Genomic DNA, 57671 nt, shown 5'->3' with positions numbered 1-57671 from the left:
CATTCCTATAATACCTACAGTACAATTTCTAATTTCTTTGCTGTACATTTGAGGTGTTACAATAAAGTTTTTTTCTGAAGTTCTTGCTACTGTATAAGCTAAGTTTCTAACTAGCATCATAGCTAAACCTACAGATAATTCCGCAACTGAATTTGGTGAGTATGCTGGTACTCTTGCTACTTTGATACCTAATTCTTTTGCCGCATTTAAATCTATATGATTAAAACCAACTGTTCTTGTAAATACATATTTAATTCCATTATTTTTCATTATTTCTAAATTTTGTCTATCTGCAACACAATTACTTCTTAGTAATACTGCATCTTGATTTTCAACTGTATTGATATTATCGTGCGTTAATAACTCTTCTAATAATGTTAAATCATAATTGTATTTATTATATTTTTTAAATGTATCTACTTCATTACTTCTTACTCCATAACATACTATTTTAAACATTTGTATTTCCTCCTATTTTTAGAATAAACTTTTACCTACTACTTCAAGAATAACAATCCATACTGGTGTCATAATAACTGCTAATATAGTAGAGATTAACGATGCATTTGAAGCAAGCAATGCTTCTTTATCAAAACTAATTGCATATGCTGCAGCAACTGTTGCTGTTGGAGCTGCCATCATGATAACTACTGTACCTAATGCTGTTGCATCTATTTTTAAGATTCCTGTTGCATTAAGTACTGCAAGACAAATGATATTTATTGCTGGGACTACTATTACTTTAATTACACTGTAATACCAAGATGTTTTATCTTTTGCTGCATCGCTAAATTTAATTGCTCCAAGAGTTGCTCCTATTGATAACCAAGCTAATGGTGATGCTAAACTTGAAAGATATTTCATTGGCTGAAATAACCAAACTGCTGTTTGATCAATTCTTAAAAAGGCAACATTTGAAACGACACCATCTTCACCTGTGATTGCTACTTGAGGTAATGAACCTTGAATAAGCCAAATAATTAATCCTGCAAATGTCGCAATTACTATTGGATTTAAGAACATTGTTTTAATGTTTTTAGCTTCCATTTTTAAACCGCTCATTTTTATGTATCCATATGAATATAAAAATATTCTATAACCTATATTAAAAATTGAACTGTACATTACTCCTAGTGGTCCATAAATTGCTGAAACAATTGGAGTTCCAAAAAATGTTGTTGATCCAAAGATAGTTAAGACTCTTAAAGTATCTTGTTTATCTCCCTTGTATTTAAGAAAGAAAAACTTAGAGATAAATATAAGTAATACATAGACTACTAATCCCCAAATCAATAAGTTCATTCCTTTTGTTAGTTTTTCCCCATCTATATCTTGCATAAATGCAGTAAAAGCTAAACATGGTAATGCAACTGATAGTACTACCTTTGTAAGCGTTTTCGCGAAGGTATCAGTAAATATACCTTTTTTCCTACATAGAAAACCTAGCAGTATAATAAATACTGTTGATGTTATTGCACTAAGTATATCCATGTCAGTTAATGTTGTTTTTATGATTTCTAAAAAATTCATTTTATCTATTCCTCTCAATATTTTTTATAGATACATTATATACCTTTAATTTATAGTTACAATGTTATGTACATGTTATATTTTTCACATAACTTAATACACTATATGTACACTTATTGTTGGTATATTATTATAAGGTTAGAAGCATCACAACTGAACATATATATAGTTAAGAACCATTAATTAGTGCAATTATTAATAAATAATTCTTATATCTTTGTAGACAACATAGGTTTTGTAGTGTATGATATGGGCAAGTGTAAATAGAGGTTGCTTTTAATCAATAGTATCTAAATTTAGTAAGCCAATTACTTTGATGTTTAGAAAAAGGGATTATTAGCCGAAGTTTGAAACATGGCAAGTTTCTTTCTGGTGAATAGTAATAATATATTATTCACTCCCACAATGGTGGAGGCGCTATTCTAAATATTTTACAATATTTTAAGGCGTCTTCACTCAAAGGTGGAGGCGCTATTTCTTTGTATTAAGAAATCAATTGCGCCTTACTAATCATAGTAGGCGCTTTTTATTTATGTCATTTGCACTTAAACTAATAACTCAAAGGAGAGAAAGAAAATGAAAAAACAACATCTTAGTATTATCTTTGCATTAATTATTACTTTCGTATTGGTTGGGTGCTCTAGCAAAAAGGACGATAATAACAGTAACACCACAACAAAAGTATTAACAGTTGGATTAGAATGTGATTATGCACCATACAATTGGACTACTACCAAAGCTAAAAAAACTGATAATGCTATCGCAATTGAAGGTTCAAAAGGATATTGTGAAGGCTATGATATGTGGATGGCTAGACAAATTTCTAAAATTACAGGTTATGAAATAAAAGTTAAAAAAATGAGTTTTGATGGTTTAATTCCAGCATTACAAAGCCATGATATTGATGCGATAATTGCTGGAATGTCACCTACTGATGAAAGAAAAAATACTATTGCTTTTAGTAAAGTTTATTTTAGAGAAAATATTACTATGGGACTTGTAGTTAAAAAAGATAGTAAATATGCTAAAGGAAGTGAACTTTCAGACTTTAAAGGCGCTAATCTATCTGCTCAACAAGGTACTACTCAAGTAAACTTACTAAGTCAAATTAATCCTGATTCTAAAGCAGTTGCACTACCAGATTATAATGCCTTAGTTCAAGCTACTAAATCTGGTAGCATTGATGGTTATTTAGGTGAATTACAAGTTGCACAGCAACATGTTGCTGCAAACAGTGATTTAACTTTAGTAGATCTAACAAATAAATTTAAACTTACAGAAGCTGAAAGCACTGTTGCTATTGGTTTGAGAAAAGATGATACAAAACTTTTAGATACTATTAATAATGCTTTAGCTCAAATTCCAGATGATCAAAGAATAGCTGAAATGGAAAAAATCCAAGCTAATATTGATAACTAAAAACAATTACATCCTACTTATTTATATTAATATTATTAATAATTATAGTAGTACTATTATATTATCTATGTAAAAATATTGAGTTATTTATATATTGTAATTGTATTTTAATTGATAAATAATAGTTAAATAGACTCTTACATTATTGACTTAAATTACACGCGAGTGTATCATGTCACTCAAGTGCAAAAGCTCACAATTGTAAATCCTCTAAAAATTGAGGTCTATTTTAACTTTTGAAACAGCTTATGCTGGTAATATTTTATTATTAATTATAATTGTATTATTAACGCTTAAATATAATATGTAAGGAGTGAAGAGAAATGAAAAAGAATATTTCTATTATCATGACATTAGTAATTTGTTTTATATTAGCGGGGTGTTCAAACAACCATCGTACTACTGAGAGTGATAAAAATCATCTAGACAAGAAAACTTTAACAATCGGTTTAGAATGTGACTTCACTCCTTATAACTGGACTACAACAAGTGCAAAAAAAGGTGAATATAGTCTTCCAATTGATGGCTCTAAGGGTTATTGCGAAGGTTATGATATATATATAGCTCAACAAATAAGTAAACAACTTAATTTAGATATAGTAGTTAAAAAGATGTCTTGGGATGGTGTCATCCCAGCTTTAAAAAGTGGACAAATTGATGCTATTATTGGTGGTATGGCACCAACTACTGAAAGACAAAAAGAAATTGCCTTTTCAAAACCATACTTTACAGATAAAGCAGCAATGGCAATTATAATACCTAAAGATAGTAGTTTAGCTAAAGCTAAGACACTAGCTGATTTTGCTGGTAAAAACATTACTGCTCAACAAGGTACAACACAAGCAAATCACATAAGTGATATAAAAGATAATAAATCAACAGCACTACTACCAGATGTTTCATCATTAGTAGAAGCTGTAAAAGCTAAAACTGTAGATGGATATTTGGCTGATTCTAAAGTTGCTCAAGAACAAGTTGCAGCTAATCCACAACTTATGGCAATAGATGTAAGTAAAGAAATTAATTTAGATCCATCTGAATCTACAGTAGCAATTGGTATATCTAAAGATAATACTGATTTAAAAAATAAAATAAATGGTGTACTTGACTCAATAAGTGAAAAAACAAGAATATCAGTTATGGAGCAGCTACAGCAAGAAATAGGTGAATAACATGGATACGTTAATTCAACAGTTATGGTATTTGCTAAGCAATTACCAAGAACTTTTTATAGAAGGTATTATTAATACACTTCTTATAGCATTATTCGGTACTATTATTGGTATGGTACTAGGGATGATATTACTATTTTTTAGAACATTAGAAGCAACCGACTACGACTCTAAAATAATAATCTTTTTAAAAGCATTTGGTAGAAAACTATCCGCAGCTTATATTGATATAGTGCGTGGTACTCCTATGATGGTTCAGGCAATGATTTTCTTTTATGGCTTTGCCTCTGGGATAAAAATGCCTGTCTTCTATGCAGCAATATTCATAGTATCTTTTAATACTGCTGCATACATTGCAGAAGTAATTAGATCAGGAGTCAATGCATTGGGTAAAGGAAGTTTTGAAGCTGCATATACACTTGGTATGAGCAAATTTCAAACTTTAAGATATGTTGTCTATCCTCAGGTAATTAAAAATAGTTTACCTGCATTGTTAAATGAATTAATAATAAATGTAAAAGACTCTTCTGTATTGTCAGTAATAGGCTTTACTGATTTGTTTTACAATGCAAAGGCCGCAAGTTCTGAAACATATATGACAGTACAAGCTTTTATTTTAGTAGCAATTATATATTTAATTATTACTTTTAGTCTTACAAAAATTATTTCATTAATATCTAAGAAAGTATTTGAAAATGATACAAAACTACTACAAGATACTAATCAAAATCTAGCACCTGAAGTTTCTTTAGGAGGTGCAATCTAATGAGTAATGCAATAATAAATGTTGAAAATTTAGAAAAATCTTTTGATAATAATCAAGTACTATATGATATCAACTTTAATATCAATAAAGGTGAAGTAGTAACTCTTATAGGTGCAAGTGGAAGTGGAAAATCAACGCTATTAAGATGCTTAAATTTATTAGAAAAACCTGATGATGGTAAAATATTTTTTGAAGGTACTAATATATTAGAAAATAAATTAAAAATAAAAGAAGTCTTACCTAAAATGGGGATGGTTTTTCAAAATTTTAATTTATTTGATAATCTTTCAGTTTTAGATAATTGTATGTTAGCTCCTAGATTAGTTAAATCAATATCTAAAGAAGAAAATAGAGCTTTAGCAATGTCATACTTACAAAAAGTTGGAATGGAACGATTTGCCAATATAAATGTAGCTAGTTTGTCAGGCGGTCAAAAGCAAAGAGTTGCAATAGCTAGAGCCTTGTCTATGGAACCAGATATAATGTTATTTGATGAGCCTACTAGTGCTTTAGATCCTGAATCAGTAGGAGAAGTCTTACAAGTAATGAAAGATCTTGCTGATACAGGAATGTCTATGATAGTAGTTACTCACGAGATGAGTTTTGCACAAGAAGTTTCAGACAAAGTATGTTTTATGAATAATGGAAGAATAATTGAAGAAAATATACCTGAAGTGATTTTCACTAATCCTCAACAAATAGAAACAAAATCATTTTTAAGTAGATATTTAGATCGATAAGTAATAAAAAAGTGTCATTTTATAATGGCACTTTTGTGATATTTATTGAATTTTATTTACATTAATTAAAGGCGTTTATAATGTTATCTAAGTTATTATATGATAAGATTTTATTAGAAAAATAATTTGGGGGTAAATAAATGAATTCACTTAGAAAAAACATAATTAAGAAACAAAAGTATGACTTAATAATTAGTCCAATAATTGTTATTATTCTTACTGCAAGCATTGGTCTTTTTCCAATTGTAGCTTATTATTTTAGTAAAATAATAATATTAGAAAATTTAGATAAAAAACAAGGAAATGCATTGAAAGGTATGTTAATATTAACTAGTTTACTAAGTGTAATTTTTATGATAACTTCATTTACATATACCGTTTTTTTAGATTATGAAGTTGTTGCAATCATATGTTTATTAAGTACTTTAATAGCATATTATTACATGAATAAATCTCATAATCAAACATTAGTGTCAAACTCAATAATTACTACTAAAGAAGTAGAAAAATTTATTTAAGGAGAACCAGATATGAATAATGAAACAACAATAAAACTAAATAATGGCTATGAAATTCCAATAATTGGTTATGGTACATTTCAAGCATTTGATCATGAAGTTGAAAAAGGTGTAAAATACGCCTTATTAAATGGCTATAATATGATTGATACAGCTGCAATTTATGAAAATGAAATAGAAGTTGGTATTGGAATTAAAAATAGTGCTCGTACTAGAGAAGAAATCTATGTTACTACAAAGTTATGGAATGATTATCGAGGATACTACTTTACTAAAGTAGCTTTAAATGAATCTTTACAAAGATTAGATTTAGACTATATAGATCTTTACTTAATACATTGGCCAAATCCTAAAAGTTTTAGACATAATTGGCAAGAGATGAATGCAGAAAGCTGGCGTGCTATGGAAGACATGGTTACTGAAGGTAAAATAAAATCTATAGGTGTTTCTAATTTTGAAATACACCATTTAAAAGAGTTAGAAAAAACAGCAAAAATAATGCCTGCTGTTAATCAAGTACGATTAATACCTGGTGCTTTTAAACCAGAACTAGTTGAATACTGTAAAGAAAAAGGAATTGTTTTAGAAGCTTACAGTCCATTTGGACAAGGTGCTTTATTAGATCATCCAATTATTATGAATATTGCAGAAAAATATAATAAAACAACTGCACAAATTTGTCTTAGATGGAGTATTCAAAAAGGATTTATACCACTTCCTAAATCTGTTCATGAAATAAGAATTAAAAGTAATATTGAGATATTTGATTTTAATTTATCTACTGAAGAAATGCATCAACTAGATACAATTGAAGTTGATACTCATGATAATTCCAACAATCCAGATATTATTGATTTTTAAAACAAAAGCAACCGTGAGGTTGCTTTTACCTTTGCTAATTTCCTGAAGTGAATTTTAAGCCAACTATACCTGTAAGCAATAAGAAAACAAATAGTAAACGACTTAAGCTCATGCTTTCTTGAAAGAAAATAACCCCAACTATAACAGCTCCTAGTGCACCTATCCCTGTCCAGATTGCATAAGCAGTTCCCATTGGTAAAGATTTAGTAGCTTGTGAAAGTAAGTAAAAACTAATTGCCATTCCAATAAATGTTGCAATTGAATATGGAATATTAGTAAATCCATGTGATAATTTCAAAAATGTTGCCCATACTACCTCAAAAATCCCTGCTATTATTAAATAGATCCATGCCATGATAACATCTCCTTTTTAAATAAAAAAATCATTCATAATATGTCTTCATAGGCCTACTGACATTATTGTGAATGATTTTACTACCCGGCGGTAGTTATTTATTATTTAATTTATTTCTACCTTTAGATATTATCAACATTTTTACAAATAGTCAATGATTATTTGTGTTTATATTTCATAGACAATTTTTAGATCAATTCATCTAAGTGTTTAGCTAAATCATTTATTATATCATCTAAGTCTTCTAAGCCAATTGAAGCTCTTAATAAACTATCTTTTATGCCACATGCTAATCTATCTTCTAAAGCATATGGAGAATGAGTCATACTTGCTGGATGTTGAATTAAAGATTCAGTATCTCCTAGTGATACAGCTAAAGTAAATACTTCAAGTGAATTTGCTAATTGTTCTGCTGCTGCATAACCACCCTTTAATTCAAATGCAATTAATCCAGAAAACATACTCATCTGTTTTAATGCTATATCATGATTTTGATGTGATTTTAAACCAGGATAATATACCTTTTCAACCGCAGGATGCTTTTCTAAAAACTCAGCAACTTTCATTGCACTTTGGCTATGGCGATCCATTCTTATTGGTAAAGTCTTTAATCCTCTATTTATCAAAAAGGCATCAAATGATGACATTACACTTCCAGTCATATCTTTTAATCCTTCTAAATTACATTTCAGAATAAAGTCTTTATCACCACAAATAATTCCAGCTATTAAATCTCCATGACCATTCAAATATTTGGTTGCCGAGTGAACTATTACATCAATTCCAAATTCTTTTGGTCTTGTGATGTATGGTGTAGCAACTGTGTTATCTACAATTGATAATAATTCATACTTCTTTGCTAAAGTTGCTACAACATTTAAATCAATTATTTTTAATGTTGGGTTTGCTGGTGTTTCACAATATAAAATTTTAGTATTTTCTTTAATTGCACCTTCCAAAGCTTTTTGATCACAAAAATCTACAAAAGTTGTTTCTACTCCAAATTTTGTTAATTGATGCTCAAGTAATGCTCTTGTACAACCATATAATACTTCATCAGCAACTATATGATCTCCTGTTTTTAAAGCTGTCCATAAGGCTGTCGCTATTGCACCCATTCCTGAACTTAATGCTAATGCTGCTTCAGTATTTTCTAAAGATGCCATTTTTTCTTGTAAATATGTTGTTGAAGGATTCCCAAGTCTTGAGTAGATATAACCTTCTTCTTCTAATGCAAATCTTCTTCCACCTTGTTTTGTATCATCAAATATCATTGTTGATGATGCATAAATTGGAAATGTTAAAGTTCCATATTCATTTTCATGTCTTGATGTATGGATTGAGCGTGTCGCAAATCCAAGTTTTTTCTCATTATTCATTTTTAGATGTCCCCTTATTTATAATTTGATTATTATTATTTAAGACCATTCTAACAAAGTATTTTAACTTTGTAAATAGATTTATTATATAAATCTATAACAATTAATTATACATGTGATACAATGAATAAAAACATATTTGTGAAAATATAGTTAAAACTTGGCAATATAAGACTTAATGTCTTTTAAAAGTTTATTTATAGTTAATTTTATTATATAATAATTTATAGGCGGTGACTTACATGCATTTTATTGAAATTATTCAAAATACTATGACTAATAAGGAAATAATAGGAGCAATTAGCTCTACATTATTAATTATTATGCTTGGATATTACCTTAGATACAAGGATATTTTTAGTGATAGAATAGCTAAAACAATGTCAGATATTGCTATGCAAGTTGCTTTACCCTGTATGGCATTTAATGCTTTTATGCAGGACATTAATGATGAAAAAATGAAACAAGGTATCTATCTTCTACTTTGGGGATTTGTTGTTTATTTCTTTTTAATTATTTTTTCTAAAGTTTTATATTTTAAATTTGATAGACAAAAAGAAGATGTTTTAAGAATAATGACCGTTTTTGGTTCCGCAACTTTTTATGGAACACCAATTTGTGCTGCCTTATATGGTCCAATTGGTGTTATGTATAGCTCTATTTATAATATTGGTTATCGTGCTTATTTATATAGTTATGGTGTAATGAAAATGAGTGGTTTAAAATTTGAAAAAAAGAACTTTAAACAGATGGTTGGTAATCCTGTTTTAATTGCAACTATCCTTGGTATGATAATTTGGTGGTTTCAAAATTCAATGCCTCAAATATCAGTTTTAAACCCCGAGAATAATGAGCTTGTTTCATATGGTATTTTAAGAATTGATCAAAGTGCTTATTGGTTATATAAACCAATGACTTATCTTGCTAGTTTAGCATCACCACTTGCTTGGATGTCAATAGGAGCTACTTTAGGATCTATTAGAATTTCTGAAGCTGCCTCAAATAAAATCTCTTGGTTATATACCTTTAATAAATTAATTACAATCCCAATAGTAAGTATCTTTTTATTATTTATTGGAACAGCAATAGGATTATTCCATTTTGATGCTTATGGTATTGGAGTTGTTGTAATTATGGCTGCAACACCTGCTGCTACTATTACTGCATCTCTTGCTATAAGTTATGATAAAGAAGCTTTACTAGCTTCTAATGCAACCCTCATATCGACTGTTGTTGCTGTCATACTGACCCCTGTTTGGATTATACTCATTGATATATTAGCAAATTTACCCTTTTTCAAATAAAAAAACCAACGTGTAATTAATACACGTTGGTTTTTTATTTACTTTATACTGTCATTAATTCTACTTCTTTATTTTTAGCAATTGAATCAATTTCTTTAATATTAGTGTCTGTTAATTTTTGTACATCTTCTTGATATGATGTAATTTCATCTTTTGTTAACTCTTTATCTTTTTTTATTGCATCATTTGCATCTCTTCTAATATTACGAATGGCAATTTTTGCTTCTTCAGCAATTTTATAAACATCTTTAACTAAAACTTTTCTAGTTTCTTCAGTAAGTGGTGGAATATTTAATCTAACATTTTCCCCATCATTTTGTGGATTAATTCCTAAATCAGCTGCATTAATTGCTTTTTCTATTTCTTTTACTAAAGTTTTATCAAATGGTTTAATCAATAATTGACGTCCTTCTGGTACTGAAATAGATGCTACTTGATTTAATGGAGTTGGTGAACCATAATATTCAACTTCAATTCCATCTAACATATTTGGATTAGCTCTTCCTGTTCTTATTTGAACAAGTGCATTTTCAAAACTTTCAATTGATTTGTGCATTTTTTCTTTTGTATTATTTATTACTATTTGACTCATATTTACATCTCCTTTGATATTAAAGTTCCGTCTACTTCACCAGAAACGGCTTTTTTAATATTTCCCTTTTTATTCATATCAAATACTACTAAGTCTATATCATTATCCATACACATAGCTGCAGCAGTAGTATCTATTACTTCTAATCCTTGTTCTAACATTTTCATAAATGTTAGTTTTTCATATTTCTTTGCATCTGGAAATTTGTTTGGGTCTTTGTCATATACACCATCTGTTCCATTTTTGGCCATTAATATTGCATCAGCATTTATTTCTGCAGCTCTTACAGCAGCTGTAGTATCTGTTGAGAAATAAGGTAATCCAGTTCCTCCACCAAAAATAACAATGCGATCTTTTTCTAAATGTCTAATTGCACGTTTTCTAATAAAAGGTTCTGCAACTTGATTAATTTGAAGTGAAGTTTGTACTCTACTATCCACTCCAATACTATCTAAGGCATTTTGAACAGCTAGAGCATTCATGATTGTTGCCAACATACCCATGTAATCTCCACTACTTCTTTCCATACCTATTTGCTCACCAGTTTTACCACGCCAAATGTTTCCACCACCAACTACAACAGCAATTTCGACACCTGTTTCATAAGCTTCTTTTATTTCATGTGCAATTTCGATGATGCAGGCACTGTCTATACCAGTTTTGTCTCCGCCTAATGCTTCACCGCTAAGTTTTAATAAAACTCTCTTATACATTTGTGTTACCTCCAGGTTATATAACTAAACGAAAAGGCACATAAGTGCCTTTAAAAACTATTTAGCGTTTACTTGACTCATTACTTCTTCAGCAAAGTTATCTACTTTTTTCTCAATTCCTTCACCAACAGCATAACGTACCATTTTTACGATAGTTCCATTTAAAGATTTCACAAATTCACCAACTGTTTGATCAGAATTTTTAACAAATACTTGATCAACCAAGCAAATTTCTTTTAGTTGTTTATTTAATTTTCCTTCTACAATTCCAACAAGTACTTTTTCAGGTTTGTTAGCAGTTTTAGGATCATTTTTAGTAATTTCTAATTGTACATGTCTTTCTTTTTCAATAAAATCTGCAGATATTTCATCTCTTGAAATAAATGTAGGATTCATTGCAGCAACATGCATTGCAACGTCTTTAGCACTATCAGCATCTGTAGTTCCATCAATAACAACTAAAGCTCCAATTTTTCCACCCATGTGTGAATAAGCTCCAAATGCAGCATTATCAGCTTTAGTAATAACTTCAAATCTTCTTAAAGTAATTTTTTCTCCAATTGTAGATGTTGCTTCAGCTAAATATTGATTTAATGATTTACCTTCAATTTCAGTTGCCATTGCAGCTTCAACATTAGCAGGTTTAGTTGCTAATAAATGTGTTGCAACATCTGTAATTAAATTAATGAATTGTTCATTTTTAGCAACAAAGTCAGTTTCTGAGTTAATTTCACAGATAACAGCTTCATTTCCATTAACTACTATTTTAGTAAGCCCTTCAGCTGCAACTCTACTCGCTTTTTTTGCAGCTTTTGCAATTCCTTTTTCTCTTAACCAAGTTATACTTGCTTCGATATCTCCATCGTTTGCTTCTAAAGCTTTTTTAGTATCTAAGATACCAGCTCCAGTTATTTCTCTTAATTCTTTAACCATTTGTGCAGTAATTTTCATTTTAGCACGTCCTCCTTATATTTTTAATAAAAAAATGAAGACAAAGCTTCATTTTTGATATATCTTACAGCTTTATGCGAAATTATTTATTTTCGTTTCTGTCGTTGTTATAGTTTCTTCTATTATTGTTATTGTTATAGTTATTATCTCTATTGTTATTATAATTTCTATTTCCTCTGTTGTCGTTGTTATTTCTGTTTGGACGACGATCAGTTGAAGGTTCATCTTTAGTATAAGCTACTTCAAGAGTTCCACCTTTAGATTCAACTACAGCATCAGCCATAGCAGTAATAATAAGTTTAACAGCTCTGATTGCATCATCATTTGCAGGAATTACAAAATCAACATCATCAGGATCGCAGTTAGTATCTACAATACCGAATACAGGGATTTTTAATTTTCTTGCTTCTAATACAGCATTTCTTTCCACTTTAGGATCAACAACGAAAATTGCATCTGGCATTTTTTTCATTTCTTTGATTCCACCTAGGAATTTTTCTAATCTAGCTTGTTCTTTTTTAATTTTAATAACTTCTTTTTTAGGAAGTAAATCGAATGTTCCGTCTTCTTCCATTGTTTCGATTTCTTTAAGTCTATTAATTCTTAATTTAATAGTTTTGAAGTTTGTTAAAGTTCCTCCAAGCCATCTTGTGTTAACAAAGAATGATCCTGATCTTAAAGCTTCTGTTTTTACAGCTTCTTGAGCTTGTTTTTTTGTTCCAACAAATAATACTTTTCCACCTTTTTCAGCAATTGTTTTAATTGCTTTATAAGACTCATCGATTTTTCTTGTTGTTTTTTGTAAGTCGATGATATAAATATCATTTCTTGATGTGTAGATAAATGGAGCCATTTTTGGATTCCATCTTCTTGTTTGGTGACCGAAATGTACACCAGCTTCTAATAATTTTTTCATTGATACTACTGACATGTTTTTAGTTTCCTTTCTTTCTTGAACCTCTACTACTTCTAACTCTATCCAACCCTAAGGCAACAAGGACAAAGAATCCATAGTATGTTTAATAAATTAACCTTATTAATTGTATCATACCTTTTAGCTAATATCAATACTGATATTGATTAAATACACTAGATATTTTTCTTATTTCTTCCTTTAATAATTTTAGATAACTTAATATATTTTTTTGTTTATATTTATAAATAAATATCTAATAAAAAAAGAGCATCTTACTGCTCTTTAATTATTGTATATTAGTTAAAATAATGTGTATGCTCTGGTTCTGGAATTATATTTTTCATTCCATTTACTGTTATTAATAATGTTGAGGTATTGTGTAGTAATGCTGATGTTGTTGGTTGAATCTTACCTGTAACACCTAAAGCAATTAAAAGAGTATTAAATCCAATAATTTCAAAATAATTCTTTTTAACTCTTTGCATCATTCCAACACTTAATTGTCTTAATGCAACTAATTCTTCTAAATCATCTGCAGCAATGGTAATATCTGATACCTCTCTTGCTATCTCAGCACCATCACTTATTGCAATACCAACACTTGAGGCTGATAAAGCAGGTGAATCATTTATTCCATCACCTATCATTACTACTTTTTCACCATTATCAACACATTTTTGAACAAATGTAGCTTTATCATCTGGTAATACCTCAGCATAGAATTCTTTAATTCCAACTTGCTTAGCAATATTTTTAGCTATATGTTCACTATCACCTGTCATCATCACTATTTTATTAAAGCCTAATTCACTTAATTGTTTTATTGTTGAAGCTGCCTCAGCCCTAATTGGATCTTCTATTAAAATGACTGCTGCTAAATATCCATCAATTGCAAGATATAAATGTGAATAAATTGTAGGTAAGTCAGCAAACATTTTATTTTTTCCTTTTGGAATTTTAGTGTTTTCATCCTCAAAAACAAAGTGTTTACTACCTATGATAACATTTACTCCATTGATTGTTGTTCTAATACCATGAGCGACAACATAATCAACTTTAGAATGCATTTCAGCATGCTCAAGATTTTTTCTTTCTGCAGCTTTTACAACTGCTTTTGCCATTGAATGTGGAAAATGTTCTTCTAAACATGCCGATATTCTAAGCATTTCATCACTTGATTTTTCATTAAAAGATATAACATCTACTACATTAGGTATCGCTTTAGTTATTGTCCCTGTTTTATCAAAAACAATTGTAGTTGCTTCGGCCATATTTTCTAGATATATACCACCTTTTACTCTAATACCATGTTTACTTGCTTCTGACATTGCTTCTAAAACAGTAACTGGCATCGCTAATTTTAAAGCGCATGAATAGTCTACCATTAAAACAGCTAATGCCTTAGTTATATTTCTTGTTACAAGATAAACTAAACCTGTTGCTAGAAATGTTACTGGTACTAAGCGATCAGCCATATGTTCTGCTTTACTTTCTTCAACAGATTTTAATTTTTCATTATCCTCAATCATTTTAGATATTCTTTCAAATCTAGATTGTCCTTTACCTTCTCTAACCTCTAATCTTAATTCACCTTCTTCTAATACTGTTCCTGCATAGACAATACTATCTAATCTTTTAAATACAGGTTCAGATTCTCCAGTAAGTGAGGTCTGATTAATAGTTGCTTCTCCTGAAACTACAATACCATCAAATGGAATAACATTACCTGCAGTTACATTAACAATATCTTTTGCCTTAATGTCTGATGGTTCAACTAATATTAAATTTTCATCTTTAACTTGCCAAACCTTGCCAACATTTAAAGTTAGTGATCTAGCCAGATCACCAACAGATTTTTTATGTGTCCACTCTTCTAGTAATTCACCTATATCTAGCATAAACATTATAGAGCTTGCTGTTGGTATATCCTTTCTAATGATTGCCATTGTAATGGCTGTAGCATCTAAAATTGGAACTTCTAGTTTTCCTTTTCTTGCTACAGCAATTCCTGCTTTAATAAAGTCTATTGAACGCAATGCTGTCATAATATTTAGAAATGTTAATGGAATTATCATTAATCCTGGTGTAAAGATAAATACCGATGGAAATATATATTTCATAAATCCACGTAGAGCTACTTTAGTAATTAGCTTTTCTTTATACTGAGTATTTAATTCTCTAGAAGATGAATCTATTATTTCTGCAGGTAATTTTAGACTGCTTATATCTAAACATGCTAATAAATTTTTTATATATGTTTTATCTGATTGATACTTTAAAACAATTGATCCAGTTTGCTCATTTACTTTTATACTTTCTATTTGGTTATTTTGTTCTAAATGAAATACAAGTGCATCAGCATCATTAATACTTAGCTGTTGATTAAGCACTTGAACACGCATACGATTTTTCACATCGTGTTTTATAACATATTTCATGCTGTATTTCTCCTTTCTTGCAAAAATAAGGTAACCAGATGGTTACCTTAAATAACTTATGCTTTATCTTCTACCACTTCATTTTTTGATTCTTTATCGCATTGCTCATTAATAACTTTTGCTTCAGCAACAATATCTTCTGCATTTTCTTGTAGTTTATTAGCTGTTTTAACTACGCAATCTTTAGCTTTCAAAGCCTTAGCAGTTATTTTAGCATAACATTTTTTTGCCTCTTTACTAGTTAATATTTTTACACCACATGTTGCAAAGACTGCTCCTGCTGTAAATAATCCTGATTTAGAATAACTATCTGAATTATGAACTTTATCTGCCATTACCTCACAAGAATCTGTTGTAATGTGTTTTGCTTTTTTAAATACTTTTGACATATTTTAAGTCCTCCTTTATCTCTTATTAAATTACTTAAATAATAAAAGTAATTTCAATTTATTTCATTAAATACATAATACCAAAATACCCTTTTTGATGCTAATATGATACTTTATATTATATTAATTAATATATTAATAATCAATATTACTATTAGTAAAGTTTTTATATCTATTTATTATAATAATATTCTATTTTTTATATTAAAGTTTGTTTACGTTTATATTTAATTAACAATTATTTTAAATGTTAACATTTTATTATTAAAAGGTTATTGTTTTTCATGTTGCATAACTTCTTATTTTCATATCTTTTTATAAAAAATTGCCTTATTATTATTTAAAATTATAAATTAATGTTCTGTAATTCTAGTAATTGTCTAAAACTGTATGTATAATAAAGTTAAATATAAAATCAAAATATAATATCGGGAGAGTACTATGAAAAACACAAGAAAAATCTCACTATATATATTTATCCTTACATTAGCTTTTGCTTTTAGTAATAATATTAGTGCTAGTAGTAAAACTACTTATGGTTATAGTGATAAGACAACTCATTATTACAATAGTAGTAAAACTGTTATTAGTAGTAATAAAAAAACTATCACAAAATATAACTATAATGCAGCTAAATGTAAAGTTTTAAATAATAGTGATAAAGAAGCTACAAAAGTAGTTGGAAACTGTTCACAACTTTCAACTGTTGATGTCTATTTAATTCATAATAATAAAGATTATTTACTTAACACAACTAAGTATGATAAAAACAGTAAAAAAACTGAATATCACGAATATAAGAGAAACAACAATAGGTTAATTACAAATTATCGAAAATACTATTATTATAGTAATGGTAAAATCAGTAAAAAATATAGCTATTACGATGGGAAAAAATTAAAAAGTGATGCAATAGTTTATAATAAGTATTTCTATAAAACATACAATACAGCTGGAAAGTTAACTAGAAAATCTTATTATCGTAATGTTTATACTACAAATGGTAAATCACATACAGTTAGATATACTCATGTTTTATATACATATAATAAAAGTAACAAATTAACTATGAGTAAAGATTACCGCAGAGATGTGAAAACTAATAATAGCACTAGAAGAACTTTTACTAACTATAGAAAAAACGGTAAAAAGTTAAACAGAACTATTTGGTATTATAATAACAATAAGATTACTTCTAGAAGAACTTATACCTATAACAAAAGTGGTCAATTAAAATCTAATAAAAATGGTAATGCATATAGAGTGATTAAAACATATAATGCAAAAGGTAAAACTGCAAGTAATAGAAACTACAAGTACAACAATAAAGGTAAAGCTATCAGATCATAAAAAGTGCTAAATGCACTTTTTTTAATGCTTAAGAAAAGAATATGGCTGTAGCCATATTCTTTATAGTTATAAAATGTACAATTATATTATATTAATTTTCTTAAAGGATTATTTGTAAAGATTCAAATTAGTATTTCATAAAATCTCTTCCATATTGCACACACTCTTCTGTTTGTGTAGCATCTGGAGTGTAATTCATAATTAGAGTTGGTTCATATAAATCAACACCTAATGTCATTACTCTTTCTTCCCAATCTCTCATCCATTGTCCATCTCCCCATCCATAAGATCCAAATAATGCAATCTTTTTCTGTGAAAGTTGTGTTTCAATTGATGAAAACCAAGGTTCAAATTCACTTTCTTCTAAAACTTCATCACCCATTGAAGGACAACCAAATATTACACGATCATACCCTTCTACTGATGGTGATTCTGCACTAGTTGCCAATGTAACATCAGCACTTTCTAAACAACCTTGTTCAATAGCATTTGCCATAATTTCAGTATTACCAGTTCCAGACCAGTAACATATAAGTACTTTTTCCATATTGATCCTCCTAATTTTGCATAACTGAACACAAATCGTGTCCTGAATAAAATAATTCTAAACAATTATCAGTACATCTAGAAAACATTGAAAATAACTTTTGTTTATTTTCTTCTTTATGATAAACTTTCCATGGTCCAATTAATTTGTAGTTTTTACCTTCATGTTCAATAAAACTTTTAACATCATCAACATCATAACCTAGGAAGATACCTATGTCATGTGGAAAGCTATTTTTTTGAAGCTTTTCTTTTAATATTACTAAATTACTTTCTATATTATTACTATATCCTCTTGTAGTTAAAAATTCTGCTACTTCATTTCTTTTCCACACTGTTTCTAAGTGAATTGGACGATAAAGATATAATAATACAAAAGGACCTCTATCTTGAATTATTTCAAGTTTTAAATCATATTGTAATAATAACTCTTGATAATATTTAATGCTATCATCTAAATTATTGTAATCTTTTCGTTTACATGAAAACATTGAAGCTGGTTTTATCTTTTTTAAAGTACATGCTGCAAACCAGAAAATAGCCTCTTCAAACTTTGGATCCATATTTTCATTCCTCTCTCTCTACTGATAAATTAGAATAGTTCTAATCTAATTTAATTATAACAAGTATAAATAGAATGTCAATGCTTTTTATAATAAATATAAATAATAATTATTTATTATACTAATGCAATAACATTCTTAAGATATGATTAAAACTTATTAAGTTTAATGCATTTTGATATATTTTAAGGTTAGGATGTTTTATGATACTTGTAAGTAGTATTAATAAGATAATCGATTGGAGTGAATATAAATGTTAGAATTACCTGAGGTACTAACGGCACAAAAAGATTTAGAAGATACTATATTAAATAAAAGGGTTATAGCAGTTTTGCCACCTACTAACGTAAATGCTTTTGCAGATTTTAATATAGAACCTAGTCTAATAAGTAATTTATTATTAGATAAAAAAGTTATTGGTACAAATGGTTTTGGAATGTATGTAGAAATAATCTTTGAAAATGATTTAATTCTTACTTTAAATGATGGAGTTAATATTAGATATTTAAATAATATGGATAATATTCCAAATAAATACCAGCTATTAATTCGATTTGATGATAACAGTATCCTTTATTTTACTGTTTCATTATATGGACGTATAGCCTTGCATTCAAGTGATTATGATGATGATCAATATATAATAAGCAAGAACAACACAAACATTACTGATGATGCTTTCAATGAACAATATTTTTTAAATATATTAGAAAATAGTAACCCAACAACTAGTGTTAAAGCTTTTTTAACAAATAATAATAAATTTCCAGGTATTGGAAATGGTGTAATTCAGGATGTCTTGTTTAATGCAAAGATTCATCCTAAAAAGAAGTTAGAGTCACTAGATTATAATGAAAAGAAGTTTTTATATGAATCATTAACAAACACTGTAAATGATATGATTTCTAAAAATGGAAGGGATACTGAAAAACGTATATTTGGTAAATATGGTTCCTATAAAACCATTTTATCTAAAAATACAAAGAATAATGAATGTATTGATTGTGGTGGTATTATTGAAAAAAGTCACTTTTTAGGAGGTACTATTTACTATTGCAGTAGATGTCAATCACTATAATAAAAAGCTGTAAGCATGATATTTATATCATTGCTAACAGCTTTTTTAATATTCATTTATTATTTAATACCTTATTTTATTGAAAGAACATGTTTCTTCCACTTAGTTGTAATCCAATCACTAAAATCATTGATAAGTTTCCAACTAGTGATAGAAAAACAATTACAAATCTCACTGTAAAATGTCTGACAAAAAATTGAAAGTAAGCTGGTCTTGTTTTCTTACCTTTAAAGCTTACAGCTGCAATTATAGTAACTATTAGCAATATGATTTGAATTGCTAGTCCTATTTCAAAACCGTAATATTTATTGTTTAAAGCCATAAAGTTTGCTATTGATCCTAATCCTGTTAGTAAAGCTAAAAATGTCATATCCATCAACTCCTTATTTATCTTTTAAATATATTCTACCATCTATTGTTACAGTAGCATTTCCATAATATGATATATGTTCAATTTTTTTACCATTAGTTTTGGCATTTACTTTTATATATCCAAGTTTTTCTATTGCTTGACCTTGTTTTATAGTTAAATCAATATTATCGCCATTTATTAATTCATTATCTAATAAATATTGCACAATAGGTCCAACACTATTTCCAGTAACTGGGTCTTCTTCGATTCCACTTGCTGGTGCAAACATTCTGCCAGCTACATCATAAGTATCATTATTGTTTAAAGCTATGACATGAAATCCAGTGCAGTCAATTAGTGAGCTTAAAGCTATAAGTTTTTCTTTGTTTATAGTAATTTTATCTAAAACTTCTTCACTAATTACTGGTATTATTGCTTTTGGATTACCTGTTGTATAAATTGTAATTGGCAAATCACTTAATAGTTCTGATTCATCAATATTTAAACCTGTACAAACTTGTTTTTTTAACTCATTGATATTTTTAATGTATTCAACACAATCTTGGTGCAAGCCAATTAAATAATCATCTTTTTCTTTTATAACTTCTACATCTTTTATACCAGCTAATGTCTTTAATTTGTAGTTACCTTCACTTATATAGCCTTGTTTAGCTAAAGTATAAAATGATGCTATTGTAGCATGACCACAAATTGGTACTTCACAAGATGTTGTGAAATACCTAATTTGAATTGGTTGATTTTTCGCTAAGTTCATAATAAATGCTGTTTCTGATGCATTAACTTCTTTTGCTATATCTAACATTTGATTATCTTTAAGAAAATAACAATCTAGTACTACTCCAGCCCGATTTCCACTAAATGGAATTTTGGTAAAAGCATCAACTGAAAAAAATCTATATTCCATAATATCACCTCTTTTATATGTTTTATCTCTATTTTTTTAAAAATTAATTATTTATGATTCACATTGCAAATATTACTATACTTACTTATGCCATCATAATCATTACCTATAAATATAATTCCTAAAATAGTTTGAAATACATCTGCTATTTTTAATTTTTGCATGTTAATCAGCTCCTTATATAAATATTATAGTATAAAATTTATATAACAACATTTAATTAAACATCATTTAAAATTACATTTATGTAATATTTTAAAAATATAGCTCTTATTTATAAATCTTTTCGATAGATTAAATCAGTTTGGATATCATCACCGACTTTAAATGGATGTGCTCCAATTTTATAAAAGCCTTGATCACTATAAAAACTTAATGCTGGAATATTATGCTCCCAGACTCCTAACCAAATAAAAATCTTATTAAATTCTTGAGCTTTAGTTATCGAAAAATCTATTAATAGCTTTCCTAAACCATGTCTTTTAAACTCTTTTAGAATGTATAGTCTTTCAATTTCTAAGGCAACTGGATCAAAGACATCGCTTTGAGCTTGTTCTATATTAAGTTTTATATACCCTGATTTTTTTGATCCTACAACTATCCAGTAAAAAAAGCTGTTAGGATTTTCTAATTCTTTTAGTAGTTTTGTTTTATCATATGCTGTTTTTAAATAATCTTGCATGTCTTCATGTGAACAAGTACCATCAAAAGTATCAAAATAACTCTCTTTAGACATTTTAATTAGTTCATCTATTTCACTTAATTGAATCTGTTCTATATATTTTTCCATATTTTTATTTTACTCTATGTTTTATTGCCATTGCATTATTATCAATAACCTCAAAAGAGTATCCTTTCTTCTGATAATGTTCAATTATATCACTTAAAGCATCGACAGTTGTATCTTTTGCACCTGCATCATGCATTAATAGATTTATATGATTCAAGTTATCACAACTAGTTGCTGCTTTTACAATATCCTTTTTCTTAACTAATGCTGCTGTTGCATCATCAGATGAACAATTCCAATCATAATAATCATATCCTTTAATAATTGTTTCTTTTTTTATTTCAGTAAAAGTTTTATCATTAACAAAACTATTAGAACTACCTCCTGCAAACCTAAAACTTTTAACATCTACACCTGTAGCATCTAATACTCTTTTATGTATTTTAGATAGATCACTCATAAATAAATTAACATTATCATACATATCATATTTATGGGCAAAAGAATGTAATCCTATTGCATTTCCTGAGTCTATTATTGCTTTATATCTTTCATCCCCTTGATGATTAATAACAAAGAAAGTTGCTTTGACATTATACTTTTTAAGTATTTCTATTATTTTAGTAGTGTTGTCACTTGGACCATCATCAAATGTTAAATAGATTATTTTTTCATTCTTTCTTTTATTATAATTCTTTTTATCTTTTGTTTTAGCTTTTAATTCTAATAAGTCATATTTAATATTTTCATTTTCTTGTGATACTTCTACATATTTCTTATTAATTGCTTCATAGTCTTTTTTTAATGCTGATACATCATTATTTGCTTTGTTCAATAACAGTATATTAATACTACTAATTAATAATAAAATAATTAGTATACTTAAATATTTGTTCTTTCTTATAAATTTCATATTTTATCCCCCATCATAAAAATATACTCTTATTATAAACCATTATTTAATATTTTTTATATCATTATTGAATATTTATATTTTAAACATATCTAATATGTTACAATATTCCTATAAGGGGGTATTTATTATGATTAGAATAGCAAAATTAAAAGATATTGATACTATTGCAGATTTAATTTTATTAGCTTCTTCTGTATTGTTTGAAGATATCTTGAAAACAAAGAATTTAAAAGCCCAAAAAGCTTTACTTCTTGAATATTTAGAAACACCGGATACTAAATTTTATTATAAGAACATATTAGTTTATGAACTAGATAATAAAATTGTTAGTGCTCTAGTTTTTTATGAAGCTAATGATGAAGCTAAGCTAAATGAAAATATGGAAAAAATTGTAAATAATGGTTATAAGTTTGATATAGAAGCTTATCCTAATACAATATATTTAGATTCTTTAGCAGTAGATTCAGCCTATCGTGGTAAAGGAATTTCTAAAGAATTATTCTTATATGCAATAGATCATGCTGATAAAGATTTATCTTTATTAGTTGAAACATATAAAGAAGATGTTGAAAAGTATTATGAAAGACTTGGTTTTAAAGTAGTAGAACGAGTTAAATTATTTAATGCGGAACTAGATTCTATGGTTTATCATAAAAACAATTAAACTAAAATAATACAATAAAGCAGTTAGAATATTAATTCTAGCTGTTCTTTTTTTGATTAATTTATTAATTATAATAAATTATTTTTGCTTAAATTACACAATTAATGATTCAAAATATCTTATAATTATAGTGGAGGTGATTTCATGGAACAACTAGAAAAATTGAAGTTATATGATCATATAATATGTATTGATTTAAAGTGTTTTTTTGCTTCAGTAGAATGTGTTGATAGAGGTTGGGATCCTTTTAAAAAGAAAATGGTTGTTGCTGATTCATCAAGGGGAAAAGGTAGTATTATTTTAGCTGTATCTCCAGCTTTAAAAGCTTTAGGTATTCCAGGTAGATTAAGAATTTTTGAACTACCTAAAAAATATCGTAAAGAGATTGATATTATTAAACCTAATATGCGTAAATATGTTGATTGTAGTAATAATATCTTAAAGATGTATTTACGTTATTTTAGTAGTGATGATATTCTAGTATACTCAATCGATGAAGTGTTTATAGATGTTACTAGTTATCGAAAACTTTATAATAAATCAACTTATGAAATAGCATTAATGTTGTTACAAAATCTTAGAAATGAATTTGGCTTATATGCTGCTGCTGGTGTTGGTCATAACATGTTACTTGCAAAACTAGCTTTAGATATTGAAGCTAAGCATAATAAAGATTTCATAGCTTGCTGGTCTTATGATGATTTAGAAACTAAGTTATGGCCTATTAAAAATTTAACTGATGTTTGGGGCATTGGAAGAGGTTTAAGTAAACGTTTAAATGACTTAGGTATATCTTCTATGAATGAATTAGCTCACGCTGATATATATAAGCTAGTTAAGCATTTAGGCATTATGGGTGAAGAGTTGTTTTTACATGCTAATGGTATTGATATTTCTAAAGTTCAACATCAACAAAAATTAAGTACTAGAAAAGGTTATAGTGTTGGACAAACATTATTTAAAGATACATCTAAAGCAGAAACACGACAATCTATGCTTGATTTATTAGTTCAAGTCACCACAAGAATGAGACATGATAAAATGGCTAGTAACTTGATTCATATTGCTGTAAGATATGCTTATACTGAAAACCAACCATCTTTTTCAATGCAAAGAAAACTTTCAATCTACACCAATGATTACCGTGTTTTAAAAGATGCTGTTTTAGCTATTTATGATAATCATGTACTTAATGTCAATATTAGAAAAATATCTTTATCTTGTTCTAATATTCAAGAATTTTCAGGAGTTCAATTAAATTTATTTTCTGAAGGTAAAGATATTGATAATGCTGAACTTGATCTTGCATATGATGTTATCAATAATAAATTTGGTAAAAATACTATTATTAAAGCAAGTTTATTAACTGAAGACTCTAGTTTTATAGAGCGTACATCTTTAATTGGTGGCCATAATGCAGAATAGAAATCAAGATTATAAGTTTAGTCCAAGAGGTATTGAAAAATGGCATGCTTTTGCAGCTGTTGTTAGTGGAGATGAACAAAAAGACACAGCAATAGAAATTGTACAAAAGTCTATCAATCTATTTGATGAACATTTAGATGAAATTAATTATATTGTCTTAGAAGCCTTAGAATTAAAACTAGAGGTATCAATAGATTACTTAGAAAATAATGAGTTTAAATTAATTAAAGGTTATATTTCTAAAGTTGATACTTTGAATTCAACCTTGTTCATTAATGATATTATTATTCCTTTAGACTCTATTAGTAGTGTAAGTAAAGTTTAGCTCCTTAAAAACTTGTAATAGTACTTTAAATTATTTAGTAACATCTAAAAAAAGGCTAGTATAATTTTAATTATACTAGCCTTTTCTTTAGCTCTATTTTAGTATCTTTTAGTTTAGATAGATTATTAATTATTATAAATTCAATAAATCTTTAGCTATTTCTTTCCAACCATAATTCTTCAAAGCAAATTCGCTCATTTCATCATTTATATGTGTATTATCTGCATTTAATAAAGTAGTAGCCTTTGCAACTATATTGTCTAACATATCTTTATCAAGCTCTACTGATAATTCATTAATATCTAAGTCAGTTATTTCATTAGCAGCTGTTTCTAATGTTTCTTTAAAACCTGAATGCTTTGTTACTAGTGGGGTAACTTTAGCTGCCATTGCCTCAATTATTACCATTCCAAAAGCTTCAGTGTATATACTAGGGAAAATACTTATTTTTCCATGACATAATATTCTTATAGCATATTTTTGATCAAAATAACCTGTGAATAATGTTGCTTCTCTTAATTTTGATATTTTTGAATAGTATTTTTCTTTGTAGTTTGCATCTTTAAGATTTTCTTTTAATTGATTAAGTATATTGATATCTTCTTGTAATGTGACATTTAATTTTTCATAATTATTAAATAACACTTCTAATTTATCTTGTTCTATCAAGTTTATTATATATTCAATTTTAGATCTTAGAGCTCCAAATCCTACTAAAATAACATTTGTATTAGGATTATTAGCATATAATAATGGTAATCCTAGTATTAAAGGTATAATTCCTTTTTGTTCTAAATATTTGCCTAAATAAATAACTTTCTTTAAATCTTTATTGTATAAAGTATCAAATAACTTATCTTTAATGTTATGTTCGATATCTTTAGCTTCATACATATCATCAACATCATTAAAATTAAAATCGTTATTTTTTACCATTTCCTTTATTTTAAGGGCAACTTTATCATTAAAACCATGATTTTGATCATGTGTTTTTATATATTCAGATAACATTTCTTTTTCTGATTTTTCATCCATATCAAAATATAATTGTTCATCTAATCCTGCTGGTATTACTTTACAATCACTTAAATCAAGATCTTTATAAAACTCTTGCATTGTTTCTTTTGAGTGTTGTGATACTGCAACTAACTGATTACAACTTTTTAATGTTTCTATTGATAGTTTTTCAAGATATTTTGAGTTTGAAATAGCATAGTTCAAGTCACTACCATGTCCAATGATTATATGTTTTGTATCACTTTTAGCATCTTTTATTCCTTTTGAAACATATTGTGGTTGTAAGACTAAATGATTAGAATATGCCTTATCAATTTTTTCATTTTCCATAATATACTTAATACATGATGCATTCATATTTATGTAGTTATCTATATCTTGATCACTTACGGTATGCATTTCTTTGACATCTAAATGCTTGTATTTATCATATACATATACAAGTAGTTCATTTTTAGTATCTGGAATATAAATATCACACTTACCAGGATATTTACTATCTCTATCAAATTCTAAGTTAAAACTAGCCCCATCTTGTCTAAAACATCTATTAATAAAATCATAATCTTCTGGAGTGAATTCTTGGCAGACTAGTACTACATCTTGTCCGACTTCACACATTTTTTTGACTACATTTCTTACATATAAATTACTTCCAGTTCCTGAAAGAACGTATCCATGTACCACCATTACCTTATTCATATTATACCCCTCTCTTTATAAGACTTATTATAACACAATATTAACATATTTACACTTAATGTTAATAATAATTGATTGTTTACTTACAATGTAACTAATGAAATAGGGTATATATTTACTATTAGTGCTTTTTATTAGCTTAAATCAGTCTTTTTTTGCTAATAGTATGATTAGTTGGCTTTTTCTTAAATTAATAAAATAATATAAAAAAGGGTAACAATTGTTACCCTTAATATATTATCTTGCAATGTGAGCTGGATGTCCGTGAGCTTGAATTGCTTGTTTTGTCTTTAATGTATTGAATGCATCTAAGTATTGTTTTACTATTTCTGCACAAACATTATTTCCATAAAATAAGCCTTTTTGTGTATGAATATAGTTATTATCTTCTTTAGTTAAATAACCATCTAAAACAAGTTGTTGTAATTTTGATTTTAGAAAATGTATTTCGCCTATATGTAAATGTTGACTGATATTATCTAAATTAAATTTATTAAACTGCATCATTCCATATAATAAATCTGCTTTTTGCATTTGTTCATTTTCTTCTTTAATAATCATCATCATATCAAAGTTCATATTCATCATTTTATAGTTTGCGATATTACCACCTGAACCTTGTCCAACTGGTATAGTATAACCACCATTATTTCTTATTGTAATATAACGATATTTATCTCTATTTTTTTTAACAAGTTTTGTTAATTCTAATATATCATAATTATTTGTTTCCATCATTTTTTCTACAAAATAGTTATGGAATTCTAAATCATTTGTATCATCAAGTGTTTTATAGTTTGGATTATGTGAAAGAGATGAACCTTTATGTATCATTAGTGAGTAAAATGAAATACTATCTACATCTGTTTCTTGTATTAGTTTTACATCTTCTTCTAGCATTTCTTTTGTTTCTAAATGATAATTATATATTTTGTCTATTGTTACTATTCCTTTGAAGTTGTTTCTTATTTCTTTTAATTTATTAACTACTTCATTCTTATTAAATGTTCTATTGAAATATTTACGTCCTTGAGAATCAAATGTTTGTATACCAATACTTAATCTATTTATTCCACCTTCTTGCATAATTGCAAGCTTATTTAAATCTAGGTTATGTAATGTAGATTCTACTGATATTTCACAATCTGTTTCAACATTAAATAATTCTTTTATTGTTTTTACGATTGCTCTAATTTGTTCTCCTTCAAGTACTGTTGGTGTTCCTCCACCAAAGTAAATGCTTCCAATACTTAACTTTGTAACATTATCTAAGGATGCATATTCTTTTAGTTGTTCTATTACTTTTAAATGATAGTTTAATACATTATCATCTTTTACTGATCTATTCAAATTACAAAATGAACAAATTTTATCACAGTATGGTGTATGTATATACATTGCATGTGATCTTGAATAATCTAATTCTTTTGTTTTAAGTTCAGCAAACAATTCATCTTTTTGCATTCTTTTAGATACTGAATATTCTGAATAGGTTGCTAAGGCATCATGATGTGATTTAAATCTTCTAGATATATCCATAATTAGTTCTCTAACTTTTTATTTGTTAAGCTATAAAATCCAAATAATGAATTATAATCTTCTTGGTTAGGATGATTGGCTGCATCTGCCCATCTAAGCTCTCTTGATTTATCAACAGCATGTCCATGACTTGGATCTAAATTTTTCATCCATTCAATTAATTTTGGGTCAATTGGTCCTTGACAATGCCAGAATGAAATTACTTCATTATTGTTTTCGACTAGTACTTTTTTAATGTTTTCTATGCAATCATAAGCATGCATACTGTTTGGATAAGCTCCTAAAGTAAATATAAATGATACTTTTTTATTGCTTATACTATTAGCAAAGTCTAAAGCTTCTTTATTATATGTTCCTTTGTCTATCCATCCTAATACATATATATGTTCAAAATCAGCTAAAGTAATATCATCTTTTTGATTTATGTCATACATAATTGCTTCATTTGCGTATTCTTTTAATTTTTCAGCTATTTTCTTTGTTGATCCTGTCTTTGACGAATATGCGATAAGTGTTTTCATTTGTTTGTCCTCCTACACGACTTCTATATATTGTTGTCCATTTTTTGAAAAGATATTACAATCTACATCGTATACATCTTTAATTAAGCCTTCATTTAAACAGCTGTTTGAACATTCTGTTTTAACTAGCTTTCCATTTTTCATTACTATAATCTCATCTGCAAACCTGATTGCATGTGTTAAATCATGTAGTACACATACTACTGTGATATTTTGACTTTGATTTAGATTACGTATCATTTTTAATATCTCATACTGGTATTTTAAATCTAAATGATTTGTTGGTTCATCTAAAATTAATATTTCTGGTTCTTGTGCTAGTGCTAAAGCTAAGTATACTCTTTGTCTTTCTCCACCAGATAGTTTAGAAACTTTATTATTTTCTAAGTGTTTAATGTTTGCTTGTACTAATACTTTTTCAATTACTTCATAATCATATGAATCCATTGATTTAAATCTTTTAACATATGGTTGCCTTCCATATGTAACTATTTGTTTAACAGTAAAATCATTACTAATATCTTTAAACTGCATTAAGAAGGCCATTTTTTGCGCTAAATCTTTACGATTATAGCTATCTTTTGTCTTAGAATCAATAAAGATATTTCCTTGTTCAGGTTTTACTAATCCTGCAACAGCTTTAATGGTTGTCGACTTTCCACAACCATTAGGTCCTACTATTGCCGTAAATTTACCTTTAGTTAATTCTATAGATAAATTATCTACTGCTACTTTGTTACCAAATCTAATTGTTAAGTTTTCAATTTTAATCATACTTTTGCTCCCTTATTAATAAGTAGAAGAAGAAACTTGCTCCAATAAATGAGATTATTGTTCCTGCTGGAATTTCAACTGGATTAAAAAACCATTTTTGAAAGCCATCTGCAAACATTGTTAGTGAAGCTCCTATTGTAATTGAAAATGGTAATAGATACTCATGTCTAGATCCAACTATCATTCTACCTATATGTGGAACTACTAAACCAATAAAACCAATAATACCAACTATACTAACTGAAATACTTGCAAGCAATACTGATAGGCTTGCAACTATAAATCTAGTCTGCATTAAATTTTCTCCGATTGTTATTATAGTTGCATCATCTAATAGTAATAAGTTGCACTTTTTAATTAATAGTAGACTTGCAATTAAAGCTAAACTACCATAAATTATCATTAAATACATATCACTAGTGTCTACACTTGCAAATGAACCATTAAGCCATGCTAAAGCATTTTGTATTTTTTCACTATTATAAATTGTAACCATTCCTATTACTGCACCTATTAATGCATTAATTGCAACTCCTGTTAAAACAAGTTTTATAGGACTAAAACCACTTTTAAAAGCAGTTGACATTAGTAGTAAATAGACTGCAAACCCTCCAAGAAAGGCAGCTATTGGCATAATTGGTGCTAATGCAGGATAGACTAACATAATCAGTAAGGCTACTAGAGTAGCCCCTGATTGTATTCCAAGTATTCCACTATCAGCTAGCGGATTTTTCATTACAGCTTGAATTAACACCCCACTTGCAGATAAGCAAGCACCAGCCATCATTGCTACTACTGTTCTTGGAAGTCTAATATCAAATAAAATTGTTTCAAAGCGATCTAAATCATTTATTTGATCTCTATTAAATACGTAAGTAAGAATGTCTTTTATGTTGATACCTGATCCACCAAAACTAAGATTAAAGAAAAAACTAATGATAAAGAATAAAGCTACAACAATAAAGACATTCTTTTTATTCATATGCGTTTTCTACCAATTGCAACATCATTTTTGTTATATTTAAATCAACACTAGGAGAGAATGCATAACTATCATTTCCCATAGCTACTACTTTTTTATTTTTTACTGCATCTAAAGTTTGGAATTTCTTACCTTGAATTGTATCTTCAAATCCAGTAGTTGTTGTTCCCATTTGCATTGAGTGTGTATAATGGAATATTAAATCTGGATTTTCACTTAATAATTTTTCTGAGTTTAAAGCACTTGTTGCTGAAGTTTCAAAGATATTTTTAATTCCTAATGATTTAGCAACTTTACCAAGCATAGCATCGTTTCCAATACTCATATTTTGTCCACCTGCTACTTGTATTAAGGCTACCGATTTAGCTTCTTTATCTTTAACAATAGTTGATATTTTTTCTAAATCAGTAGAAAATTCTGTTACTTTTTCATCTAGTTTCTCATTTGAAATACCAGCTGCTTTCATTGCATCAATAACAATGAACATATCTTGATAGTTACTTTGAGGTAATGCTACTAATTTAATACCATTTTCTTCTAATGTTGAATAATTAGTTGCTGTTGACATCATTGCATCTGAATAAACAAAGTAATCAGGATTCATTTTTACAATTGCTTCAAGATTTAATGTTAAAGCACTACCTAAATTAACAACATTTCCATCACCTTTTTCATATTCAGTAATAGCTACTTGTTTTTCTGTTAAATCTTTATCAAGACTAACAGATTCTGGAGCAGCAGCAACATTTAATCCTAATTGATTAAAAATATTAGCTGTAGTTGTAGTACCAAAAGCCAAAGTAGATTCATTGTTTAAAGACTTGAATACTTCTACAAGATTATCATGTTTTTCTTGATCTTCTGTACTCATTTTTGTTAAATCAAAGTCTAATACACTATCTGGAATCTCGATACTCTTATTTGAAGAACATGCTACAACTGATATTGTTAAAAAACCTAAGCACAGTAATTTAAATATTTTTTTCATTTTTATTTTTTCCACCTTATATATTTATATTTGAATGTACATTATTTGCATTTATAATAATTATAATTAGTTAACTAAAAGTAGTATATAATTTTGAATATAAAGTGTCAAATTAGCATCACTTCTTATTTATAACAGTTTTAAACAATGTTTATAAACAAAACACTCATATAAGTTTTTTGTGTACGATTATTTCTTATTAATATTCATTATAAATAAGAAATACACTCAATTGTATTTATAATTATTATAATTTGGTGTGTTAAATAAATATAAAAAAAGTTAAAAAATTTTTTTCTCATGTTACTTTAAGTCGATACACATAGCAATTAAATGTTAAAATTTACTTTATGATTAATTTTTGATTGTAAAAGTATTGACAGTTAACATACACAGGCATATAATTAGTGTCATATTGAAACGCAATGAAAAGGAAAGTAGTTTTAGTCTAATTACACAGAGAGATCATGGATGCTGAAAGTGATTAAATTAACCTAAAATGAAAATGGCCTTGGAGCTGGATACCGAGTTATGATAACTAAGTGTTATGTAAACTAGGCTATCACGGGAGCACCCGTTATAGTGCTAGAGTATTACCTGTAGACATACAGAGTACTTGATAAGAAAAACATCGTGAGGTGTTTTTAAAGCTAAGGTGGTAACGCGAGACATTCGCCCTTATTTAATTGTAAGGGTAATGTCTCTTTTTTATTACTTGAAAATAGAGCGTGCTCAATATAATTACAAAAAATACATTATATGGAGGATTCAATCATGAGTACAAAAAAACAAAATTTAGAAACAGTAGTAGTATATCAAGGGTTTGAAGGAGACGATCAAAATTCAATAGTTCGTGGTATTCACCCAAGTACAGCATTTAGATTTGATGATGCACAACACGGTGCTGATTTATTTGATTTACAAGCATCAGGTAATATTTATTCAAGACTTACAAACCCTACAAACGATGCCTTAGGTAATTTAGTTGCTGAATTAGAAGGTGGAGTTGGTGGTTTAGCTGTCTCTTCTGGACAAAGCGCATTAACTTTAGCGGTGTTAACTATTGCTAAGGCAGGTGATCATATCTTAGCTTCTAAGAAAATATATGGAGGTTCAACTTCATTACTAGGATATACTTTTAAAAATTTAGGTATTGAAACAACTTTCATTGATCAAGACTTACCTATTGAAGAATTAAATTCTTATGTAAAACCTAATACTAAGATTTTTATTGGTGAAACAATTGGTAATCCTTTAGCAGATGTTTTAGACTTTGATAAATTTGCTAAGTTTACAAAAGATAATGATATTGTCTTTATCGTAGATAATACTTTTGCAACACCAATTCTGTTTAGACCATTAGAACATGGAGCAAATATTGTTGTTCATTCTGCTACTAAATATTTAGGTGGACATGGTAATGCACTTGCTGGAATTGTAGTTGATGGTGGTAACTTTGATTGGACTAAATCAGATAAATACAGTGATTTTACTAAACCTAATGAAGGATACCATGGGTTAGTATTTACAGATGTATTTAAAAATGCTGCATTTATTGCACGTGCTAGAACTCTTGGTTTAAGAGATATTGGAGTTGCAATAAGTCCATTTAATTCTTTCTTAATCTTACAAGGAATTCAAACACTTGCTTTAAGAATCAACAAATCTAGTGAAAATGCTTTAAAGGTTGCTAAATTTTTAGAAGCACATCCTAAAGTTGAATGGGTAAGTTATCCGCTTTTAGAAAGTAGTGTTAACTATGATAAAGCTAAAAAATACTTTGGAGATAAAGCTAGTGGAATATTATCATTTGGAGTAAAAGGTAGTGTTGAAGATGGAAAAACAGTTATTGAAAACACTAAAATTGCAATTCACGCTGTAAATGTTGGAGATGTTAGAACTATCATAACTCACCCTGCTAGTACTACTCATAGACAATTAGATGATCAACAACTAAAAGAAGCTGGTATATCTCAAACTCTAATTAGACTTTCTGTTGGAATTGAAAATGCTGATGATTTAATTGCAGATTTAGCTCAAGCATTGGATTTGATTTAACATGAATACTTTGGAAAGTAAGTCATTAATTTGTGAATCTAAGTTTACTACTAAGAAAAAAATCTTAATTCTTAATTTAATGCCAGATAAAATAACAACTGAAAAACAATTTATTAAAGTTCTTCAACCTAAAAAGAATAAGCTTGATATTACATGGCTTGCAATAGAGAACAAAGTTTTTAAAAATACCTCTAATGAATATATTAAGAACAACTACACTTTTTTCTCTAAAATTAAACAAAATAAGTATGATGGTTTAATTATTACTGGTGCTCCTGTTGAACAAATTGAATTTGAAGATGTTGAATATTATGATCAACTTATAAAAATATTAGACTGGTCTAAAACAAATGTTACCTCTTCTATGTTTATATGTTGGGGTAGTCAAATTGCTCTTAAACATTTTTATAATATCGAAAAAGAAACTTTTGATACTAAGCTTCATGGCGTTTTTAAACATCAATGTATAAATCATCCTTTATTATCTAATCTTAAAACTGAACTATTTGTTCCACATTCTCGATATTCTCAAAGTAATCAAAAGCAAATTATTGAGAATAAAAATCTTACTATTTTATCTAGTTCAAAAGATGCTAATATCCATATTTGTGAAAGTAAGAAACATAATCAAGTGTTTGTAAGTGGTCATATGGAATATGATTATAATACTTTAGAAATAGAATATAATAATGCAATTGCACGTGGTGAAAAACCAGCTATACCGTGTAATTATTATCAAAATAATATAATCAGTACAAGAAATATCATTGATAGTTGGTCTGATAATGCTTTAGTTTTCTTTAAAAACTGGCTTAAATATTATGTAGTCACTGATAATAAAATTACTTTATCAGCATAATTAACTTCTACTTTCCAAAGTAAAATGTTTTATAGTAAAGCAGTGTTTGAGAAAACACTGCTTTTTAATGCCTTTTTTTCTTTGTTTTATTTATGTCAATATTCTTGTATATGTGAAGTATTTAATTTGAATTAAACTTTGAAATGAGTTATTATATTAAAGGATTGTTAATATATTAACTTATATTTAACAGAAATTTATTATGGAGATGTTTATTAATATGGGAATAAGAAATGTTAGATACTGTCAATCTTGTGGCTTGCCATTATATTTTGACAATACTAAAAATGCTACAGAGATTGATGGTAGTATTAATGAGGATTATTGTTGCGATTGTTATCACGAGGGATATTTCATTCATCAAGATATAACTTTAGATGAAATGATTACAATGGCTGCACCAAAAGTATCTAAATATACGCACATACCAATTCAGGATGCAATTAATGCTTTGAAAGTTATGTTGCCCGAATTAACTCGTTGGGCTTAAACTAAATATTATTATATACAAAAAGCTATAAAAATTAATTTTATAGCTTTTTTAGTATAAATTTTCATTTACTATTTACGATGTTTTTGAATATTTTTATTTAGTTTTTCTTTTCTTTTTTCAATCCAAGAATTTGAAGTTGCTTTTACTATATTTTCTGCAAATTCAGCAACATCTTCTCCAGTAATATCATATACATCTCTATTATCTAAAACACCTTCTTCAAACATATTTAAAAGATCATTAAGTGAGTTTAGGGTATTTTCTCCCGTAAAATCACTAAATTCCCATAAATACTTTTCAATTTGCTTATAAACAAAATGATAGTCTTTAGGCAATTTTTCCACTCTAGCTACATATTTCTTATATTCTTTTTTGTCGTGTTTCATTCTCTTAGTTGCTTCGATTAATTCTTTTATCTTTTTCATAACTACACCTCATTTTTGATTATATTAATTTTTTCTGTTATAAAATTCCACTTTTGCCAAAATAATTCTAACTCTTGATAGCCACTTTTGTTTAGTGTGTAAAATTTTCTACTTGGTCCTTTATCTGATTGTTTTTTTTCTATATTAACTAGTTGGTTTTTTTCTAATCGTAATAAAACGGTATAGACTGTTCCTTCAACAATATCATTAAAGCCATAATTATTTAATTTTTTTGTTATTTCATACCCATAGGTTTCTTCTTGACTTATTATTTCTAATACTAATCCTTCTAAAATACCTTTAAGCATTTCTGTTATCTTTTCCATTATTCCACCTACCTTGTTTAACTTAGTACCACTACATTGTATAACTTATTAGATGGCATGTCAACTACTAAGTTATATTAGGTAGAAAAAAACACCATTTCTGGTGTTTAAATATTTTATTCAGTTATTTTATCTAAAGCTAGTTCAAAGACATTTTTTATATCTTGAATGTTTTCTAAGCCTAATGAAATTGGGATCATTCTTTGGCCTTTGTTTACTGGTGGTATAACTGTTTCCAAGTTACCTGTAGTTGTTGAAACTTTTATAAAGTCTAATGAATCTATTAGTTGTTGATGGTTAGATTCTTTTCCTTTTAACAGTAATGTTATATACCCAGCTCCACCATTGTTTAAATATTTAAGATTTCTAGCATTGTGTTTTTGATTTGGTAAAAGTGGATAACATACTTTATCTACTTTTGGATGAAAACTTAAATAGGTTGCTAGCTCTAATGATGATGAACATATTTTTTTCATTCTGATTTCTAAAGTTTCTATTCTTAATAATATTTTGTTTTTTACTTCATCTCTTAAATTATAACCAAGTCTTTTATTTGCTAAAAATATTGCTTTAGCAATAAAGGCTTTTTCTTTATAAACTTCATAAAAGTTTATTTCATCTATATTAGGATCTGTGTGTGTAATAGTTTCAAATTTATTAGTTGCTGCCCAATCGAAATTACAAGCATCCACTATTATTCCCGCTGATAATTCTTTATTTGCAGCAATATATGGGTTTGTATTTTGAATTACAATATTAGCACCGTGTTCTATAGGTTTTATGATATAAGGAGATGCTAAAGTATTATCAATTATTAATGGTATTGAAGCTTCTTTACAAATATCAGAAAACATGTTCATATCACTCACTTCCATACTTGGAAGATTAATTGATGGAATCAATATTAATTTTGTGTTTTCTTTAATTTGTGATTTAATACCTTCTTGACTTGCTTCACTATCAAACACTGTTGTTTCTATTCCTAAACTGTGAAAGACATTTTCAAGTATTGCAAAGACATTTGAAGGTAGTCCATTACTTGCTAGTATATGATCTTTAGTTTTAACTAATGATAACATGCAGGTAATTATAGCTCCTTGAAATGAGTTTAGTGATACTCCTGCCTTACCTTTTTCTAACTTAGAGACTATACAACCTAGTTTATCATTTGTTAAATCACAAACATTTCCTGCATATAGATCTGGATGTATTAAGAGTGTTTCTTTACTATAGTTCATATTACCCCCTCTTTCTAATTAATCCTCTTGTTCTACTATTTGTACTTTTAAACCATCTGGATCTTCAACAAACCAAAATTTTGTAATTTCATTTGGTTTAATTGGTCCACCTATAATTCTTACTCCAGCTAGTCTTAATTTATCTATTAAAGCCGGTGCATCATTACTTTTAAAGCCTACTGAGAATGTACCCCTATTATTTACATCTAGTAGTGCTTTATCTTCTATTAATTCTAGAAGTGTTTCTTGTTGTTTACCTAAAAATATTATATCCATATCTGGCATACTCAAGCGATGACTGATTTCAAGTCCTAGTAGGTCAGTGTAAAAGTAAAGTGATTTTCCCATATCCTTTACATAAACTGTTGTCCATAAAAATTTCATTGTTCTCATTCCTTTCTTGATTCATTTCTAATGTAATTATAAACCTTTTAAAATTATTTATTTACTAATATGCTAATAAATGTATAAATGTAGTATCTCTAAATATAAATTATATATATGACTTGCATTTTTAATATTTTTTTAATTTTATAATAGTTGACTATTGTAATTTTTATCTAAGAAATAAAAAAATCATACCATTACAGTCAATGTAGTTAGTATGATTTTAATATTACAATAAGACATCTGATGCTAGTTTAAGAACTAACATAACCATTACTGATAGCATTACTGGTCTAATTATCTTCTCTCCTCCACTAATTGCTAATTTTGATCCTAAGTGATTAGCTACAATATTAACTATTATACATGGTATAACTAACCCTAGATCTAAAAAGCCCCCTGTGATAAATATTATTGATGCACTTAGACTTGTTATTAGGTTAATTATTTTAGCATTTCCACCTGCTTCTAATAAGCTAAGTCCTAACATTGAAAATCCAACAATTAAGAAAGTACCTGCTCCTGGTCCAATAAAACCATCATACAATCCTATTGCAAGACCTAGTATTCCTGATGTAATAAATATTTGTCCTTTGCTTAGTTTTCTATTTTTAGCTTTTTCTGATTTACGGCTAAAGGCCATCATTAGTGCTATAAATGGTAGTACAACTGTAATTATCATCTTTAGTGTCGCATCATCTAAAGTTGTTACTACATATGATCCAATTGATGATCCTAATATTGCTCCAACTATTGCAAATGGTAAAAACCATTTATTAAAGTGACCCGCTTTAATATAATTGTAAGAGGATACTGAAGTTCCTGCTAGTGCTTGTATTTTGTTAGTGCTATAAGATATGTGCATTGGAACTCCTGCTATTAAAAAACCTATCCAGGATAATACACCACCACCACCTGCAATTGAATCGACAAAACCTCCTGCAAAAATAAATGGTAGTACAATAATTAAGGTATTCCAATCAAAATCAATAGTCATTATAAAACCTCCTATGTGTTTATACGATAATTATACATTATATAATTTTTTTAACAGTATAAGTTTCATTATTGATAAATTAAATTTTTCTTTACATTTCTCATGTATTGTTAAGAGTAAAAGCAAATTTTATTTATTTCACTATAATTATATAATATATATCTATATTAATACATTATTATAAAAAGTAGTATCTTATATTAATAAGAATACTACTTTAAATTTAATTCTAAAGCAAATGTTTCTTCTCCATAAATGTACTTATTTGCTTTTAAGATATTTTCTTTATTATTAATATCAACTGTAGAATAATCAATGATATTATTACCTTTTTTAAGTTTAATTATACTGTTATCCTTTGGCTTAGAACTAGTATAGTTTTGTACATGATATTTAGAATCATAAATATTGTATTTTTTTTCAATAAGTAATGATTTTGGTTTAGTATTATCATCATTAATATATTTATCATTAGGGATAAAACGATATGTAACTTTATCATAATATTTATGATCTTTTTTTAATTGTCGGATTGATATTAATATTTGGCCATCCTGCTTATTTGTTTCATCATAATTAACAAGGACATACTTCTTCATGATTTTTGAATGATTATACTGTGTAATTTCTATTTTGTATTCACTATTAATATTCTTAGTTCGATAATGCATTAATATTTGATCATCTAACAAACCATTAGAAAAATTATTAACTTCTTCACTATAAATGTTTTCAATGTAAGTTGTATTATCATAGCTATTTATATTATCACTTACTTTTGCAATTGCTACAAGTAATAAAACTATCACAAGAAATATTCTTTTTTTTCTTTTTGACCACATATTAATTTCTCCTTGCTATATATTATAATAATTATACTATAAGCAAACTTTTTATGCTAGTATATATTTAAATAAATATAATATATAACTCTTTAATTATTATGATTTTTTTAATACCTTGTCCATATTATCAATAAATATTAAATATTATTTTAATATTTATTTTATATTTAGCAAGTAACAGTATATCGATAACTAGCTTTCATTCATTGCATTCTTTATTACTATTTTTATTTAAATAATTAAATTAATTTTATCTTTTGTAGATTAAACTCTTAGTAAAAGAATTGAGTGCTATATGCAAATCTGTGGTTTTACTATTACATAAAAAAGCTGTAGAATATTGATTTACAATCAATAAATACAGCTTTTTATTATTTAAAAATTAAATTCTGTTACTTCATTTCCTTCATTATAAATACTTCCCTTAACATCACTTAATGCAAATACTACGACATTTTCATTACCATTTGGATATAATTTCAATAATGAACGATAATTATCATCTATCATCTTTTGCTTGGCTTTGGGATCTTTATCTAAAATTGCTAGTGCTGAAAGTCTTAGAAATGATCTTTCTAGCTCTGCACTAATTTCAATTCTTGGATTATTAATTAACTGATTAAATACTTCTTTATCTTTACTTGTTGAAATATAAATTTTTCCATTATACTCACATACAGTGTTAAATGGTCTAACTCTAGGTTGTCCATCTTCATTGGTTGCAACATAGAAAAATTCAGCGTCTTGTAAAAAATGTAATACTTGTTCCATATTAGTAGCTCCTTTTTTATTGTTTACTTAATTATATATAATGAAGCTACTAATGTTGATTATTGTGCATTATTATTTATTCTTTTTATCTAAATCTCCTAGAGTATATTATTATTTATATAGGTTGCAATACTAGTTATTAGAATTGCTAATGTAAATGACATACAGATTATTTTTACTATGTCATAGTAGTCATTATGTGTTGATAGTTTATAGCACCAATAACCTATTGTTGCTCCTATTAGATTAACTAGGATATCTTTTATATCAAAGACTCCTAGATTTGTAAACATTTGAACTGTTTCAGCTACTGTGATTATTACTAAAAAGAATAATATAAAGGAGATGAAGTTAGTTTTTCTTAGTGATGGTATTATTATTCCTATTGGAATAAACAACAAAAGATTACCTGCATCTAAAGCCCAAGCTTTTATATCATACCAATTTAAAGAATTTGGCATATACAATGGTATTGAGTTTACACTAAAGTCATAGTGTAATTGACCTTTTGTTAGTAATTGTGCTCTATCAAAAGCAAAGAACATTAGATATATTAATAGTGAAAAATATATAAAAGCTACTACATACATTAATTTTTTTGGTATTCTAATCATTTAAGACCTCTTTAAGTACTCTATCAAAATTTTGATAGGCTATTTTATCTATTTCTTCTTTTGTATATCCTTCTTTATATAATGCATTAATTAAGTTTTGTGAATCTTTTTGATTTTGTAAATCATCAATATAGTATTTAGTTGCATTAACATCAACATCTTCTATTTCATCTAAATAATCCATGTGATCAAAACCTAAGGCAATATAATCTATACCTACTAAGTTTTTAATATAGTTAATATGTTTTATTAATTCATCTATAGTTGGATTATCTTCATTTTCACTTACAAATACACCAAAAGCATTCATACCTATTACACCATTACTTTCTGCAATTTTAATGATAAGTTCATCTGTTAAATTTCTTTTATGATCAACAATATTTCTTACATTTGAATGTGATGCTACTACTGGTTTATTGCTTAATTCTAGTATTTTTAGTGCTGATTTATCACTAGCATGTGATATATCTACTATTACATTTAATTTATTTAACAAGCGAACTAATTTTACACCTTCTTTAGAAAGTCCACTATCTACTTTACAAGCACTAGAACTTGCAAAAGCATTTTCATAATTCCAGGTTAAAGAAACTAGTCTAGCACCATACTGATAAAAAGTATAAAACTCAGAGGCTTTATCTAAATAGTCTAAACCTTCTAGTCCTATTACTGCATTTATTTTATCATTTGTTATATCAGTATAACTATATACTATATTTACATGCTCTTGCGCTTGCTTTAGTGCTTTTGCACCAGCATTTAACATTTCAAGTACTCTTTTTTTAGACTGTGCAGGTTTTTGATCTATCCATAAATTAAAGACACTTAGTTTTACATTACCTTTTTGAAAGTTATTAAGATGATAGTTTTCAAATATATTTTCTTCATTTCTTATTTCATCTACCATTGTAAAATGACTAATTAAGTCTGCATGCATATCATAAATAATAGTTTTTTGATCTTTTTCTTCTAAACTTAATACAGCTTGTAAATCACACTGACTTATTATTGAAACAGGATATGGCTTGTTTTTAAAGTACATATACTGTTCTATAAAGATATTCTTAGCCTCTTTTATGCTGAAACTTTCTATTCCTATTAATAATTCATTTTCATATTCAACATATGATGGTTTACCTATATTTTCAATCTTTGCCTCATAGTAAGAATGTAGTGTTAATTTATTATAAGGAATAAATCTATTTAATGAATTGTACTCTGCAACATTTATTATAGGATTAATATTTGATAGTGTTAAACCACCTTCTTCTTGTGCTTCTTTTTTAAGACTTTCTATTTTATCTTCAAAGATGTGATATCCGCCACCTATTGTTGTATAAAAAGTTTCTTTTAAATCTGTTGTATAACCTTTTAATAAGTATATCTTTTCATTTTTTATTGGTAATACTCTTACACTTGAGCGATATATATTAATGTTATCAATTTCTTTAGTTGAATAATCTATATTATTTAATAGATTATGATCATATAACATCTTTGAAATTCTTTCCATTGGTAATCCTACAATATTAGAATATGATCCTTGTATTGAGATATTTACATATTTGCTTATTGTTTCAATACTTAATGCACCTGCAACATTCATATAATCAGGATTCTCATACAAATACTTAATTATATTTTCATCAGAAATAGTTGAGAATTTTATATATGACTTCTCATAAAAATTTTGATGTTCAATTGGCGTTTGAATATAAACACCACTGATTACTTCTACTATTTGATTTGAATATGACTTGATTATAGAAAAAGCTTCTTCAAAGTTTTTTGGTTTAGTTAATATTTTTTTATTATTGATACAAATTGTATCTGCACATATTAAAATATCTTCCTTACTAACTTGATTAAAAAGTTTTTGGGCTTTTTTGTATGCGACATTCATAATATTTTGTTCTATTGATTCATTTTCATCAAACGATTCATCAATTTCACAACTTATTTGTGTTATTTCAGCATTATACAATCTTAATAGTTGATATCTTGCTTTTGATTTACTTCCTAAGACTAACATTAAATCCCCCCTGACTTATACTAAAATATACTAATCCACTAAAGATAACAACACTTGTTATTAACGCTATATAAAATAGTGGCTTTTTTGTTTTATGTCTATTTTGTTTCATTGATAAGTATCCACCTATAAAACCAAACCCTAATATACAGAGTAAAAGTGTTTTCTCACTTATTCGATATCTATGTTTAATTGCTCTTTGTTTATCGATATAAAATAAAATATAGGTTATGATATTTATTACTAGAAAATATATTAAGAAATATATTTTCATATTACTTACCTAAGCAAAATCTAGAAAACAGTTCATCTAGAAGGCTTTCTTTATATTGTAAACCTAATAGTTCTTGTAAATATTCATAGGCTTCTTCTATATCACTAACTACTAAGTCTGCGGGAACTTGCATTTCTATTGAACTTAGTGCTTGATCAATGCTTGAATTTATTTTATTTAATAATGCTAAGTGTCTTTGATTTGCTAAAAAGAGACTTTCTGAAGTTATATCTATATCTAAATCTAATCTTTCTATCATTTTTGTTTTAAGGTTTTCAATATCTTGATTTAAAGCTGATATTTTTATTCCATCTATTTGAATATTATTAGCTATATCTGTTTTATTTAATACAATCATTACTTTATCTGATTTATCTTTAATTAATTTTTCTTCAAATAAATCTAATTTTGGTTTTGATGCATCTACTACTAATAAAATTAAATCAGCATTATCCATAGTTGTCTTTGCTTTTTTTATACCTATACTTTCTACTATATCAGTAGTGTCTCTTATACCTGCTGTATCTAAAAAGATTAAGTTTATTCCATTAAGTAAGTATTCTGCTTCTAATACATCTCTTGTAGTACCTTCAACATCAGTAACTATTGCTTTATCAGTTTCTAAAAAAGCATTTAATAAGGAGCTTTTCCCAGCATTTGGTAACCCAACAATTGCTACTTTTATCCCATTTTTTATCATATTTGATGTCTTAGAATTTTTTATTATATATTCTATATCTTTTTTGAATTTTAACAGGGCATTTTTTACTTCTTGATTACTTAGTTCTTTAACATCATCATATTCAGGATAGTCAATATTCACTTCTATTACAGCTATTATTTGTAAGAGCTCTTCTTTAAATTGTTGAATTAGATTAGTTGTTTGTTTTGATAATCCTGACATTGCAAGTGTTGCAGCTTTTTCTGTTTTAGCATCTATCATATCATTGATGGCTTCTACTTCGATCATATCAATTCTTCCATGTAAATAAGCTCTTTGTGTAAACTCGCCTGCATTAGCTAAACGAGCACCTTTACTTAATAATAAATTTAATACTTTTCTAGAAATTGCTACACCTCCATGAGTTGATATTTCAACTACATCCTCAGTTGTAAAACTTTTTGGTGCTCTAAAAACACTAACAAGTACTTCATCTATTTTTTCACCATGATCTTTTATGTATCCATAGTGAATGGTATGAGATTCTACTTCTTTTAATGATTTTGTAAATATATTATCGACGATTTCTATGGCTTCATCTCCACTTACTCTAAGCATAGAAATAGCACTTTTCATATTAGGAGTTGCTAAGGCAACTATTGTATCGTTTATCATTTTATCACTTCTTTTCTTTTGTATACTTTTTATTTTAACAAATTTTTGTTTTATAATACATATGTATTATTTTATGAACACTATTTAAAAGAAAAAGGCTAGTAACCAGATGTTATTTAACCTTTTTTTCTTTATGATAATTGTAAATACTACAACATATTAATGCTATAGTTGTTATTGCTATAGCTATTACTAATGCAATATTTAAATGTTTATGCAATGCATGTGTTTGCACATCAAAAATTATACTCATATATCCCCCCGAATAATATTTATATCTATAGTATTATACCATTATATATTAATTATAGTTATCTTTTTAAAGGAAAAAGAACAAAGTTAATCATATTATTTGAAGATATGATTTACTTAGTTCTTTTGTTTTATTTATGATTAGTAGTTGTCGTGTCTTCTTTGATATTTAATTAACATCAATAATAATGCTATTACTGCTAATGCTACTAAAACTAATAATCTGCTATCACCTGTTTTTGGTAAATAAACACTTGATGTTGGAGGTGTTTTATCTACTTTATTTGGTGCAGTTTTTTGAACATTAAATATTTCTAATGTAATTAATTTTGTATTTGCTTTTATACTAAATTTATATTCTTTAGAATCTAATATATAACCTTCTGGAGCTTTTGTTTCTACTAAATAATATTCACCTATATTAAAATCTTTTATTAAAAATACTCCATCTTGGTTAGTTGTTAATTTAGTTTTAATTACTTTGCCATTTTCATCAAATAAGCTAAACTGTGCATCACTTAGGTTTGTTTTATCTTTTTTATCTTTTTTTACTACTCTAAGTGAATGGTTTATTTCTTTATTTGTTATTTGAATTGTTTGATTACTGCTTTCTTTTGCATCTACTTCAAATTTTATTGGATTAGAATTAAGGATATATCCTTCTGGTGCTTTTGTTTCTACAAAATAATATGTACCTGGACTTAAATCATTAACTGCAATTTTTCCACTTTGATCTGTTTTCATATTTTTAATAATGACATTGTGATTTTCATCTTGTAAATCAAAGATTGCTCCAACTAATAATTCTTTTGTTTTTTCATCTCTTTTTTCTAAGACAATGCCACCTTTTACAGCTTTATTACTCATACTTACTTTTACAGCAGCATCATCTAAGTTTTTTATTGAGAATGGTAGTGGTGTTGTATCTAGTTCATATCCTGTTGGTGCTTGAGTTTCTACAAATTGGTAATCACCATATGCTAAATCACTTACTAAGATAATACCATTTTCATCTGTTACTAAATCTTTTTGGATTATTTTTCCATCCTTATCTAAAAGATTAAACACGGCACCTTTTAAGGCTGCTTTTGACTTTTCATCTACTTTTGTTAATTGAACATCACCTTTTATTATTTGATTTGTTAGTCCAACTTTAACTAGTGTTTCATCACCTTTTTTTATTGTGAATGGAATTGGTGTTGTATCTTCTACATATCCTGTTGGTGCTTTTACTTCTACAAATTGATATTCACCATATTTTAAATCTTTAACAATTATTTTTCCATTTTCATCAGTAGTAAGATTGCTTTTTATCACATTTCCATCTTTATCTTGTAATTCAAAAACAGCACCTTGTAATACCTTATTTGTTTCTTTATCTGTTTTAGTAAGCTGTACTGATCCTAATACTAGTTTATTTATCATTGATAAGTTTACTGGTGTTTCCATTCCTTCTTTTACTGTAAATGGAATTGGTGTTGTATCTAAAACATAACCGATTGGTGCTTTTACTTCTACAAATGAATAATTTCCTGTACTTAGTAGTCCTGAATTTATAATTCCATTTATATCCGATACTAAACCTTGTACTACAGTTTTTCCAGCTGAATCTATTATCTTGAATTCTGCTCCTTGTAATGCATCTTTAGTATCTGCATCACTTTTATAAAGTATTGCACTTCCTGCTAATGTAGTTGTTGCATCACTACTATATATCTTAGTACCTGCATACTCCATATAAGCTTTGTTTACTATTTCATCATCAGGTAATGCATTTGGATTATCATAATCTACAGCAAAAGTAATTTTTGTTAAGTCACCTTCATTAATGTCTTTTAGTAATGTATATGATACTGTATTAGTACTTGAATCATAGTTTGCAGCTGAAATATAAGCTGGATCATATTTTATAGTACTTTTATATGTTGTAAACTGTGGTAATGGGTCTGTTATTACTGTTCCTTGTGGAATCGTTCCACTAGAACTAGAAAGTGTTAATGTATACTGTATTTCACCAGATTTACTTGCAAGTGTTTTTTGACTTACTTCTTTTCCTAATTTTATTGCTTGGTATTGATCTTCATCAATAGTTACAGGTACTTTCACTTCAGAAATTTGTTTACCTGAATCTATTTCTTGTGCATCATTATAGCGAACTCCAAATTTTTCTGGAGTCATTAAAGGATCTACATTTAATCCATAAGTTATTACATAAGCATCATCGGATGTTAACTTTCCTAAGTGAACAGATAATGAATTAGTTGTGGTTGTTATATCACTTGCAAAGTTAGATGTAATATATTGAAATTGAGCCGGTGAACCATCTGCATTCCAAGCTACTACTTTATAAATATTTAAGTGTTGTATTGGAGTACTATCTCCTGGAATACCTTGGAATAATGGATCTGCATCATATAGTGTTGTGTCGGCTGGTAACTGATCATTTATTGTAACATCATCATAAGCCTTTCTATTATAATTAACTATTATGATAAATTTATTTGCTTTAGTATTTTGTGCTGTATCTAATAAGTAAGTACCTTGTCCATCAACATCTTTATGTGGCAAACTACTATACTTTGTAAATTGGGGTTGTACTGATGGTTGATTTGGTTTAGTTTCTGAAGTAGCTTTATCACTACTTATAGTATTATCATTTACTATTAAATCAGTATTGAAGTCAACCGTATCACCAACTACACTTGTATCGACAAAATATGGTGAAGTAAATTTCACTTCAAAAGTATATCCTACTGCATTAGATTGATCTATTTTACTAGCATCATACTCTATATTTAAAACATAATTACCTTTTCCATCATCTATATAGGCTGGATTTCCTAGTTTAAATGGATCTCCTATAACTAATTTACTAGCTATTTCACTTGGATCTCTTACGATGTTTTTAGGTATCGTTACCGTAATTTTACCATCTTCATTTAATTTACCAGCTGAACCTGATAGTGTTACTTTTAACTCTACTTGAGAAGTTGATTCTATTGGATTAGAAGCACTAATTGTAACTCCTGGATCATCTCCAGAGACTTTATCTTCTTTATTTGAATTAACTGTTATCTCATTAGCAACAATTGCTTTATCATTATAGCTACCTGAAAGTCGATAATTACCTTTTTTATTACTACTTAAAGTAAAGTTAATTTCATTTGTTTTAGTTATATCTTTACTTTCAATAGTAATACCATCGATTTGATTTAACTTGAAATTTTCTACATTTTGTTTAATACCAGTAACTTTCAACTGGATGTTTTCACTAACAGAGTATTCTAACTTATCTGTTGTTAGCTTAATATCACTTGTTAAATCTTTAGTATCTAAATCCTTAATTGCTAAGATATTACCTGCTTGGGATAGTATCATAAAAGCACTTAAAAATACAAATATAAATTGTTTTATTCTCTTTTTCATTACTTCATCTCCTTTTTAATTCTTCATTTATATTATTTTTCGCCAAAGTTATTATACTCTACACATGGTAAACTTTCATACTCTAAAATACACTTTGAATGTGCAAGTTTCTATATTCTTGTTACAACATTGAAATTATGATATTCTATAATTAGATATTTAAAACTAGTGAGGAGAATTAAAAATGGATAATTTATTTATTCTATTACAGAAAGATAAAAAGATTAAAAGACAATTTGAGATTTTAAAATGTTTGAGCAATAAACAAATTGTTAGCGTTGATGAAATGTCTAAATCTTTACAGATACACCGGGCCACTTTAATTAGAGATATTGAAAATTTAAGATTGTTATTGCCTGAAGAAGTTGTTATTAAACAGGATTTTAGAAAAGGTTATATTATTGAATATCCTGCAAATAATACAATTGATTATTATATTTCACTTTTAGCAAAAAAAACCTTAGTTTATGAGATTATTAATGGTATATTCATTGAAAATAATTTAGATATTATTGACTTAGCTTCTAAATTATATACTTCTGAATCAGTTTTATTAAGATTGATTACTCATATGAATAAGACTTTAAAAACTTATAATATTTCTATTTCTAAACAACGCTTAAAATTTGTTGGTAATGAAGCTGATATACGTACTTTTTTATTTACTTTTTTTAGAACCTTTATGGATTACTATTCTACAGAAACTATAGATGATCTTTATAAGAGGGCATATAATAGTACTAAAGATGGTTTAGCATATACATCACTTCATCAAAATAATGCTAAGATTTATTTGTATACAGTTATTTCTAGAATTAGAATAATTCATAACCATTTTATGAATGTTGAGAAAAAAGTGTTAAAATATATTACTTCATTTGATTCATATGATGTATATCGTACTAACTATTTTCATAATTTAAAACAGTTAAGATTAGATTTTAGTTTAGATGATTTATTTGTACCTGAAGAAGAGGTTGTTTGGGCTTTTCTTGTTTCTTTAGACTGTGTTGTCTATGTAGAAGATAATGATATTGCTGCTAATCAAAATGAATTGTATCGAAAAGATTTTGAAGATGAAAAATGTATTGAAGTATCTTCTTATATTTATTCTGCTATGCTTAATAGTTTTAATTTAAAAAGTATTAATGCTAATGAATTTAAACTTATTAAAGCTTATTTAATTAATAGTAGTTTATTAAGTAAAGTCTCTTTTAATTTTTTGAAGGTATCTATACCATTAAAACAATATATTAAAGATAACTATAAGGACATCTATGAAAAATGGTATTCTATTTTACATGAAGCTCCTGTTGACATATTTGCTTATAAGTATATTGATGATGTTGCATTAACTTTAACTATGTTAAGTATTCCTATTTTAAAAAATCAATCTAAGGGTAGCATTAATATTTTATTTTCTTTTGAAGCAGAGACTGGTTATTCGGCTATTTTAGTAGACGCTACTCAACAATTATTAGTTTCTAATGTCAATGCTCTATATGCTTTTAGCACTGCGCTAACGGCTAAATTTATTGCTGATAATAACATTGATATAGTTGTTACTAATTATAAACATCGTAATGAAGATAAATTGAATGTTGAGATTTTACAACTATCTTATTTACCTACTTTAAATGAATGGAGTATCTTAAAAAATAAAATATTAAGTTTATTAAGATAAATATTAGCTTAAGACACAAAAAAACAAAGGCTTCCCTTATAACCTTTGTTTTTTTAGTTTGTACTATGTTATTTTAATCTAACACTAGTATCATTGATCATCTTAATCCCTAGTAATAAAACTGCAACCTCTAGAAGTGATGGTCTTATAATTATGTTTATTAAACCAACTATGCTGATAATAATACCAAGGACAAAGAATATTAGTTCAATCTTCTTGTCCTCATTCATAAATCATGCTCCTTAATTAGGGCTAAACTATAGTTCTTATTGTCAATATTTTGTATTTTAAATTCTATCTATCTTGTAATTAACACTCTATCTATTGTAGTTTATATATATGAATAATGACTTAGCTAACTGTTAAAGTTCAATTAATATTTTTAATTATTTTGCGTTTTTAGTTAGTTAATAAACTATATGTATATTATTCTTGAATGTGTTCTAAACCATTGGCTATTATTGAGTTCACATGATAATCAGCTAGTGAATAAAACATATGTTTTCCCTGTCGTCTAGATTTAACTAATTTAGATACTCTTAATATTTTAAGTTGATGTGAAACTGCTGATTGTGACATTTCTAGTATTTGTGCTATTTCATGAACACATACTTCCTGCTTAGATAGTAATCCTAATATTCTAATTCTTGTTAAATCTGAAAATACTTTAAAAAAATCTGCTAAGTTATTTGCTAAATCCATATCTAAAAGTTGTTGTTTTATTTCTTCAACTACTATTACTTCACTACTATCTTTGCACACATCCATTTTAACACTCCTTAATCTATTTGTTTATCATTCATAACTCTCATAGCATTTAAAATTGCTACTAAGGCTACTCCAACATCGGCGATTACTGCTTCCCATATTGCTGCCATTCCTAAAACTCCTAATACTAGACATGCTAGTTTGACAACTATTGCTAATGTGATATTTTGCTTTACAATTTTTCTTGTTTTAAGAGCTATTTTTTTAGCAGTTACAATTTTTGATAAATCATCATTCATTATAACTATGTCGGCTGCTTCTATTGCTGCATCACTTCCAACTCCACCCATTGCTATTCCTAAATCTGCTCTAGCAATTACAGGAGCATCATTAATTCCATCTCCGACATATGCTACTTTACCATTACCTTGTTCATTGTGTAGTAACTCTTCTATTTTACTTACTTTTTGATTTGGTAATAGTTGTGCATATACTTTATCTATTCCTACTGAACTAGCAACTTCTTGGGCTATTTTTTCATTATCTCCACTAAGCATTACTAATTCTTTAATTCCATTTTGTTTCATTTGTTTTAGTGCTGATGCACTGTTTTCTTTAACAGTATCTCCAATAAGGATATATCCAGCATATATTTTATTTATTGCAACATACACAATTGTTGATGCAACATCTGCTTCTTTAAATGTAATACTATTATTATATAACAACTTAGCATTACCTGCTAATACTTCTTTACCATTAACTAATGCTTTTACACCTTGTCCTGCAATATCTTGATAATCACTTATAATAGTTGTATCAATATCTTTTTGATAGTATTTTTTTATTGATGCTGCTAATGGATGTGAAGAAAAGGCTTGCGCATTAGCTGTATAGTATAAAACTTCTTCTTTTGAATAGTTATTCATTTCATTAATACTATTTACTTCAAAAACACCTTTTGTTATTGTTCCTGTTTTATCAAATGCTATTGTATCAACATCATATAGTGCTTCTAAATAATTAGCACCTTTTATTAAAATACCATGTTTTGATGCATTACCTATTCCACCAAAGAAGCCAAGTGGAATTGAGATTACTAAGGCACATGGACAAGATATAACTAGAAATACTAATGCTTTATATATCCATGGATTAAAATCTTGTTGTAGTATTAATGGTACTATAAATGCAACTACTGCAGCAAGTGCTACAACTGTTGGTGTATATACTCTTGCAAATTTTGTTATAAAATTTTCTGTTTGTGCTTTATTTGCAGAAGCATTTTCTACTAAATCTAGTATTTTAGAAACCGTAGAATCCGAAAATTGTTTTGTAACTTTTATCTTTAGTAAACCACTTTTATTTACTGAACCACTTAAAACATTAGAATCAATACCAACTTCATAATCCTTACTTTCACCAGTTAAAGCTTTAGTATCTAAGAATGAGTTTCCTTCAATAATAATTCCATCTAGTGGTATTTTTTCTCCTGGTTTTACAACAATAATATCATTAATGTTTACACTTTCTGGATTCACTTTTTCTATCTTTCCATTATGTTCTAAATTTGCATAATCTGGTCTGATGTCCATTAATGAAGTAATATTCTTTCTTGATCTATTAACTGCAAGATCTTGAAAAAATTCTCCTACTTTATAAAAGACCATTATAGAAATCGCTTCGATGTGTTCACCAATTGCAAATGCTGCAATTGTTGCGATACCCATTAAAAAGTTTTCATCTAAATATTGTCTGTTTAGTAAATTTTTTACTAATTTAATTAAAATGTCATATCCAGCTACAATGTAGGCAATTACATAAATTCCTGTTTTTATATTCTCACTAACTGGCATAAATAATGCAATTAGTACTAAAATTATACTCACACCTATACTAATTAAAGGTGTTATATCAAGTTTATCTTCTTCATTACCCTTGCTGTCTGCAAGCGCTAATAAAGTTGCTCCTTCTTCTTGCTTATCAATAACTTCTTTGATTTTATCAATATCTTTTTCATCATATGTTATTTGTAAGATACTTGTTGCAAAGTTTAATGATGCATTTTCTACATTAGGTAGTTTATTTAAACTATCTTCTATTTTAGAAGCACATTCTGGACAATCTAAACCTTCTACTTTATATTTATAAGTCTTAATTGGACTTACAATACTCATGCCCTCTTCTATTTTACTAGATATTTCTAGTATTTGTTTTTCACTCACTGTATTATCATTAGTTGTAATTTTACAACTAGCGAAATTTACTTGTGCATTTGATTCAGGATATTGTTTATTTAACTCATCCTCTATTTTAGCTGCACAACTTGCACAATCTAATCCTTTTACTTTATATTCCATAATTTTCACCTCTTCATATTTATATATGAACAATCATTCATATGTTATTTACATTATATCACTACTACAAGACATGTCAATCAATATAGTTACTTTTAGTAAATTTTTATATTATTTAAAAAAGCTAACATATCTATTAATGATATATTAGCTAAGATATTTTATTTGCATCTAAGAACTATTCTTTTTTTACAAAACAAAGCTACATATTTAGTTTATATGTTCTAAGACTAGATATGTTTTATGATTGTTTTCATCATACTCTATTGTTTTTAAACCTTTGACATATCCATTTACTTTTTGCTCTGTATTTTTCTTTAAGTCTATATTACATATATAGGCTTTAGCTTTTACTGGTAATTCTAAACTTTCATTAAATACTCCTTCAACAAATAAACACTCATCTTTTTTTTCATGTGATTCTACCTTAATAGTAAAATCAATAAGTGCATCTTTAAATATATAGTTTTCTTGACTTGTTTCATTTCCCATTGGAACAAGTAATTCACTATTGAACTTCTTTAAAGTTAAATTTTCTTTTTCATTATTAGAACTTAACTTTGTATCATTTTGTGCTGAACATGAGCATAGAATAATACTTAATGCAATTAATAATATTTTCTTCATAAATATCTCCCTCTATTTAATTCCCTGTACTGATTATACTAAATACATAAAAGATATAGAAATATATTACATTAAAAAAACCATTACTTAAAAAGAATGGCTTGAATATCATTAATTTGTTTTCTTACAGTTAACTATTTAATTGTTGAGATTTTGCACTACTAGTTTTTGAGATGTTAGGTATTAATTTACTCTTGTCATTAGTAGTAAATAATTCTACTCCTACTGTTATTATAGCTAACAATAAAATACTCACTATTAAATTTATTACTTGTTTCTTTTCCATATTAACACCTTCCTTTACATATATTATATAGCTTTTATATGAAAAAAGCTTTCAGATTTTCTTACAATAATCTCTTAAACATTACAATTTTGAAATAATTCCTTATAATATGCTATAATCTTAATATATGAGGTGAATGTATGAAAATTAAAAAGATTGAAAAGGCCATAAATATTTATCATAACAATGAAAATATTTTAGTTTGTCCAATATGTTCAAGCAGTTTAGAAATCGCTGCTAAAAGTCTAATATGTAGCAATAAGCACACTTTTAATTTTAATAAAAAGGGTTACCTTACTTTAAGTAATAAAGTTAATAATGAAATTTATGATCTAACTCTTTTTAATGCTCGAAATACTATAATGAACTCTGGAATGTATAAAGCCTTAGTTGATAAAATAAATGATATTATTATTGAAAACTTTTCTTGCTATGAAAGAATTAATATTTTAGATGCTGGATGTGGCGATGGTTATTTCTTAAATGAAGTTGCGAATTCTTTAAATGATACTAATAGCTATTTAGGATTAGATTTATCTTCTAAAGCTATTGAGGTTGCTACTAATTATGAATCAGATTTGTTATTAATGGTTGCTGATTTAGCAAGAATACCTTTAAAAAATGAAAGTATAGATGTTATTTTAAATATTTTATCACCTGCTAATTATCATGAGTTTTCAAGAATATTAAATAAAGATGGTTTAATTATTAAAGTTGTTCCTAATACTGATTATCTTGTACAATTAAGAGAATTGATTTTTGATGATAAAACATATGATAATGCTAAGATTATTGAGACTTTTAAACAAAATACTACTTTTGTTAATTCATATAATATTAAATATGACTATGCTTTAGATTCTAATTTATTTGATTGTTTAATCAAGATGACTCCTTTAACCAATAATTTAGATACTGCTGCAATTAATCATATCTATGATAATAAATTTACTTATATTACTGTAGATTTATGTATTTTAATAGGTAGAGTCTAAAAAAAGAGCTTAGCAGCTCTTTTTTTTATTTGAAATTCTTACTTATATCATTAACAAATTCATCTTTAGCATTTGCATATTTATTTTGATCATCTGGATATTCAATTGATAATACACTTTTTAAAAATTGATATTTTGATGCTGCTTTTGGATTTTCCATTAAAAATTTTTTAAAAGATAATAATTTATTTATATCTTTAGGATTATCTGATGACATTACTGTTAAACTGTAAAATATATTATTATTGTCATGTTTTATAAAGTAATAGTACTTACCACTACGATGTTTATTACTAAAGACATATTTTTTCTCATTTAAAATAGAAATAATATTATCTATTTCATCAAAACCATCAATTATTGCTAATATATCAATGATTGGCTTTGCACTTGATTTTGGTATAGAGGTTGCTCCTATATGCTCAATTCTTGTAAAATATGTTGGATGCAACTGATTCAATTTCTTTTTTTCTTTTTCAAATTGCTGTGGCCATTCATTATTATATAGTTCTAATTCAAGTGGTAATTCTATTTTAGGATCCATCTTCATAAATTCCTTTCTACTAATAATTTATTTCTAACAATGTTAGACCTTTAGCTGGTGCACTTTCTAAGTTACTTGGCTTATTTTCTAATGTTAATAATAGTTTTGTGTTATCTATTGTTATTTTAGAAGTCGCTACATCAACTAAGTGTGCTGTTATTAGTCTAACCATATTATATAAAAACCCATCAGCATTAATTATTATTTTAATAAAGTAATCATCTTCTTGTATTTTTATACTGTTTATTGTTCTTATTGAAGTTGTAGAAGTTGCTTTTGAACCACAAAAATTCTTAAAATCATGTTTCCCAATTAGTACATTAGCTGCTTCCATCATTTTAATTATATCAAGTTTTTTAGTAATATACCATGATTTTTTCACAAATCTTATGTCATCATTTTTAGAAATCAAGTATTCATATGTCTTGTCCTTGACACCATATCTAACATGAAATTTTTCGTTTTTTTGATTTATTTGTTTTACTACAATATCATTTGGTAAATTTTCATTTACAAATGATTTAAACTCTTTTACATTTATCTGATTTTTTGTTGTTATCATAACATGTTGTGCTAATGCATTTACTTTTGCATCTGTTCTTGATGCCTCTGTTGTTTTAACATCAATTTTCAAGTATTTACTTATTGCTGCATCTAATATATTTTGAATGGTATTTTTATGTTTTTGTCTAGCAAAGCCGCCGTATTCATATCCATCATAGGCTACAATTAATTCATACACAAAAGAAGAACTCAGGCATTGTTGCTGAGCTCGAACTTCTCTTTTTTCTTTTAATTGTTTTGCACGTTTTTGGTCTCTAATTTTCATTGTACATTTCATCAATACGTGCTTGAAGTGTTTCATTATCTAAAAACTCTTCAAAGGTACCTTCATATACAACACAACCAACTGGTGTTATTTCTATTATCTTGTTAGCTAATGTTTCAATAAAGCTCATGTCATGACTTGAGAACATTAATGAACCTTTAAAAGCTGTTAAACCATCATTTACTGCTGTAATTGATTCAAGGTCTAAGTGGTTTGTTGGTTGATCTAAGATAATAGTATTAGATTCAGACAACATTAATTTTGAAAACATCATTCTCATCTTTTCTCCACCTGATAGTACTGAAACTTTTTTTAGTGGTTCATCATGGCTAAATAACATTTTTCCTAAATATCCTCTAACATATGATTCACCTTGTTCTTCACCTGAATATTGTCTTAACCAATCAACTAAATTAAGTGATTTGTCTTCAAAGTAATGAGTATTATCTTTTGGAAAATAATCTTTTTCCGCAGTTATTCCCCATTTTACTGTTCCTGATGTTGCTTCTAATTCACCTGCTAATATTTTAAATATATCTGTAACTAACGCTTCATTTCTTGATTGAAAATATACTTTATCTTTTCCATGAATTGAAAAGTTTACATTTTCAAATTTAGTTTCACCATCTTCAACTAATTTTAAATCAGCTACACTTACTACATCATCACCTAAATTTCTTGAAGCTGGTAATGCTATAAATGGGTATCTTCTTGATGTTGGTTTAATATCATCTAGTGTAATTTTATCTAGTAATTTCTTTCTAGATGTTGCTTGTTTTGATTTAGAAGCATTTGCACTAAATCTTGCAACAAATTCTTGCAATTCTTTGATCTTATCTTCTTTTTTCTTGTTATCATCAGACATCATTCTAGTTGCAAGTGCACTAGATTCTTTCCAGAAATCATAGTTTCCAACATATAATGTTGCTTTTTGAAAATCTATATCTAAAATATGTGTACACACATCATTTAAGAAGTGACGATCATGCGAAACTACAAGTACTGTTTTATCAAAATCTTCGATGAATCTTTCTAGCCATTTAATTGCGTGGAAATCAAGGTGGTTAGTAGGTTCATCTAGTAATAAGATATCTGGATCACCAAATAATGCTTGTGCTAGTAATACTTTTACTTTGTCATCTCCAACTAAGTCTTTCATTAGTTTAGAGTAATCTGTTTCTTTAAGTTGTAATCCATTTAATAGTTTTTCAGCATCAGCTTCTGCTTCCCAACCATTCATATTTGCAAATTTTTCTTCTAAATCTGCTGCTTTATAACCATCTTCTTCACTGAAATCTGGTTTCATATAGATTTCATTTTTTTCTTTCATGATATCATAAAGTTCTTTATGACCCATTATTACAGTATCTAAAACACTATATTCATCATATTCAAAGTGGTTTTGTTTTAAGTATGAAATTCTTTGTCCTTTTTCATAGAAAACATCCCCTTTTGTTGAGTCTATTTCTCCTGCAAGAATTTTTAAAAATGTAGATTTTCCTGCTCCATTTGCACCGATGATTCCATAACAGTTACCATTTGTGAATTTTACTGTTACATTATCGAATAATTTGTCCTCACCAAAAGATAAGGATACGTTTGATACGTTTATCATTAATTAGCACACTCCCTTTTTACAATCAGCATAATTATAACATATCCTTATATCAACTACAATGTATCAATTAGTTTACCATATGTGCAACATCACCGATTTATGTTTCTTTAATTGATAAATAAATATTTTCATTGTTTTATCTTAAAAAAATGCAACAAAAAACCTAATTAAATATTAAATTATTCGATATATTTCAATATTACATTAGGTTTTTTTAGCTCTATAATTCAAAAGCTTTTATAGA

Annotated in this window: 61 protein-coding genes, 1 riboswitch and 1 other annotated feature (2 of these 63 cut by a window edge); of the genes, 17 read left to right on the top strand and 44 right to left on the bottom strand. The window is 27.3% G+C overall.

Translation table 4 applies throughout. The features are described from left to right. A protein-coding gene (locus tag ACD762_RS00815) for an NAD(P)-dependent oxidoreductase (protein WP_423363926.1) crosses the window boundary here: on the bottom strand, window positions 1–459 show its 5' end (the start). The gene continues 546 nt to the left of window position 1, outside the view; 459 of the gene's 1005 nt are visible here — the first part of the coding sequence; the start codon lies at window positions 457–459; its stop codon lies beyond the left edge, outside the window. Between the two features lie 18 nt (window positions 460–477). Continuing rightward, window positions 478–1530 carry an AEC family transporter gene (locus ACD762_RS00810; RefSeq protein WP_423363925.1) on the bottom strand — a complete coding sequence of 351 codons (1053 nt, stop codon included), beginning with the start codon at window positions 1528–1530 and terminating at the stop codon, window positions 478–480. A gap of 256 nt (window positions 1531–1786) precedes the next feature. Continuing rightward, window positions 1787–1958: riboswitch (Lysine riboswitch) on the top strand. A gap of 148 nt (window positions 1959–2106) precedes the next feature. On the opposite strand from ACD762_RS00810, the gene ACD762_RS00805 reads away from it, so the two are divergent. From ACD762_RS00805 to ACD762_RS00780, 6 genes are all read left to right on the top strand, one after another. Beyond that, entirely contained in the window at window positions 2107–2949 is an 843-nt protein-coding gene (locus tag ACD762_RS00805) for a transporter substrate-binding domain-containing protein (protein ID WP_423363924.1), read from the top strand. Between the two features lie 323 nt (window positions 2950–3272). After that, entirely contained in the window at window positions 3273–4121 is an 849-nt protein-coding gene (locus tag ACD762_RS00800; protein WP_423363923.1) for a transporter substrate-binding domain-containing protein, read from the top strand. A gap of 1 nt (window position 4122) precedes the next feature. After that, window positions 4123–4887, top strand: coding sequence for an amino acid ABC transporter permease (locus ACD762_RS00795; RefSeq protein ID WP_423363921.1), 765 nt, complete (start codon window positions 4123–4125; stop codon window positions 4885–4887). Between the two features lie 11 nt (window positions 4888–4898). Continuing rightward, complete coding sequence (locus ACD762_RS00790) at window positions 4899–5627, top strand: amino acid ABC transporter ATP-binding protein (protein WP_423364701.1); 729 nt, start codon at window positions 4899–4901, stop codon at window positions 5625–5627. 140 nt (window positions 5628–5767) lie between these two features. Continuing rightward, window positions 5768–6145 (top strand): hypothetical protein, encoded by a 378-nt coding sequence (locus ACD762_RS00785; RefSeq protein ID WP_423363920.1) that lies wholly within the window; start codon window positions 5768–5770, stop codon window positions 6143–6145. A gap of 12 nt (window positions 6146–6157) precedes the next feature. Beyond that, the gene (locus ACD762_RS00780) at window positions 6158–7006 is read left to right on the top strand and encodes an aldo/keto reductase (RefSeq protein ID WP_423363919.1); all 849 of its coding nucleotides are present in this window, start codon (window positions 6158–6160) and stop codon (window positions 7004–7006) included. A gap of 34 nt (window positions 7007–7040) precedes the next feature. Here the strand turns inward: ACD762_RS00780 and ACD762_RS00775 are convergent, their stop codons facing one another. Together ACD762_RS00775 and megL are read right to left on the bottom strand one after the other, a co-directional pair. Continuing rightward, on the bottom strand, window positions 7041–7361 hold the full coding sequence (locus ACD762_RS00775; RefSeq protein ID WP_423363918.1) for a DMT family transporter: 321 nt from the start codon (window positions 7359–7361) through the stop codon (window positions 7041–7043). Window positions 7362–7549: 188 nt separating this feature from the next. Beyond that, a complete protein-coding gene (gene megL / locus ACD762_RS00770) occupies window positions 7550–8740 on the bottom strand; it encodes a methionine gamma-lyase (protein ID WP_423363916.1) in 1191 nt (396 codons plus the stop codon). A 242-nt stretch (window positions 8741–8982) separates the two neighbouring features. On the opposite strand from megL, the gene ACD762_RS00765 reads away from it, so the two are divergent. Continuing rightward, a complete protein-coding gene (locus ACD762_RS00765; RefSeq protein WP_423363915.1) occupies window positions 8983–10044 on the top strand; it encodes an AEC family transporter in 1062 nt (353 codons plus the stop codon). Between the two features lie 43 nt (window positions 10045–10087). On the opposite strand, the gene frr is transcribed toward ACD762_RS00765, so the two are convergent. The 6 genes from frr to ACD762_RS00735 form a co-directional block, all read right to left on the bottom strand. After that, window positions 10088–10636 (bottom strand): ribosome recycling factor, encoded by a 549-nt coding sequence (gene frr / locus ACD762_RS00760; RefSeq protein ID WP_423363914.1) that lies wholly within the window; start codon window positions 10634–10636, stop codon window positions 10088–10090. A 2-nt stretch (window positions 10637–10638) separates the two neighbouring features. After that, the gene (pyrH, locus tag ACD762_RS00755) at window positions 10639–11349 is read right to left on the bottom strand and encodes a UMP kinase (RefSeq protein WP_423363913.1); all 711 of its coding nucleotides are present in this window, start codon (window positions 11347–11349) and stop codon (window positions 10639–10641) included. A gap of 57 nt (window positions 11350–11406) precedes the next feature. Beyond that, entirely contained in the window at window positions 11407–12300 is an 894-nt protein-coding gene (gene tsf, locus ACD762_RS00750) for a translation elongation factor Ts (RefSeq protein WP_423363912.1), read from the bottom strand. 82 nt (window positions 12301–12382) lie between these two features. Further along, window positions 12383–13231, bottom strand: coding sequence for a 30S ribosomal protein S2 (gene rpsB, locus ACD762_RS00745; RefSeq protein ID WP_423363911.1), 849 nt, complete (start codon window positions 13229–13231; stop codon window positions 12383–12385). A gap of 281 nt (window positions 13232–13512) precedes the next feature. Beyond that, a complete protein-coding gene (locus ACD762_RS00740; RefSeq protein WP_423363910.1) occupies window positions 13513–15654 on the bottom strand; it encodes a heavy metal translocating P-type ATPase in 2142 nt (713 codons plus the stop codon). A gap of 56 nt (window positions 15655–15710) precedes the next feature. Continuing rightward, window positions 15711–16043, bottom strand: coding sequence for a DUF6110 family protein (locus ACD762_RS00735; RefSeq protein WP_423363909.1), 333 nt, complete (start codon window positions 16041–16043; stop codon window positions 15711–15713). Between the two features lie 441 nt (window positions 16044–16484). On the opposite strand from ACD762_RS00735, the gene ACD762_RS00730 reads away from it, so the two are divergent. Then, a complete protein-coding gene (locus ACD762_RS00730; protein WP_423363908.1) occupies window positions 16485–17393 on the top strand; it encodes a hypothetical protein in 909 nt (302 codons plus the stop codon). Between the two features lie 127 nt (window positions 17394–17520). On the opposite strand, the gene ACD762_RS00725 is transcribed toward ACD762_RS00730, so the two are convergent. Both ACD762_RS00725 and ACD762_RS00720 read right to left on the bottom strand, forming a co-directional pair. Beyond that, the gene (locus tag ACD762_RS00725; RefSeq protein WP_423363907.1) at window positions 17521–17940 is read right to left on the bottom strand and encodes a flavodoxin; all 420 of its coding nucleotides are present in this window, start codon (window positions 17938–17940) and stop codon (window positions 17521–17523) included. Between the two features lie 10 nt (window positions 17941–17950). After that, a complete protein-coding gene (locus tag ACD762_RS00720) occupies window positions 17951–18502 on the bottom strand; it encodes a DUF3793 family protein (protein WP_423363906.1) in 552 nt (183 codons plus the stop codon). 253 nt (window positions 18503–18755) lie between these two features. On the opposite strand from ACD762_RS00720, the gene ACD762_RS00715 reads away from it, so the two are divergent. Beyond that, a complete protein-coding gene (locus tag ACD762_RS00715; RefSeq protein ID WP_423363905.1) occupies window positions 18756–19580 on the top strand; it encodes an endonuclease VIII in 825 nt (274 codons plus the stop codon). A 76-nt stretch (window positions 19581–19656) separates the two neighbouring features. Here ACD762_RS00715 and ACD762_RS00710 read toward each other — a convergent pair whose 3' ends face one another. The 4 genes from ACD762_RS00710 to ACD762_RS00695 form a co-directional block, all read right to left on the bottom strand. Then, window positions 19657–19950, bottom strand: coding sequence for a hypothetical protein (locus tag ACD762_RS00710; protein WP_423363903.1), 294 nt, complete (start codon window positions 19948–19950; stop codon window positions 19657–19659). A gap of 13 nt (window positions 19951–19963) precedes the next feature. Continuing rightward, on the bottom strand, window positions 19964–20857 hold the full coding sequence (locus ACD762_RS00705) for a PhzF family phenazine biosynthesis isomerase (RefSeq protein ID WP_423363902.1): 894 nt from the start codon (window positions 20855–20857) through the stop codon (window positions 19964–19966). A gap of 274 nt (window positions 20858–21131) precedes the next feature. After that, the gene (locus ACD762_RS00700) at window positions 21132–21647 is read right to left on the bottom strand and encodes a GNAT family N-acetyltransferase (protein ID WP_423363901.1); all 516 of its coding nucleotides are present in this window, start codon (window positions 21645–21647) and stop codon (window positions 21132–21134) included. A gap of 4 nt (window positions 21648–21651) precedes the next feature. Next, the gene (locus tag ACD762_RS00695; protein WP_423363900.1) at window positions 21652–22500 is read right to left on the bottom strand and encodes a polysaccharide deacetylase family protein; all 849 of its coding nucleotides are present in this window, start codon (window positions 22498–22500) and stop codon (window positions 21652–21654) included. Window positions 22501–22630: 130 nt separating this feature from the next. Here ACD762_RS00695 and ACD762_RS00690 point away from each other — a divergent pair, with 130 nt between their 5' ends. From ACD762_RS00690 to ACD762_RS00680, 3 genes are all read left to right on the top strand, one after another. Next, complete coding sequence (locus tag ACD762_RS00690; protein WP_423363899.1) at window positions 22631–23167, top strand: GNAT family N-acetyltransferase; 537 nt, start codon at window positions 22631–22633, stop codon at window positions 23165–23167. Window positions 23168–23311: 144 nt separating this feature from the next. Continuing rightward, window positions 23312–24592 (top strand): hypothetical protein, encoded by a 1281-nt coding sequence (locus tag ACD762_RS00685; protein WP_423363898.1) that lies wholly within the window; start codon window positions 23312–23314, stop codon window positions 24590–24592. Then, the gene (locus tag ACD762_RS00680) at window positions 24582–24917 is read left to right on the top strand and encodes a YolD-like family protein (RefSeq protein ID WP_423363897.1); all 336 of its coding nucleotides are present in this window, start codon (window positions 24582–24584) and stop codon (window positions 24915–24917) included. The genes ACD762_RS00685 and ACD762_RS00680 overlap by 11 nt, the downstream gene beginning before the upstream one ends. Before the next feature lie 132 nt (window positions 24918–25049). On the opposite strand, the gene ACD762_RS00675 is transcribed toward ACD762_RS00680, so the two are convergent. From ACD762_RS00675 to ACD762_RS00650, 6 genes are all read right to left on the bottom strand, one after another. Beyond that, window positions 25050–26636, bottom strand: a complete 1587-nt coding sequence (locus ACD762_RS00675) for a glycosyltransferase (protein ID WP_423363896.1) — start codon at window positions 26634–26636, stop codon at window positions 25050–25052. 237 nt (window positions 26637–26873) lie between these two features. Next, window positions 26874–28175 (bottom strand): radical SAM protein, encoded by a 1302-nt coding sequence (locus ACD762_RS00670; RefSeq protein ID WP_423363895.1) that lies wholly within the window; start codon window positions 28173–28175, stop codon window positions 26874–26876. Between the two features lie 2 nt (window positions 28176–28177). Next, window positions 28178–28696 (bottom strand): flavodoxin family protein, encoded by a 519-nt coding sequence (locus ACD762_RS00665; protein WP_423363894.1) that lies wholly within the window; start codon window positions 28694–28696, stop codon window positions 28178–28180. Between the two features lie 12 nt (window positions 28697–28708). After that, a complete protein-coding gene (locus tag ACD762_RS00660) occupies window positions 28709–29470 on the bottom strand; it encodes an ABC transporter ATP-binding protein (RefSeq protein ID WP_423363893.1) in 762 nt (253 codons plus the stop codon). Next, window positions 29463–30452, bottom strand: a complete 990-nt coding sequence (locus tag ACD762_RS00655; RefSeq protein WP_423363892.1) for a FecCD family ABC transporter permease — start codon at window positions 30450–30452, stop codon at window positions 29463–29465. Before ACD762_RS00655 ends, ACD762_RS00660 begins: the two co-directional genes overlap by 8 nt. Further along, complete coding sequence (locus ACD762_RS00650; RefSeq protein ID WP_423363891.1) at window positions 30445–31440, bottom strand: ABC transporter substrate-binding protein; 996 nt, start codon at window positions 31438–31440, stop codon at window positions 30445–30447. The genes ACD762_RS00655 and ACD762_RS00650 overlap by 8 nt, the downstream gene beginning before the upstream one ends. Before the next feature lie 416 nt (window positions 31441–31856). Next, window positions 31857–32123: a binding site (T-box leader), on the top strand. Between the two features lie 91 nt (window positions 32124–32214). Here ACD762_RS00650 and ACD762_RS00645 point away from each other — a divergent pair. The 3 genes from ACD762_RS00645 to ACD762_RS00635 all read left to right on the top strand — a co-directional run bounded on the left by ACD762_RS00645 (window position 32215) and on the right by ACD762_RS00635 (window position 34847). Continuing rightward, window positions 32215–33498 (top strand): O-acetylhomoserine aminocarboxypropyltransferase/cysteine synthase family protein, encoded by a 1284-nt coding sequence (locus ACD762_RS00645; protein WP_423363890.1) that lies wholly within the window; start codon window positions 32215–32217, stop codon window positions 33496–33498. Between the two features lies 1 nt (window position 33499). Beyond that, window positions 33500–34357 carry a homoserine O-succinyltransferase gene (locus tag ACD762_RS00640; RefSeq protein ID WP_423363889.1) on the top strand — a complete coding sequence of 286 codons (858 nt, stop codon included), beginning with the start codon at window positions 33500–33502 and terminating at the stop codon, window positions 34355–34357. Between the two features lie 220 nt (window positions 34358–34577). Continuing rightward, entirely contained in the window at window positions 34578–34847 is a 270-nt protein-coding gene (locus ACD762_RS00635) for a zinc ribbon domain-containing protein (protein WP_423363888.1), read from the top strand. Window positions 34848–34918: 71 nt separating this feature from the next. Here ACD762_RS00635 and ACD762_RS00630 read toward each other — a convergent pair whose 3' ends face one another. From ACD762_RS00630 to ACD762_RS00570, 13 genes are all read right to left on the bottom strand, one after another. Continuing rightward, window positions 34919–35275, bottom strand: coding sequence for a DUF1048 domain-containing protein (locus ACD762_RS00630; protein ID WP_423363887.1), 357 nt, complete (start codon window positions 35273–35275; stop codon window positions 34919–34921). Between the two features lie 2 nt (window positions 35276–35277). Further along, complete coding sequence (locus ACD762_RS00625; protein WP_423363886.1) at window positions 35278–35601, bottom strand: PadR family transcriptional regulator; 324 nt, start codon at window positions 35599–35601, stop codon at window positions 35278–35280. Between the two features lie 116 nt (window positions 35602–35717). Further along, window positions 35718–36839: a PLP-dependent transferase gene (locus ACD762_RS00620; RefSeq protein WP_423363885.1), complete on the bottom strand. Its 1122-nt coding sequence runs from the start codon at window positions 36837–36839 to the stop codon at window positions 35718–35720. A gap of 18 nt (window positions 36840–36857) precedes the next feature. Further along, window positions 36858–37223 (bottom strand): VOC family protein, encoded by a 366-nt coding sequence (locus ACD762_RS00615; protein ID WP_423363884.1) that lies wholly within the window; start codon window positions 37221–37223, stop codon window positions 36858–36860. A 232-nt stretch (window positions 37224–37455) separates the two neighbouring features. After that, entirely contained in the window at window positions 37456–38223 is a 768-nt protein-coding gene (locus tag ACD762_RS00610; protein ID WP_423363883.1) for a sulfite exporter TauE/SafE family protein, read from the bottom strand. A 212-nt stretch (window positions 38224–38435) separates the two neighbouring features. Further along, on the bottom strand, window positions 38436–39065 hold the full coding sequence (locus ACD762_RS00605; protein WP_423363882.1) for a hypothetical protein: 630 nt from the start codon (window positions 39063–39065) through the stop codon (window positions 38436–38438). 378 nt (window positions 39066–39443) lie between these two features. Continuing rightward, window positions 39444–39839, bottom strand: a complete 396-nt coding sequence (locus ACD762_RS00600) for a pyridoxamine 5'-phosphate oxidase family protein (RefSeq protein WP_423363881.1) — start codon at window positions 39837–39839, stop codon at window positions 39444–39446. A gap of 98 nt (window positions 39840–39937) precedes the next feature. Then, window positions 39938–40453 (bottom strand): VanZ family protein, encoded by a 516-nt coding sequence (locus ACD762_RS00595; protein WP_423363880.1) that lies wholly within the window; start codon window positions 40451–40453, stop codon window positions 39938–39940. Continuing rightward, window positions 40446–42488 carry a membrane dipeptidase gene (locus ACD762_RS00590; protein ID WP_423363879.1) on the bottom strand — a complete coding sequence of 681 codons (2043 nt, stop codon included), beginning with the start codon at window positions 42486–42488 and terminating at the stop codon, window positions 40446–40448. Before ACD762_RS00590 ends, ACD762_RS00595 begins: the two co-directional genes overlap by 8 nt. Further along, window positions 42469–42762: a DUF1294 domain-containing protein gene (locus ACD762_RS00585; RefSeq protein ID WP_423363878.1), complete on the bottom strand. Its 294-nt coding sequence runs from the start codon at window positions 42760–42762 to the stop codon at window positions 42469–42471. The genes ACD762_RS00590 and ACD762_RS00585 overlap by 20 nt, the downstream gene beginning before the upstream one ends. Before the next feature lies 1 nt (window position 42763). Beyond that, a complete protein-coding gene (mnmE, locus tag ACD762_RS00580) occupies window positions 42764–44098 on the bottom strand; it encodes a tRNA uridine-5-carboxymethylaminomethyl(34) synthesis GTPase MnmE (protein ID WP_423363877.1) in 1335 nt (444 codons plus the stop codon). Between the two features lie 112 nt (window positions 44099–44210). Beyond that, entirely contained in the window at window positions 44211–44351 is a 141-nt protein-coding gene (locus ACD762_RS00575) for a hypothetical protein (protein WP_423363876.1), read from the bottom strand. A gap of 140 nt (window positions 44352–44491) precedes the next feature. Continuing rightward, window positions 44492–47776 carry an MSCRAMM family protein gene (locus ACD762_RS00570; protein WP_423363875.1) on the bottom strand — a complete coding sequence of 1095 codons (3285 nt, stop codon included), beginning with the start codon at window positions 47774–47776 and terminating at the stop codon, window positions 44492–44494. Window positions 47777–47960: 184 nt separating this feature from the next. On the opposite strand from ACD762_RS00570, the gene ACD762_RS00565 reads away from it, so the two are divergent. Then, the gene (locus ACD762_RS00565; RefSeq protein ID WP_423363874.1) at window positions 47961–49460 is read left to right on the top strand and encodes a helix-turn-helix domain-containing protein; all 1500 of its coding nucleotides are present in this window, start codon (window positions 47961–47963) and stop codon (window positions 49458–49460) included. Window positions 49461–49528: 68 nt separating this feature from the next. Here ACD762_RS00565 and ACD762_RS00560 read toward each other — a convergent pair whose 3' ends face one another. The 5 genes from ACD762_RS00560 to ACD762_RS00540 all read right to left on the bottom strand — a co-directional run bounded on the left by ACD762_RS00560 (window position 49529) and on the right by ACD762_RS00540 (window position 53441). Continuing rightward, window positions 49529–49690 (bottom strand): hypothetical protein, encoded by a 162-nt coding sequence (locus tag ACD762_RS00560; protein WP_423363873.1) that lies wholly within the window; start codon window positions 49688–49690, stop codon window positions 49529–49531. Window positions 49691–49886: 196 nt separating this feature from the next. Next, entirely contained in the window at window positions 49887–50228 is a 342-nt protein-coding gene (locus tag ACD762_RS00555) for an ArsR/SmtB family transcription factor (RefSeq protein WP_423363872.1), read from the bottom strand. Between the two features lie 11 nt (window positions 50229–50239). After that, window positions 50240–52528, bottom strand: coding sequence for a heavy metal translocating P-type ATPase (locus ACD762_RS00550; protein WP_423363871.1), 2289 nt, complete (start codon window positions 52526–52528; stop codon window positions 50240–50242). Window positions 52529–52738: 210 nt separating this feature from the next. Then, window positions 52739–53155: a hypothetical protein gene (locus ACD762_RS00545; RefSeq protein ID WP_423363870.1), complete on the bottom strand. Its 417-nt coding sequence runs from the start codon at window positions 53153–53155 to the stop codon at window positions 52739–52741. A gap of 130 nt (window positions 53156–53285) precedes the next feature. Then, complete coding sequence (locus ACD762_RS00540) at window positions 53286–53441, bottom strand: hypothetical protein (RefSeq protein ID WP_423363869.1); 156 nt, start codon at window positions 53439–53441, stop codon at window positions 53286–53288. A gap of 140 nt (window positions 53442–53581) precedes the next feature. Between ACD762_RS00540 and ACD762_RS00535 the strand changes: the two genes are divergently transcribed. Beyond that, the gene (locus tag ACD762_RS00535) at window positions 53582–54436 is read left to right on the top strand and encodes a methyltransferase domain-containing protein (RefSeq protein WP_423363868.1); all 855 of its coding nucleotides are present in this window, start codon (window positions 53582–53584) and stop codon (window positions 54434–54436) included. Window positions 54437–54461: 25 nt separating this feature from the next. On the opposite strand, the gene ACD762_RS00530 is transcribed toward ACD762_RS00535, so the two are convergent. The 4 genes from ACD762_RS00530 to ACD762_RS00515 all read right to left on the bottom strand — a co-directional run. Further along, entirely contained in the window at window positions 54462–54980 is a 519-nt protein-coding gene (locus ACD762_RS00530) for a GrpB family protein (protein ID WP_423363867.1), read from the bottom strand. Window positions 54981–54999: 19 nt separating this feature from the next. Then, complete coding sequence (truA, locus tag ACD762_RS00525) at window positions 55000–55809, bottom strand: tRNA pseudouridine(38-40) synthase TruA (RefSeq protein ID WP_423363866.1); 810 nt, start codon at window positions 55807–55809, stop codon at window positions 55000–55002. Then, window positions 55799–57424 carry an ABC-F family ATP-binding cassette domain-containing protein gene (locus ACD762_RS00520; protein ID WP_423363865.1) on the bottom strand — a complete coding sequence of 542 codons (1626 nt, stop codon included), beginning with the start codon at window positions 57422–57424 and terminating at the stop codon, window positions 55799–55801. Before ACD762_RS00520 ends, truA begins: the two co-directional genes overlap by 11 nt. A gap of 223 nt (window positions 57425–57647) precedes the next feature. Then, window positions 57648–57671, bottom strand: partial view of a CYTH domain-containing protein gene (locus ACD762_RS00515; protein WP_423363864.1) — the final stretch only. 564 nt of this gene lie beyond the right edge of the window; 24 of the gene's 588 nt are visible here — the last part of the coding sequence; the start codon falls outside the window, past its right edge; it ends in the stop codon at window positions 57648–57650.

The sequence above is a fragment of the Mycoplasma sp. P36-A1 genome, from assembly GCF_049478495.1.
Lineage (GTDB): Bacteria > Bacillota_I > Bacilli_A > JAJDGJ01 > JAJDGJ01 > P36-A1.
Note: the sequence above shows the minus strand (reverse complement) of the source record. Positions and strands in the feature narration are given on the sequence as shown.